This window comes from Faecalibacterium sp. Marseille-Q4896, from assembly GCF_017377615.1.
Lineage (GTDB): Bacteria > Bacillota > Clostridia > Oscillospirales > Ruminococcaceae > Faecalibacterium > Faecalibacterium taiwanense.
In genome coordinates, this window is record NZ_JAFREG010000010.1 from 1 (window position 1) to 57671 (window position 57671).

At 51.7% G+C, this 57671-nt stretch carries 54 protein-coding genes, 1 tRNA gene and 4 pseudogenes (1 of these 59 running past the window's edge); 50 read left to right on the forward strand and 9 right to left on the reverse strand.

Annotated features, from left to right (window positions below; translation table 11 throughout):
* The 5 genes and pseudogenes from J3348_RS12460 to J3348_RS12480 all read right to left on the reverse strand — a co-directional run.
* Window positions 1–322 (reverse strand): annotated as a pseudogene (locus tag J3348_RS12460) (hypothetical protein); the annotation flags it as partial.
* Window positions 323–334: 12 nt separating this feature from the next.
* Window positions 335–1871 (reverse strand): annotated as a pseudogene (locus J3348_RS12465) (relaxase/mobilization nuclease domain-containing protein).
* Window positions 1843–2277, reverse strand: a complete 435-nt coding sequence (gene mobC / locus J3348_RS12470; RefSeq protein WP_097778968.1) for a plasmid mobilization relaxosome protein MobC — start codon at window positions 2275–2277, stop codon at window positions 1843–1845. The pseudogene J3348_RS12465 and the gene mobC overlap by 29 nt, the downstream one beginning before the upstream one ends.
* A 686-nt stretch (window positions 2278–2963) precedes the next feature.
* On the reverse strand, window positions 2964–4232 hold the full coding sequence (locus J3348_RS12475) for a GHKL domain-containing protein (protein ID WP_186851111.1): 1269 nt from the start codon (window positions 4230–4232) through the stop codon (window positions 2964–2966).
* Window positions 4229–4927, reverse strand: coding sequence for a LytTR family DNA-binding domain-containing protein (locus J3348_RS12480; protein ID WP_005924492.1), 699 nt, complete (start codon window positions 4925–4927; stop codon window positions 4229–4231). Before J3348_RS12480 ends, J3348_RS12475 begins: the two co-directional genes overlap by 4 nt.
* A 179-nt stretch (window positions 4928–5106) precedes the next feature.
* Between J3348_RS12480 and J3348_RS12485 the strand changes: the two genes are divergently transcribed.
* The 9 genes from J3348_RS12485 (at window position 5107) to J3348_RS12525 (ending at window position 11515) form a co-directional block, all read left to right on the forward strand.
* Entirely contained in the window at window positions 5107–5694 is a 588-nt protein-coding gene (locus J3348_RS12485) for an accessory gene regulator B family protein (protein ID WP_005924490.1), read from the forward strand.
* A 12-nt stretch (window positions 5695–5706) separates the two neighbouring features.
* Entirely contained in the window at window positions 5707–5877 is a 171-nt protein-coding gene (locus tag J3348_RS12490) for a hypothetical protein (RefSeq protein WP_005924488.1), read from the forward strand.
* Between the two features lie 331 nt (window positions 5878–6208).
* Window positions 6209–6679 carry a DUF5626 family protein gene (locus J3348_RS12495; RefSeq protein ID WP_207699088.1) on the forward strand — a complete coding sequence of 157 codons (471 nt, stop codon included), beginning with the start codon at window positions 6209–6211 and terminating at the stop codon, window positions 6677–6679.
* Window positions 6680–6692: 13 nt separating this feature from the next.
* Window positions 6693–6839: a cyclic lactone autoinducer peptide gene (locus J3348_RS12500; RefSeq protein ID WP_081027705.1), complete on the forward strand. Its 147-nt coding sequence runs from the start codon at window positions 6693–6695 to the stop codon at window positions 6837–6839.
* Between the two features lie 47 nt (window positions 6840–6886).
* A complete protein-coding gene (locus tag J3348_RS12505) occupies window positions 6887–7651 on the forward strand; it encodes a hypothetical protein (protein WP_005934532.1) in 765 nt (254 codons plus the stop codon).
* Window positions 7652–7653: 2 nt separating this feature from the next.
* A complete protein-coding gene (locus J3348_RS12510) occupies window positions 7654–7935 on the forward strand; it encodes a hypothetical protein (protein ID WP_005943373.1) in 282 nt (93 codons plus the stop codon).
* Between the two features lie 202 nt (window positions 7936–8137).
* Window positions 8138–8704, forward strand: a complete 567-nt coding sequence (locus J3348_RS12515) for a hypothetical protein (protein WP_117535234.1) — start codon at window positions 8138–8140, stop codon at window positions 8702–8704.
* A 12-nt stretch (window positions 8705–8716) separates the two neighbouring features.
* A complete protein-coding gene (locus tag J3348_RS14290) occupies window positions 8717–9454 on the forward strand; it encodes a DUF3658 domain-containing protein (RefSeq protein WP_223387800.1) in 738 nt (245 codons plus the stop codon).
* A gap of 198 nt (window positions 9455–9652) precedes the next feature.
* Window positions 9653–11515, forward strand: a complete 1863-nt coding sequence (locus tag J3348_RS12525) for a recombinase family protein (protein ID WP_242702987.1) — start codon at window positions 9653–9655, stop codon at window positions 11513–11515.
* A gap of 30 nt (window positions 11516–11545) precedes the next feature.
* Here the strand turns inward: J3348_RS12525 and J3348_RS12530 are convergent, their stop codons facing one another.
* Complete coding sequence (locus tag J3348_RS12530) at window positions 11546–12211, reverse strand: HAD family phosphatase (protein ID WP_207699089.1); 666 nt, start codon at window positions 12209–12211, stop codon at window positions 11546–11548.
* A 240-nt stretch (window positions 12212–12451) separates the two neighbouring features.
* Here J3348_RS12530 and J3348_RS12535 point away from each other — a divergent pair, with 240 nt between their 5' ends.
* The 13 genes from J3348_RS12535 (at window position 12452) to argF (ending at window position 27079) form a co-directional block, all read left to right on the forward strand.
* Window positions 12452–13528, forward strand: coding sequence for a branched-chain amino acid aminotransferase (locus J3348_RS12535; RefSeq protein WP_005939052.1), 1077 nt, complete (start codon window positions 12452–12454; stop codon window positions 13526–13528).
* A gap of 226 nt (window positions 13529–13754) precedes the next feature.
* Window positions 13755–14525 carry an alpha/beta hydrolase-fold protein gene (locus J3348_RS12540; RefSeq protein ID WP_097774505.1) on the forward strand — a complete coding sequence of 257 codons (771 nt, stop codon included), beginning with the start codon at window positions 13755–13757 and terminating at the stop codon, window positions 14523–14525.
* A gap of 21 nt (window positions 14526–14546) precedes the next feature.
* Window positions 14547–15305, forward strand: coding sequence for an alpha/beta hydrolase-fold protein (locus J3348_RS12545; RefSeq protein ID WP_207699090.1), 759 nt, complete (start codon window positions 14547–14549; stop codon window positions 15303–15305).
* A 208-nt stretch (window positions 15306–15513) separates the two neighbouring features.
* The gene (locus J3348_RS12550) at window positions 15514–16842 is read left to right on the forward strand and encodes an ATP-grasp domain-containing protein (protein ID WP_207699091.1); all 1329 of its coding nucleotides are present in this window, start codon (window positions 15514–15516) and stop codon (window positions 16840–16842) included.
* A 114-nt stretch (window positions 16843–16956) separates the two neighbouring features.
* Window positions 16957–17784, forward strand: coding sequence for an MYG1 family protein (locus tag J3348_RS12555; protein ID WP_005938572.1), 828 nt, complete (start codon window positions 16957–16959; stop codon window positions 17782–17784).
* Window positions 17771–18076 (forward strand): GIY-YIG nuclease family protein, encoded by a 306-nt coding sequence (locus tag J3348_RS12560; protein ID WP_207699092.1) that lies wholly within the window; start codon window positions 17771–17773, stop codon window positions 18074–18076. The genes J3348_RS12555 and J3348_RS12560 overlap by 14 nt, the downstream gene beginning before the upstream one ends.
* A gap of 371 nt (window positions 18077–18447) precedes the next feature.
* On the forward strand, window positions 18448–19680 hold the full coding sequence (locus J3348_RS12565; protein WP_207699093.1) for an argininosuccinate synthase: 1233 nt from the start codon (window positions 18448–18450) through the stop codon (window positions 19678–19680).
* A gap of 315 nt (window positions 19681–19995) precedes the next feature.
* Complete coding sequence (gene argH / locus J3348_RS12570) at window positions 19996–21396, forward strand: argininosuccinate lyase (protein ID WP_207699094.1); 1401 nt, start codon at window positions 19996–19998, stop codon at window positions 21394–21396.
* Window positions 21393–22334: an N-acetyl-gamma-glutamyl-phosphate reductase gene (gene argC, locus J3348_RS12575; protein WP_207699095.1), complete on the forward strand. Its 942-nt coding sequence runs from the start codon at window positions 21393–21395 to the stop codon at window positions 22332–22334. The genes argH and argC overlap by 4 nt, the downstream gene beginning before the upstream one ends.
* Window positions 22335–22543: 209 nt before the next feature.
* A complete protein-coding gene (argJ, locus tag J3348_RS12580) occupies window positions 22544–23773 on the forward strand; it encodes a bifunctional glutamate N-acetyltransferase/amino-acid acetyltransferase ArgJ (protein WP_005938553.1) in 1230 nt (409 codons plus the stop codon).
* 205 nt (window positions 23774–23978) lie between these two features.
* The gene (argB, locus tag J3348_RS12585) at window positions 23979–24833 is read left to right on the forward strand and encodes an acetylglutamate kinase (protein WP_005938551.1); all 855 of its coding nucleotides are present in this window, start codon (window positions 23979–23981) and stop codon (window positions 24831–24833) included.
* A gap of 132 nt (window positions 24834–24965) precedes the next feature.
* A complete protein-coding gene (locus tag J3348_RS12590) occupies window positions 24966–26168 on the forward strand; it encodes an aspartate aminotransferase family protein (RefSeq protein WP_097774513.1) in 1203 nt (400 codons plus the stop codon).
* A complete protein-coding gene (gene argF / locus J3348_RS12595; RefSeq protein WP_118527474.1) occupies window positions 26165–27079 on the forward strand; it encodes an ornithine carbamoyltransferase in 915 nt (304 codons plus the stop codon). The genes J3348_RS12590 and argF overlap by 4 nt, the downstream gene beginning before the upstream one ends.
* A gap of 113 nt (window positions 27080–27192) precedes the next feature.
* On the opposite strand, the gene J3348_RS12600 is transcribed toward argF, so the two are convergent.
* On the reverse strand, window positions 27193–27960 hold the full coding sequence (locus tag J3348_RS12600; RefSeq protein WP_207699096.1) for a MurR/RpiR family transcriptional regulator: 768 nt from the start codon (window positions 27958–27960) through the stop codon (window positions 27193–27195).
* Between the two features lie 211 nt (window positions 27961–28171).
* Here J3348_RS12600 and J3348_RS12605 point away from each other — a divergent pair, with 211 nt between their 5' ends.
* Together J3348_RS12605 and J3348_RS12610 are read left to right on the forward strand one after the other, a co-directional pair.
* A complete protein-coding gene (locus J3348_RS12605; RefSeq protein WP_097774516.1) occupies window positions 28172–29497 on the forward strand; it encodes a 6-phospho-alpha-glucosidase in 1326 nt (441 codons plus the stop codon).
* A 19-nt stretch (window positions 29498–29516) separates the two neighbouring features.
* The gene (locus J3348_RS12610; RefSeq protein ID WP_097774517.1) at window positions 29517–31085 is read left to right on the forward strand and encodes a PTS transporter subunit EIIC; all 1569 of its coding nucleotides are present in this window, start codon (window positions 29517–29519) and stop codon (window positions 31083–31085) included.
* A gap of 82 nt (window positions 31086–31167) precedes the next feature.
* Here the strand turns inward: J3348_RS12610 and J3348_RS12615 are convergent, their stop codons facing one another.
* On the reverse strand, window positions 31168–32535 hold the full coding sequence (locus J3348_RS12615) for an MATE family efflux transporter (protein ID WP_207699097.1): 1368 nt from the start codon (window positions 32533–32535) through the stop codon (window positions 31168–31170).
* 442 nt (window positions 32536–32977) lie between these two features.
* On the opposite strand from J3348_RS12615, the gene J3348_RS12620 reads away from it, so the two are divergent.
* Window positions 32978–33068 (forward strand) — tRNA-Ser (locus J3348_RS12620).
* Between the two features lie 108 nt (window positions 33069–33176).
* Here J3348_RS12620 and J3348_RS12625 read toward each other — a convergent pair.
* Window positions 33177–33359: pseudogene (locus J3348_RS12625) on the reverse strand (tyrosine-type recombinase/integrase); the annotation flags it as partial.
* A 257-nt stretch (window positions 33360–33616) separates the two neighbouring features.
* Between J3348_RS12625 and J3348_RS12630 the strand changes: the two are divergent.
* The 25 genes and pseudogenes from J3348_RS12630 to srtB form a co-directional block, all read left to right on the forward strand.
* A complete protein-coding gene (locus tag J3348_RS12630; RefSeq protein ID WP_005361050.1) occupies window positions 33617–34138 on the forward strand; it encodes a DUF5720 family protein in 522 nt (173 codons plus the stop codon).
* A gap of 29 nt (window positions 34139–34167) precedes the next feature.
* Complete coding sequence (locus J3348_RS12635; protein ID WP_207699099.1) at window positions 34168–35040, forward strand: DUF6017 domain-containing protein; 873 nt, start codon at window positions 34168–34170, stop codon at window positions 35038–35040.
* A 77-nt stretch (window positions 35041–35117) separates the two neighbouring features.
* The gene (locus tag J3348_RS12640) at window positions 35118–36098 is read left to right on the forward strand and encodes a DUF3991 domain-containing protein (protein ID WP_055156483.1); all 981 of its coding nucleotides are present in this window, start codon (window positions 35118–35120) and stop codon (window positions 36096–36098) included.
* 13 nt (window positions 36099–36111) lie between these two features.
* Window positions 36112–36336, forward strand: a complete 225-nt coding sequence (locus J3348_RS12645) for a hypothetical protein (RefSeq protein WP_055156485.1) — start codon at window positions 36112–36114, stop codon at window positions 36334–36336.
* Between the two features lie 32 nt (window positions 36337–36368).
* A complete protein-coding gene (locus J3348_RS12650) occupies window positions 36369–36650 on the forward strand; it encodes a hypothetical protein (RefSeq protein WP_005361060.1) in 282 nt (93 codons plus the stop codon).
* Between the two features lie 82 nt (window positions 36651–36732).
* Complete coding sequence (locus J3348_RS12655; RefSeq protein ID WP_117468897.1) at window positions 36733–37635, forward strand: hypothetical protein; 903 nt, start codon at window positions 36733–36735, stop codon at window positions 37633–37635.
* Window positions 37636–37761: 126 nt separating this feature from the next.
* A complete protein-coding gene (locus J3348_RS12660; protein ID WP_242702992.1) occupies window positions 37762–39690 on the forward strand; it encodes an LPD1 domain-containing protein in 1929 nt (642 codons plus the stop codon).
* An 18-nt stretch (window positions 39691–39708) separates the two neighbouring features.
* A complete protein-coding gene (locus tag J3348_RS12665) occupies window positions 39709–40539 on the forward strand; it encodes a hypothetical protein (protein WP_025580367.1) in 831 nt (276 codons plus the stop codon).
* Window positions 40536–40952, forward strand: coding sequence for a DUF3846 domain-containing protein (locus J3348_RS12670; protein WP_005361068.1), 417 nt, complete (start codon window positions 40536–40538; stop codon window positions 40950–40952). Before J3348_RS12665 ends, J3348_RS12670 begins: the two co-directional genes overlap by 4 nt.
* 23 nt (window positions 40953–40975) lie before the next feature.
* Window positions 40976–41785, forward strand: a complete 810-nt coding sequence (locus J3348_RS12675; protein WP_227135380.1) for a hypothetical protein — start codon at window positions 40976–40978, stop codon at window positions 41783–41785.
* A 45-nt stretch (window positions 41786–41830) separates the two neighbouring features.
* The gene (locus tag J3348_RS12680; RefSeq protein ID WP_227199219.1) at window positions 41831–42307 is read left to right on the forward strand and encodes a PcfB family protein; all 477 of its coding nucleotides are present in this window, start codon (window positions 41831–41833) and stop codon (window positions 42305–42307) included.
* Window positions 42304–44148: a VirD4-like conjugal transfer protein, CD1115 family gene (locus J3348_RS12685; RefSeq protein WP_005361076.1), complete on the forward strand. Its 1845-nt coding sequence runs from the start codon at window positions 42304–42306 to the stop codon at window positions 44146–44148. The genes J3348_RS12680 and J3348_RS12685 overlap by 4 nt, the downstream gene beginning before the upstream one ends.
* A 244-nt stretch (window positions 44149–44392) precedes the next feature.
* Window positions 44393–44608, forward strand: a complete 216-nt coding sequence (locus J3348_RS12690) for a Maff2 family mobile element protein (RefSeq protein ID WP_005361081.1) — start codon at window positions 44393–44395, stop codon at window positions 44606–44608.
* Between the two features lie 10 nt (window positions 44609–44618).
* The gene (locus tag J3348_RS12695; protein ID WP_005361084.1) at window positions 44619–45482 is read left to right on the forward strand and encodes a VirB6/TrbL-like conjugal transfer protein, CD1112 family; all 864 of its coding nucleotides are present in this window, start codon (window positions 44619–44621) and stop codon (window positions 45480–45482) included.
* A gap of 38 nt (window positions 45483–45520) precedes the next feature.
* A complete protein-coding gene (locus tag J3348_RS12700) occupies window positions 45521–45973 on the forward strand; it encodes a SpoVG family protein (RefSeq protein WP_064785871.1) in 453 nt (150 codons plus the stop codon).
* The gene (locus J3348_RS12705) at window positions 45973–46530 is read left to right on the forward strand and encodes an MT-A70 family methyltransferase (protein ID WP_005361089.1); all 558 of its coding nucleotides are present in this window, start codon (window positions 45973–45975) and stop codon (window positions 46528–46530) included. The genes J3348_RS12700 and J3348_RS12705 overlap by 1 nt, the downstream gene beginning before the upstream one ends.
* Window positions 46527–47273: a hypothetical protein gene (locus J3348_RS12710; protein WP_227199217.1), complete on the forward strand. Its 747-nt coding sequence runs from the start codon at window positions 46527–46529 to the stop codon at window positions 47271–47273. Before J3348_RS12705 ends, J3348_RS12710 begins: the two co-directional genes overlap by 4 nt.
* Before the next feature lie 36 nt (window positions 47274–47309).
* On the forward strand, window positions 47310–47744 hold the full coding sequence (locus tag J3348_RS12715; protein ID WP_207699101.1) for a PrgI family protein: 435 nt from the start codon (window positions 47310–47312) through the stop codon (window positions 47742–47744).
* Entirely contained in the window at window positions 47644–49896 is a 2253-nt protein-coding gene (locus J3348_RS12720) for a VirB4-like conjugal transfer ATPase, CD1110 family (RefSeq protein WP_207699102.1), read from the forward strand. The genes J3348_RS12715 and J3348_RS12720 overlap by 101 nt, the downstream gene beginning before the upstream one ends.
* A 731-nt stretch (window positions 49897–50627) precedes the next feature.
* A complete protein-coding gene (ltrA, locus tag J3348_RS12725) occupies window positions 50628–52508 on the forward strand; it encodes a group II intron reverse transcriptase/maturase (protein WP_002585010.1) in 1881 nt (626 codons plus the stop codon).
* 163 nt (window positions 52509–52671) lie between these two features.
* Window positions 52672–52905, forward strand: a pseudogene (locus tag J3348_RS12730) (conjugal transfer protein TraE); the annotation flags it as partial.
* Window positions 52906–52938: 33 nt separating this feature from the next.
* Window positions 52939–55617: a CD1108 family mobile element protein gene (locus tag J3348_RS12735; RefSeq protein ID WP_207699103.1), complete on the forward strand. Its 2679-nt coding sequence runs from the start codon at window positions 52939–52941 to the stop codon at window positions 55615–55617.
* An 18-nt stretch (window positions 55618–55635) separates the two neighbouring features.
* Window positions 55636–55881, forward strand: coding sequence for a DUF4315 family protein (locus tag J3348_RS12740; RefSeq protein WP_025577937.1), 246 nt, complete (start codon window positions 55636–55638; stop codon window positions 55879–55881).
* Window positions 55871–56983 carry a DUF4366 domain-containing protein gene (locus tag J3348_RS12745; protein WP_207699104.1) on the forward strand — a complete coding sequence of 371 codons (1113 nt, stop codon included), beginning with the start codon at window positions 55871–55873 and terminating at the stop codon, window positions 56981–56983. The genes J3348_RS12740 and J3348_RS12745 overlap by 11 nt, the downstream gene beginning before the upstream one ends.
* 39 nt (window positions 56984–57022) lie before the next feature.
* Window positions 57023–57671 carry the start of a class B sortase gene (srtB, locus tag J3348_RS12750; RefSeq protein WP_207699105.1) on the forward strand. It continues 4262 nt past the right edge of the window, so the window shows 649 of its 4911 coding nt (coding positions 1–649); it begins with the start codon at window positions 57023–57025; the stop codon falls past the right edge of the window.

Genomic DNA, 57671 nt, shown 5'->3' on the forward strand with positions numbered 1-57671 from the left:
TCTCGGCTTCGTACTGCTTCCCAAGCAGATAGCGTTTCTGTTCGGGACTCAGGTTTCGCCGTCCCAACTGATTCCGGCAAATCCACGCAATGGCTTCTTCGCGGTTCTCAAATCGGAGCGGCATGGTAGAGAAATAAATCTCCGGGTGCTTCTGAAGAATCGCATAACGGTTGTGACCATCAACAAGGGTATTATTCCACACGATCAAAGGAGAGATCAGCTTGCCCTCTTTCAGGATATTTTCTTCAAGCTGCTTGTACTCATCGTCCGTCAGCGGCGGAATCTGGGACTGGAACTCCGGGTCAATTTTCAGATTGATCATACGCACACTCCTTTATCTCTCCTGCTGCGTCTGTTCTTCCTCCCGGAAAAAGGACGCAACATTCTGCTTTGCGGTTTTCAGTTTGAGCAGTTCTTCCTTAGCTTCCTTGTACTGCTCGTAGAACTTTGCCTTTTCGGATGCCAGCTGCGCATACTCGGCTTCCAGCTTTTTCGGGCTGGGCAGCTTGGTGACGTTGCTTGCCTTGAAATAGGCTGCTGCTGCCCGGTACGCTGTCAGCTCTGCACGGTGCTGCTCCTCAAAGGCTGCGGGTCGTTTGGCAGTCTTTAACTGCTGTGCGATTGTCTTGGTGCTGGTGTAGGCTGCGACATGATAGCGCAGCTCTTTGTTGGCCTTCATGCGACCTTCGAGGTCTTTCACCACCGCCAGTGCGCCGTGATACTTGGTTTCCAGTTCACCGATGCGCCGGTTCAAGGCATCCTCGTCGGTTAAGCCCTTTTCCTGCAGAAGCTTCACGGTCTGTGCCATAACTTTGAGATTGTGTTTCGTGAGCCAACGCTTATAGCCGATGCCCTTGCCCTCGGTCATCCTCGACTGGATGTCGATCAGTTTCCCGATGGTATCCTGCTTGAACTGAGCCTTAGGTTTGCGTTCGACGTTTGCCTGCAACGTGGCAAGCACTGCTGCCTTATTGAACTTGTCACCGAGATGTTTCGCCCGGATGAACTTTGCTCTTCCAGCAGGCAGATAACTTAGGCATCCACGGCTTTCCTTGACCGCGATGCCATACTGCTGCATGAGCTTGTCAGAGAAATCCTCAAAGCTGGTAGCGAGGTACAATACAGACGAAATCTGTCTCCGCAGGGTATCTTTTACGGTTTCAAACTTCTTCTGCTTGGGCGACTGTCCGGCTGCGGTGAGGGCTGCGTTTTCACGGTCGAGTTTCTGCTGCCCACGCCGTCTTGCCCAATACTCGGCCTCACTGACACGCTCCTTCGAGCCGTTGAGTAGGTCGATCTGGTACAGTCCGGCACCCTCGCACAGCTCCATGACCTCAACACGCAAGTGCCGCATGGTCTGGGCTGTGCTGGAGTGTTTCATGCCCTCTAGCCAGTCGCGGGGGCTTCTGCATATAGGGCTTGCGCTCCACCTCTCGTGTTCGGATGCTGCCAATCACGATGTGGACGTGAATGTTTCCCGAATGGTTGTGCCCATCCGGGTGGGTGCAGACGATGGCAGGATGACCGGGGAAGTTTTCTTCGCAGAATTTCAGGCCAAGTGCCTGTGCCTTTTCCATGGTCAAGCCGTTGTCGGCTGCATCGCGTGGGTCAAAGCTGATGATATATTGATGGCTCTTGATATCGCCATGCTGGGTGTTCTTGCCATACTTGCGGTTTGCCAGCAGACAGGCCGTTGCAAACGAGAAATCGCCGCACTCAAGGGTGTCGAGCAGGTAGGATTCCCGCAGCTTCGGCTTGCCCTGTTCATCCAGAAGTTGTTTTCCGGTGAACGCGTCGTGCTGGTAAATGAGGTACGCTTCAATGGCAGAGTAGTCCGAGTTTTTAGAGCTTATATGCTTGAGCGTTGCCATACAGTTCACCCAGAACTTTCTCGGCGTGCAGCCGAAATGCGGTCAGGTCTGCAAGTTCGTCAAGGAGTTTCGCCCGGATCTGCTCGGTGTCCGCACCGCCAGAATTGAAATACCTTGCAAGCTGGTTGAGGTTGCCGCCCATCTTGCTGCACTGGGCAAGCAGGGTGGAAACAGTGGTCAGGGTTTCTTCGCCACCACCGGCAACGATGACTGTTTTCTCGATCTTGACGTTGTGGATGGCGCGGCGGATAAAAGTGGAGAGGGAGAGATTCAGGAGTTTGCAAGTGAGTTCCAGTGACGCTTTTTCCTCCGCTGTCACACGGAACTTGATGACGTGCGTTTTGTTGTTCGGCGTGTCGTGGTGCTGGGAATTGCTAGGGGTCGATTGAACATTCGTTTTGGTCATTGTACCTCCTGTCTGTTCGATAACTCCTCGGTGAAGTTATGTAAGCACGACACGCCGTTTGTTCGCGCCATCAGGCGCGAACTATGAGCAGGGTTTGGGGCAGGCACGCCCCAACAAGATCACTTGGAAAACTCGCAAGAGTTGCAGATGTGAAGTCCCGGTGGAGCACAACATTTTCAAGAATTGAAAATTTGTGGCCACGGGACGGTTCTTGCTCTCCACCGCTGCGCTCAAAACGCATTTCCGAAAGTTGTTTCCGAATTGTTAAGACGCAAAAATAAGTAGAGAGTTCCGCTGCTCGTGTATGTTGATCGCCGTTTGCTCCGAACGAAGTTCCTGCCCCTGTTTTGCAGCGGCGTTGGCCGAAAAGCCGGTATCACGCTCGGACGGCTCATGAAATTCTCAAGGTACGGCTTCCCCAAAAAGAAAATACCGCCCACGCAGTACAGGCGAAGGATTTTGTCGGGTGAAACAGACGGCAAAATGATCGGGTGTGTTGCGGGGCGGTAAATCTTCGCAGGAAATAAAACCGCACAGAATCGTTTCTTTACAGAAATCGCTGTGGATTTGTTGGGAATGATAACATAAGTATTGATGTGTGTCAACACTTCAGGATAATGAATACATCAGATGAATGAAACACACAAAGTACAAGCAAAAGCAAAGCAATGTTTTAGGAGAATGTTTTAATTTTCGCAGTTCAGGCGGACTTGGACGGTAAACACACCGTCTTTCTTTTTCGTATAGAAGTCACCATGGTTCTCCTGAACGATACGATTTATATTTTTTAGTCCGTAACCGTGATACTCTCCGATGCGGATTCCGCGAGAAGTATCACTGTATGGGTTTTCCAGCCGATAGAAGAGGCTTCGATACTGCTTGCGCAGCTGTAGATGAATGATTCTCTGTTCCGCTGGCAGGTCGCAACAGGCTTCGATGGCATTGTCAAATGTGTTTCCGATAATGATGCTCAAAGACAACGATGAGATCGTCAGGACTTCAGGAATCGTCACATCCAGTTTGACGTTGATGTTATTCCTTTCCGCAATTCGTAAGTAATAATTCAAAAGAGCATCAACAACAGGATTTCCGACCGCAGAAATATTTGTGGAACGCTCGAAAACATCCGTGGCAGCCTGCGCAATCTTGTGAAGTTCTTCGGTATCACCGTGTTCTGCAACTGCCTGCATCGCCAGGATGTATTTCTTCACATCATGCCGCAGAGAACGGACTTCTTCCTGGCGTTCTTTGAGCTGCTGGTAGTATTCCATTTGAAGATTGTACTGCTGTTCGTTGAACTTAACTTTGAATTTTTCCAGTTCATTTTCCCGGAGAGCTTCCACATAGAACACGATCAGGATGTTTATAAGGAGAAGCACCGCCATAAGATCGACCATATAATCCGGGAAATACTCATCCGCAGCATGATACTGTGCCACATAACAGACAGCAATACTTGCGATTTGAATCGCAATGATCGGCAGCAGCCATAGGATACGCAGAGCATTTCCTTTTCGGCTGAAAAAATGTGAGATCAGGACTACGAGTGGAATTTGAATCAGGTTTGAAAAAACAACATAGACCAACCGTGCTGCCCCAGCCTGCATTAGAATGTCGGTATCCGGGATACGCAGCCCAATCAGAAGCATTGCAAGCACTTCCACCAAAGCAATCAGTGTGAAGAAAGCTCCGCTTGCAAAAACCGCCTGCCACGGTCGAACCTCATAGAACAGCAATGCAAGGAAAAATCCGCCAACTAAAAGATAGATCGTGCGCTGCGTCACCCAATCCGGGAATAAACTCAAAGCACACTGCCCAGCAATCAAGAGTGCAACATAGGCATAGAACCACCTTGAGACGGGCTCCTTTTTGGGAAACAGCCGACCGATAAAAAGCAGCAACAGGGCAATGTTGGCAAAGCTCCCTGCAAACTCAACGAAATAATAAAGCATCATCTTCCCAAATAAGCGTTGAAGATCTGATTGAACTCCTGACGCTTCCTCCTGCTGATCGGCAGCTGATGTCCGCTGGAAAGAAAAACAGCGGTTCCCGTAGCGTAAACAATGTGTTCCATGTTGACGAGATAACTTTTGTGTGGTGACACAAAGCACCGTTTGGGAAGCTGCTCCAAGGCTTCAGGAATGCTCATTCGCAATGTAAGGTCTTGCTCCTTGCAGTGAATCAGAACTTTATGTCCGTGGCTTTCCAGAAAGTAAATGTCCGATGTTTCCAAGGACATGGTAACACCATCGTATTCGATCGTGAAATGTTTGGAGTTCAGTTCCTGAAGGACGGCATCCATTGCCGCAGCGAACAGCGTCTGATCCAAAGGTTTGACAAGGTAGCGGAATGCAATGCCATATCCCTGCACAGCGTACTCATGCCGCTTCGTGACAAATACCACCAAAGGATGCTTCTCCATCTGAATCAAAGACTGCGCCAGCTGAAAACCGTTGGATGGCATCTCGATATCGAGAAGAAGCAGATCAAAGGATTTCTTCTGCATTTGCAATTCGCTCAGAAGTTCGTTTCCATCCATGTAAGTTTCAATGTCAAAGCAGCCTTGCACATCGTACTGCTGGACGCTTTGAACAATGCCATCAAGGTCTGATTTCTCATCATCGCAGACTGCAACGTGGTACTTCAGCATTTCGACAACCTCCACAAAATAATGTCCTGCTACTATTATAGACTGTGCAAAGGCTCCTTACAAGTAGCCTGACCTACCACTTTTGTCACCAGAACGACCAGTTTTGCCAAACTTCTTGATTTTGCTGAAATTTATGATACAGTGAAGCAAAAATCAGAAGATAAGGTGGCGCAACTGCAATGTGGGAACGCACGCTGTCTCAAAAATCAGTCCGTCTTTTCTGCGAGCAAAAAGTGATAGATGAAGCAAAGGCGGATGCGTATGTCTATGGGTACGAGTTGCTCATATCATCTGTTGTGAGCGTTCTGCTTGTTGTTTTAATCGCTGTTGTGTGTGGTGATGTGCGGTACGCACTTTCATTTTTGATTGGGTTTATCCCACAGCGAATCTACATTGGCGGATACCATGCAACATCGCACACCAGATGCTATTTGGCATTCTCCGGACTGGCACTTATCTGCATTTTGCTAAGTAAGGCAATCGCAGCAAATCACCTTTTCCGTATCCTGACAACAGTAGCTCTTTTGGGCATCTCTATCTTTCTCTCACCTATCGAAGCAAAGAATAAGCCTTTAAGTGAAAAGAAGCGGTCAAGTTACAAGATGGTCGCATCTGTTCTTTCGTCAATAGATTTCCTGCTTGCCATTTTTAATGTGCTTCCGTATACACGTCATGTAGTTTGCTACTATCTCTCCAAATGGGTATTGATTGTATTCTCAACAATTCCTTTGGTTCAACAAAAATTTAATGCCAACTTTTGTAGATAGGGAGGTGATAACATGAAAAAAAACAAATGGGTGCTGCTTCTTATCGCTTTTGTTGCATTTTTGGTATTGGTTTATTTTATTGGTGCTTGCCTTAATGCAACGGCAGAGGCATTGACAATTATTTCGCTCTGCATCGGCATACTGGTCATTTATTTAGTCGTAAAAGCAATCAAATCAAAATAAGGAAAGGAAAATGTGATCATGAGTACAAGAAAATTCATCAAAAAACTTACGGCGAGTCTGCTTTGAGTAGCTTAAGCGAGCGACAACCACCAGCTCCGCTGGTGGAGTAGAAAATGCTTTAGCTATAAGATTCGAGCAAAGCGAGATGACAAAGAAATTGTTATCTTAGAAGATGCACTTTGCAACATAGCTCGTTAGAGCGGTAGGGCAGGTAATGCAGATGAAAGACGCTTGCTCGAGGCCCCTTGAGGGGCTTTGCCAGTAGGATGCCCTTCTAGGGCTTACTCAAGCCACCGGCTTAGCCGGTGGTTTTGACTTTATTGCGGTTGTAATGTCGTTTGGCGTTCAGTCTGCCTTCGCTGAATCGAATTCACCGAAAGCTACCGTTAAGAACAACGTTGTTACTTTTAGCAATCTCGATCAACTGAAGGCAAACGAGAAGCTCACAATTGCGGTAGTTGACAGTAATGGTGATCCAGCAACTATTACTATCGAGTCAGTGGACAATTCAATTTCTCGTGTAGCGAAATCGTCGAATTCTTGGAAGGTTTCGTATAAGGGAGTGGTGATTCATGCATATTTTTATATGACAGTGACGAATAACAAAGTCACAAATGCATGGGACTATTCGATTACAACTTTGGGTTCCACATATAGTGATGCAAGTTTGACGTATAACTCCAGTTCGGCAAAACTCACCTTTACCAGTAACGCTTATAATGGTATTGCTTCTCATACTTGCTGGCTGAAGGGAACTCCTCGCGGAACAAACAATGAAGTCGATGTAACGTATTCTATGTAATGTGGAGGACAATATGAAACAGAATTCACAAAAACTGATTTTTTTCCTGAGTAAAATTACATGTGCTTTTGCAATGGCGATTGCAGTCTTAAGTGTGAATAGCACCTGCTGCTTTACAGCGTATCAGCCGGATGTCCCTGAATCGCTTGATCGCAACTAAACTCATATGATAGACATTATATCAAAAACGATGTGAGGTGATAGAATATGAAAGATGTATCTCGAAGAGAATTCTTGAAAACTTTATGTTTAGGCATAACAGTAGCCGCTTTACAAAATTTGCCAATGACAACGGCTTTTGCAGACAGTGCAATCAGTAAAACAAAAATTATTTCTAAAAGCGACCGTGAAAATTTGGTGGCTACTGTTGCAAGAACTGTGCAAGTGTCCTACAAAATAGATAAAAATACGATCATTGAAGTAACTCGCTTTACTGATATTGATGGACAAAATGTTACCTTGAACCGGAGCGTTAAAGAAGATGGTACAGGTGAACTTGTCTATACGAAAGCCCAAAAAACGAAAAAAAGCAAATTGACCAATCAAAGCTATGATGTCTTTTTGAAATTAGCAACTTCAAAATCTATGCCTCAAACAAGGGGAGCCACTGTTGGAAGTGATGTTACAGGATCACAGTATAAGCATATATTTGTATCAAATCTCAGCTATACAATTGACAATACGGCGATTGCGCAAATTGAGATTGGTGGAGTTGAAACTGCAGCAAGCCTTTTAATTACTGGGTTGCACTTGCCGGGAAGCACTGCTGTTACGGTTGGATCCTTTTTGGTTAGTGTGGTTCTAGCTACTTCTCCATCGAAAGTTGTTATAAATCAATCGCTGTATGAAGTCCATTTCGCATATGATAATAGCTACTATACCCATTGCTATCATGATATTTTGTATTCGTATGATTCCGGTGGACACCTTATGGATACTACAAAATCGTACCATCAAGCTGTGGGAGGCTAAGAATGAAAAAAGGCAAAAGCAACTTTTTTCTTATTGCTCCTTTTGCTCTTTGGGGCTGCATTTCAGTATGGACTAGTAATCTTGTCCGATTGACAGATAAAAGCGCAGTACCTTATGCTTGGGCTTCTTTGTTTTTCTCATATGGAATCGTAGCAGTGCATTATATCCAAGTGGCAGTATCCTCCAAAGGCTGTAACAATGCCGAAAACGAAAAAATTGCATGGGTTCAGCTTGGGCTTTCAACTTTGTTCTTGATAGTAGCTGTTGTTCTAGCTATTCAATGAAGGAAAGCAACGTAATCACCCAAAGCAGTGTAAGGTCACAATATTTTCTATTCCAACAGTATTCTAGTAGTTTCAGCATTTGTATGGTTCACATTTATTTGCCGAGGAGTATACACCTGAAGGGGAAAATTTAATGAAGGTGATTCCAATGGAGCTTTAGTGTATTGAGTGAAGAAAAAAATAAATTAGGAGGCAGTATACTGTGACTAACAAAATCAAACGGCTGATTTCCATTCTATTGGTCACGGTTTTATTTCTCCTGACCATTCAGCCAGCATTTGCAACTGGAAATAAGAGAAAGATCGATGATTATTCGATAGAAGAACTTCTCAATCTTTCTGTGCAAGAACAAGAGAATCTCGGATTTTATGTTTTGGCCGAGGTTCCAATGCGCGTTCCTGTTTCTAATACAGACGGCTCAAGAGTTGTATCGTATATTGATGGAACATGGAGAGTTCTTTATACAAAGGCCAATGGATTGGGCTTTTATATGAGTGGAACTACCGTCGGTATTGGCCCGGATTTAATAAAAAATGTTTCAGGAACGGATTACTACACGAGCTATTCCGATAACATCGAACGAAGCTGCCCATTTTCAACGACAGCACTAGTTCCAGAACAAAGTATATATAATACAACCTATACATATGACTTCTATGATGTTGGAACTTATCTTGATTGCAGCGTTGGGTGTTATTTTGGAGTGGTTGGCTCAAGCAAACCAATCTATTGGAGTGCAACTACACAAGTCACTATCCCGAAATTATGATTCTGACCAGCTATGGATGAAATTGTTTTTGAACCCAGTGATGTCAATATGTTAGCAGCTTTAGGCATCGTCGAAAGTGTAAAGTTGTTTCCGTTTATGTTATCAATGGGAGAACTTCAATATGCTTGCGATTCAGAATATCGTTGCAAACAATTCGTGAATTGCCTTTCAGAATATTATCCTGACAGCCAAATTGAAGCTAGACAACTGTGGTCGAAATATCATGGTACAGCGAATGCGGTTCAATGTGATATGATAAATCATAAGCCACTGCGTGTTTGGGTCAGGAGTTCTGCCGATTGTTGGTGCGGCATTTATTATATTTGTTACTATGCAGCAAAGTATGGTACAAATAGAATTTTGCTTGCATCCAGAGAAGGTCTGAAAGAATTTATGGAAGGGAAAACCGATAAGATCTCACAAAAGTATTTGACGGAAGAAACTATTACTGAGTATGCCAAAAGATGGGGAAAGCTATTAAACGAAAACACCTCCATGCGTATTTGGCATGCGAACGATGTTAAAAGCGTTAACATAGATTATTTCGACCAGAGAATTATTAGTTTAGTATCGAGAATTCCTATTTCGGTTGGTGAACTTACCGCAGACGTATTAAAAGCGATTTCTGCTCCGGTAAGTGACTGGTATGTCATGAAACGCATAGAAGCACTTTTGAAAAAGGGTGTTCTTCAAGTCGTTATTCCAAACAAAATCTTTTATAATACCATCGTCCAGCTAAACGAAGAATAAAGGAATCCGAGCAAGTCGGCCCAACAGTCACCTCATTTCAACGAGAGGGGTGGCTGTTGGGTCAATTGTTCAAAAAGAAAAACTGAAGATAATAAAAAGTCTTGATTTCTCCATCAAAACATGGTATATACATTATACGAAACAGTGCTTTGAAAGAACGCTCCACCGTTCAATGACGTGTAAAGAGAGGTGCTTGCCATGACCGCTGTGATCTACGCCCGCTATTCCAGTGATAACCAGCGCGAAGAATCCATCGAAGGCCAGATTCGTGAATGCACGGCCTATGCCGAAAAGAATGACATCACTATCGTCAAGCACTACATTGACCGCGCCATCTCTGCCAAGACGGATAATCGCCCTCAATTCCAACAGATGATAAAGGACAGCGACAAGAAGCTGTTTGATATTGTTCTGGTCTGGAAACTTGACCGCTTTGCCCGGAATCGCTACGACAGTGCCCGGTATAAGACCCAGCTGAAGAAGAACGGTGTCAAGCTCATGTCGGCTACGGAGATCATCTCCGAGGGGCCAGAGGGTATCATTCTGGAATCGGTTCTGGAGGGCTATGCAGAATACTACTCTGCCGACCTTGCCGAAAAGGTTGTCCGTGGACAGACAGAGAACATCCTGAAAGGCCGCTGCAACGGTGGTCGTGGAACGTTTGGATATACGCTGGATTCCGAGCGGAAATTTCACATCGACCCGCTTGCCTCCCCTTTCGTGCTGGAATCGTTCACGAAGTATCGGGATGGCCTCACGATGAAAGAGATTCGGGACTGGCTGAATGAAAACGGCATCAAGAACCCGGTCGGAGGCGAATTTACTTACAACAGCGTGGAGCACATGCTCAAAAACCGGCGTTATATCGGAGAACTGAAATTCCGGGATGTGGTCGTGCCGGATGCGATTCCGCCCATCGTGCCGCTGGAACTGTTCGATGATGTGCAGGAAAAGATTGCCAAAAACAAGAAAGCCCCTGCCCGAAGAAAGGCAGAGGACGATTACCTGCTGACAACCAAGCTGCACTGTGGTTGCTGCGGTGCGCTGATGTTTGGCGAAAGCGGCACAAGCCGGACGGGAGAAGTCCACCGCTACTATAAATGTGCCACGGCCAAAAAGAAGAAGGGCTGCAAGAAGAAAACTGTCCGCAAACAGTGGCTGGAAGATCTTGTGGTTAACCAGACCATGCAGCTTGTAAAAGACGATGCCGCTATGGAGTCCATCATCGCCAAGGTGATGGAACTGCAAAACAAGGAAAACACCAACATTCCTCTTTATGAAAAGCAGCTCCGGGATGCGGAATCGGGTATCCAGAATATGCTGAATGCGATTCAGGCTGGAATCCTGACCAGTTCCACCAAGGAGCGGTTGGAGCAACTGGAAGAAACCAAGCGTGAGCTTGAAGCCCGCATTGCAGAAGAAAAGCTGGCAAAGCCAAAAATCAAAGAGGAATTTATCCGTTTCTGGCTGATGCGCTTCCGTAAACTGGACATGAGCCTGAAAGACCAGAGGCAAGCGTTGGTGGATACGTTCATCAATTCGATTTATCTGTACGATGATAAGGTTTTAATTGCCTTCAACTATAAAGAAGGGACACAGACCATCACGTTTGAGGAAGCGGCCCAAGCCGCATCAAAGGAAAATGGTTCGGATTTGGATTGCTTTACTGCACCAGAAAATGCCGTGAAATCGAAAGATTTCATGGCTTTTTTGTTTTGTAAGCCATGGCTGCACGGTTTCTGCACGGTTTTTGCACGGTCGGTGTTATCCATGTCCGATGATGTAGGGCGCTGTATTGCATTGCAATCAGTGCCCTTTTTTGCATCAGGTGAGCAGAGCCAGGCGCAGCTTTGCCTTCATTTCCGGGTCGGCATCCTTCAGCAACTCCAAAAGAGCCGTCATGGAGATGGTGGGTTCACCTGCGGCGGGTACAGCCTGCGGGCTGGGGGTGTCGGGCTTGGCATAGAAGCCGATTTCAAACTTCTTGCCCAACTCCACACGGGAGGACTGCTGGATAAGTCGGGCAAAGATTTCCTTGAGGATGTTCTCCGCTTTTTTTAGCGTGAAAATGTAAAAGACCAACTGTATATTTCAGGCTTCGGAAAGAAGCTTCCTCTCCTCCAGCATCTTTTTCACCTCGCGCAGGTCTTTGCACTCGGCGGTGTACAGACGGCGCATCTCGTCGTCGGCGGGGGCAAGGTCCGGCACCATCACGGTGACAAAGCCGCCCTGCGCACCGGCGCGCACGCCGTTGTAGCTGTCCTCCAGCACCAGCGTTTCAGCCGGGGTGGTGCCCAGCGCCTTGGCCGCGGTGAGGAAGATCTCCGGGTCGGGCTTTGACGAGGTGAACTGCTCGCCGGAGATGAGGGCCTTGAAGTGGTTGGTCATGTTCCAGTTGTTGAGGTGCCGCAGGATGGACGCCATCCGGCTGGAGGAAGCCACCACCATGGGAATGTGCTGCGCTTCCAGATAGGCGATGAGTTCATCCAGACCCGGCTTTTTGGGCGGCGGTGCCTGAAAGGCCGTCTCCGCCTGCGCGTGCAGGGCATCCATGATGGCATCGGTGTCGCAGTCCGGGCCGTAGAAGCGGCGCAGCACCGCCCGCATGGAGTCGCCTGCCGTGCCCCGGACGGCGTCGTCCAGCCCTTCCTTATAAGGAAGACCCAGTGTGGCCAGTGCGGGCTTCCACAGGGTGGCCCAGATGCGCTCGGTGTCGAACATCAGCCCGTCCATATCAAAAATAACACCTTTTATCATTGTGCAAAAGCTCCTTTCTGAGCCTGTAAGATCCAGCTTATGCCCTCATTGTATCATATTTTGGGCAGTTTGCACATGGAAAAGCAGGCAATTTAGCGCAACTTAACCTGTCCAAAGATGAAAGATTTTTCGTTTCCTTGTAAATCACATTCATATTATTATAATAGAAAACAACATTCGGTGTTTGCGGGCGCATTTTCACTCGCTGCGCCCGAGATCAGGAAAGAGGGAAAATAAATCATGTTGGATATCAAGATCACCCGTACCACTGCTCCGAAGGCAAAGCCTGACGAGAGCAATCTGGGTTTTGGCAAGAAGTTCACCGACCATATGTTCGTGATGGATTACACCGAGGGCGAAGGCTGGCACGATGCCCGCATTGTCCCCTACGGCCCCTTTGAACTGGACCCGGCTACTGTCGTGTTCCACTACGCTCAGGAGATCTTTGAGGGCATGAAGGCATACCGCACGGCCGATGATACCGTCCAGCTGTTCCGCCCGGACTGCAACGCAAAGCGTTTCCAGGACTCCGCCGACCGTCTGTGCATCCCCAAGATCCCTGTGGAAGACTACATTCAGGCCGTTGAGACGCTGGTGGACGTGGACCGTGACTGGGTGCCCCATTCCGACGGTGCTTCCCTGTATATCCGTCCCTTCGTGTTTGCAAACGACGTGGGTCTGGGCGTGCACGCTTCCAAGCACTACATTTTCTGCATCATCTGCGCTCCCTCGGGCGCTTACTATGCCGAGGGCATCAACCCCGTCCGCATCTACGTGGAAGACGAGTACATCCGCGCCGCTCCCGGCCTGACCGGCTTCACCAAGTGCGGCGGCAACTACGCTGCTTCCATCAAGGCCGGCGAGCTGGCCGAGGAGCAGGGCTACGCACAGGTGCTGTGGCTGGACGGCGTGGAGAAGAAGTACGTCGAGGAAGTTGGCAGCATGAACATCATGTTCAAGATCGACGGCAAGGTGTACACCGCTGCTACCGTCGGCACCGTTCTGCCCGGCGTTACCCGCCGCAGCTGCATCGAGCTGCTGAAGGACTGGGGCTATGAGGTCGTTGAGGGCAAGATCGCCATTGCCGACATCATGGCTGCTGCCCGCGAAGGCAAGCTGGAAGAGGTGTTCGGCACCGGTACCGCTGCTGTCGTCTCCCCCGTCAAGGAGCTGGTCTGGAAGGGCGAGCACGCCTACATCGGCGACGGCAAGATCGGCCCTGTCACCCAGAAGCTGTACGACACCATGACCGGTATGCAGTGGGGCAAGATCCCCGATACCAAGGGCTGGATCGTGCCTGTTGAGAAAAAGAACTGATCCCGATTCTCCGGAGAGAACCTTTTTATTCAGAATAGCAGCAAACGCCGCCAGGCCTCCGCTCGGCGGCGTTTGCCGTATATTAGGATAACGTCCTCGCCCTCTCCGTCAAACCTCCAAAATTTCCCGGCGCAATTGCTTTCTGTGCCCTGCAGTGCTAAACTGAAAACAGAACAGCGGCCTGCATTGCGGCAGGCGTGCGGGAAAGATTGAGAGGAATGGACCCATGGTCAAAAAATGGAGTGTGAGCTACCCTGCCGTCAACGGCACCGAGCAGCGCAGAGTATATGTTTATCTGCCCACGATGTATGAAGCTGACCCCGACCGCCGGTATCCGGTGCTGTATATGTTCGACGGCCAGAACGTCTTTTTTGACGAGGATGCCACCTTTGGCAAGAGCTGGGGCGTGGCCGATTATCTGGACTACACCGACACCCCGCTGATCGTGGCGGCGGTGGAGTGCAACGCCGGAGCCAACAACGAACGGCTGGTGGAGTATTCGCCCTACCGGTTCGACGACCCGCAGTTCGGCCACTTCGACGGCACGGGTCAGGCCACCATGAGCTGGTATATCCACCGGTTCAAACCCTTCATCGACCGCAACTTCCGCACTCTGCCCGACCGGGAGCACACCTTCATCGGCGGCAGCAGCATGGGCGGCCTGATGAGCCTGTACGCCCTTTTGCAGTACAACGACACTTTCAGCCGTGCGGCGGCGCTGTCGCCGTCCATCTGGGTGTCGCCGGAAAAGCTTTCCGGCCTTGTGGGCCGCGCAAAGCTGGAGCCGGGCACCGTGCTGTACATGGACTACGGCTCCCGCGAGATGGGCAACCACGACGGGATGCGCTGCGGCTTTGCAGAGATGTGCGCAAAGGTCATGACCCGGGGCATCCACCTTACCAGCCGCATCGTGCCCGGCGGCACCCACAGCGAAGCCAGTTGGGAAAAACAGCTGCCCTTTATGTTCCACACCCTGATGTATGAGGTGGAGGAGTAAACCCTAAAAGGAGGAAACACCATGGAAATGCAGTATTTTAAGGACTACAGCCCGGCGCTGGGCCGCGACATGGAGTGCAAAATTTACGGCCACGCAGGCCGCCCGATGCTGTACATCCCCTGTCAGGATGGCCGCTTCTTCGATTTTGAGAACTTCCACATGGCCGACACCCTTGCCCCATGGATCGATGCTGGTAAGATCATGGTGATCTCCATTGATACCATGGACAAGGAGACCTGGTCCGACACGCAGGGCGACCCCTATTGGCGCATTCGCCGCTATGAGCAGTGGCTGCGCTATATCGTGGAGGAGGCTGTGCCCAAGATCCAGTATCTGGCCAAGGAGCGCAACGGCTGGGACGACCTGCCCGGTGTCATTGCCTTTGGCTGCAGTCTGGGCGCTACCCATGCGGTCAACCTGTACCTGCGCCGCCCGGATGTGTTCTGCGGCTGTCTGGCCCTCAGCGGCATCTACACGGCCCACTATGGCTTCGGCAATTATATGGACGAGCTGGTGTACATGAACTCGCCCGTGGACTACATGAAGAACTTCCCGGAGGATCACCCCTACATGCAGCTGTTCCGCAGCCAGAAGGCGGTCATCTGCTGCGGTCAGGGCGACTGGGAGCAACCGGACACCACATGGTTCCTCAAGCGCATCTTCGAGGCCAAGAACATCCCCATCTGGGTAGACCTGTGGGGCCACGATGTGAACCACGACTGGAACTGGTGGTATAAGCAGACTGCATATTACATGCCGTATATTCTGGGCGAGCAGTAAAACAAACCCTCTCAGGCGCTGACGCGCCAGCTCTCCCGAAGGGCGAGCTTTGATGCATCTGACGGTTTGTAGCAAATAAGCTCCCCCTTTCGGGGGAGCTGGCATCGCGCAGCGATGACTGAGAGGGACGCCTCCCTCCCGGAGGGAGCTGGCACGGCGAAGCCGTGACGGAGGGAGTTTTTATAGAGGAAAGAGGAATCGTAAAACCATGCAGAATTTCATTTTTATTTCGCCCAACTTCCCCACCAACTACTGGCAGTTCTGCCGTGAGCTGAAAAACAACGGCATGAATGTGCTGGGCATCGGCGACCAGCCCTACGATGAGCTGAAGCCAGAGCTGAAGGACAGCCTGAACGAGTACTACAAGGTGGGCAGTCTGGAAAACTACGACGAGGTCTACCGCGCCGTGGCCTTCTTTGCCTTCAAGTATGGCCGCATCGACTGGCTGGAGTCCAACAATGAATACTGGCTGGAGCGGGACGCAGCCCTGCGCACCGATTTCCACATCACCTCCGGCTTCCAGACCTCCGATATGCCCCGCATCAAGTACAAGAGCAAGATGAAGGAGTATTACCGGAAGGCCGGCATCGCCACCGCACGCTACCACATGGTGGACGATTACGAGGGCTGCCGGAAGTTCATCGATGAGGTGGGCTACCCGGTGGTGGTAAAGCCGGATAACGGCGTGGGCGCATCCGATACCCACAAGCTGTCCAGCGACGAGGACCTGAAAAAGTTCCTCGTGCAGAAGACGGCCCATCACCCGGATGTGGAGTACATCATGGAGGAGTTCGTCCGGGCAGAGGTGAACAGCTACGATGCCATCATCGATGCCAACGGCAACCCCATCTTTGAGGCCGGCAACGTCAGCCCCATGTCCATCATGGATATCGTCAACGACAACGACAACTCCATCTACTACATCATCAAGGACCTGCCCGAGGACACCCGCGCTGCAGGCCGTGCCGCCGTCAAGAGCTTTGGCGTGAAGAGCCGCTTCATCCACTTTGAATTCTTCCGCATGACCGAGAATCAGGCCAGCATGGGCAAAAAGGGCCAGATCGTGGCACTGGAAGTCAACATGCGCCCCTGCGGCGGCTTTACCCCGGACATGATCAACTTTGCCCGCTCCACCAACGTGTATAAGATTTGGGCGGACATGATCGCCTTTGGCGGCACCGATATGCCGGTGGGTGAGCACTTCTACTGCCCGTTTGCAGGCCGCCGCGACGGCAAGCACTTTGTGTACAGCCACGAGCAGATCATGCAGAAGTACCAGCAGAACATGCGCATGGTGGACCGCATGCCGGACGCGCTGAGCGGCGCCATGGGCAACCAGATGTACGTTGCCACCTTCTCCACCCGCGAGGGCATGGAGCAGTTCTACGCCGACGTGCTGGCCACCACCGATGCCACGAATGCCGCAGCTCAGAAGGAACTGAGCAGCATTCTGGCTCTGGGCGAGCCGGAGACCACCCCGGCGGAAAAGCCCGCCGCTCCTGCCGCTAAAAAGGCACGCACCACAAAGAAAAAGTAAGCATACGCTCAAAAAGCCCCGGAATGGCGTGCCCGTTCCGGGGCTTTTCGTTGTCCCTTTCTGCAAAGTGTGCTATACTGTTGCCAGACATTTTATTGGGAACGAGGTACATCTATGAAAATTCCTGCAAACGGCTTCACCCATGCCGGCAAGTTCCACGCCGACGATGTGTTTGCCACTGCCCTGCTGCAAATTTTGCGCCCGGACATTAAGATCACCCGCGGCTTTGTGGTGCCGGATGATTTTGACGGCATCGTGTACGATGTGGGCTTTGGTATGTTCGACCATCATCAGGAGCCGCGGGAGTGCCGCCCCAATGGCGTGCCCTATGCGGCCCTCGGCCTGCTGTGGCGGGTGCTCGGCCCCGGCCTTGTGGGTGAGCGTCAGGCCCGGCTCATTGACGAGAACTTCATCCAGCCGCTGGACCTCAACGATAACACCGGCGAGCAGAACAGCCTGTGCGATGCCATTGGCTTTTTTAACCCGGTGTGGGACTCCAAAGAAGATCAGGACACCTGCTTTTTCAAGGCGGTGGCCGTGGCAAAGCAGATCTTGGAAAATCAGATCGCCAGCGCCAACGCCGTGAACCGCGCCGACGAAAAGGTGCAGCAGGCTTACAAAAACTCCCGGGACGGCATCGTGGTGCTGCCCTGCTATCTGCCGTGGAAGAACGGCCTGTACAAGACGGACGCGTTGTTTGTGGTCTACCCCAGCCAGCGCGGCGGCTGGAGCGCCCAGTGCGTCACCGACCACAAGACCAAGCGTCCCAAGCTGCCCTTCCCCCAGAGCTGGGCCGGCCAGCCGCAGGAGGTCATTGAGCAGAAGAGCGGCATCCCGGGCATCAGCTTCTGCCACGCCAGCCGCTTCCTCATCACCGCCAAGGATAAGGAAACTGCCCTTGCCGCCTGCCGTCAGGTGTTAAAGAACAATGGCCGCATCTGAGCCGTGCGCCCGGCCAAAGCCCGCCTTTGTGTATATGGTGCGGTGTACCGGCGGTACGCTGTACACCGGCTGGACCACCGACCCTGCCGCCCGCCTGCGCGCACACCAGAGCGGACGCGGCGCAAAATACACCCGTGCCAGAGGGGCCGGGGATTTTGCCTATCTGGAACTGTGCGCGGATAAGCGCGCCGCCCTGCGGCGGGAGTATGCCCTCAAGCAGCTGCCCAAGGCCCAGAAGGAACTGCTGTGCCGCGCATGGAGCGCGGCGGGCGGGCCATTTTCCGGCGCATAAAGCGAAAACGAAACCCGGGACTCTTTCAGGGCCAGACGGCTCACAAAAGGGTCCCGGGCTTTTTGTTTTTGCGGTGTGAATTCTTTCCGTGTGCTGTAGTCCGCACATGCCCCGGGCGGGATGCATGTGCCCCGAATATATACTGCGCAAATGCATAAAATATGAATATATTCTGCAAATAATGCATAAAGATGCAACATGAACGAAAAACGGGTGCCGGAAGCAAAAAAGGTTTGTATGGTTTTGTTATTGACGAAAAAACAGCGCGGCGTATAATAAAAGCATCAACCGAAACGCAACGGAAGAGGATGCGAAGGGAAAGTGCGCATCAGAAGACAAAAGTGTATTTTTATGAAAAAGGAGCGTCACCTATGAAAAAGGAAAACATCAAAAAAGTCGTGCTGGCATACTCCGGCGGTCTGGACACCTCCATCATCATTCCCTGGCTGAAGGAAAACTACAACAACTGCGAGGTCGTCGCTGTCTCCGGTGACGTGGGTCAGGGCACCGAGCTGGACGGTCTGGAAGAAAAGGCCAAGGCGACCGGCGCTTCCAAGCTGTACGTGCTGGACCTGAAGAAGGACTTTGTGGAGAACTACATCTTCCCCACCCTGAAGTTCGGCGCAAAGTACGAGGACTACCTGCTGGGCACCAGCTTTGCACGTCCCTGCATCGCCAAGGCTCTGGCTGATATCGCCATCAAGGAAGGCGCAGACGCCATCTGCCACGGCTGCACCGGCAAGGGCAACGATCAGGTGCGTTTTGAGCTGACTCTCAAGGCCCTGTGCCCCGATATGGCCATCATTGCTCCGTGGCGTGAGTGGGATATCAAGAGCCGTGACGAGGAGATCGACTACGCCGAGGCTCACCACATCCCCCTGAAGATCAACCGCGAGACCAACTATTCCAAGGACAAGAACCTGTGGCACCTGAGCCACGAGGGTCTGGATCTGGAAAGCCCCGCCAACGAGCCGCAGTACAACAAGCCCGGCTTCCTGGAGCTGGGCATCAGCCCCGAGCAGGCTCCCGATAAGCCCACCTATGTGACCATCCACTTTGAAAAGGGCATCCCCACCGCCGTGGACGGCAAGGAGATGGGCGCTGTGGAGCTGGTGGAGCACCTGAACAAGCTGGGCGGCGAGAACGGCATCGGCCTGCTGGATATCGTGGAGAACCGTCTGGTGGGCATGAAGAGCCGCGGCGTCTACGAGACCCCGGGCGGTGCCATCCTGTACAAGGCCATCAATGTTCTGGAGACCATCACTCTGGATAAGGAAAGCTCTCACTTCAAGGCTCAGCTGGCCCAGAAGTATGCCGATATCGTCTACAACGGCCAGTGGTTCACCCCGCTGCGTGAGGCTCTGGACGCCTTTGCCGACAGTCTGGAAAAGACCGTCACCGGCGATGTGAAGCTCAAACTCTACAAGGGCAACATGATCAACGCCGGTGTCACCTCTCCCTACACCCTGTACGACGAGCAGACCGCTTCCTTCGGTGAGGACGAGGACTACAATCAGGCTGATGCCACCGGCTTCATCAACCTGTTCGGTCTGTCCATCAAGGAGCGCGCAAAGCTGTCCAAGAACTGGCCGGAGGTCAAGTAAGCAGCTATAACATCTTCCCTTTCGTGTGTTTTCACACTTTCACACGGAAGTTCCATCCAACCGGCATCGTTGCCGGCGGCACCGCCGCAGGAGCGTTTTCCCCTGCGGCGGCTTTGCCGTTTTTAGAAGGAATAAAATGAGCGGCAAAAACTCCTTCAGTCAAACCCTGACGGGTTTGCCAGCTCCCTCAGTGAGGGAGCCTCTGGCGAAGAGGTGAAGCTTTCCGCACTGCCAAGGCCTCCCTCCTTGAGGGAGGTGTCACCGAAGGTGACGGAAGGAGTCTCGGCGAGCCGCCTATCAGTAAAGGATAAAACTATGGCAGAACAACTCTGGAAGGGCCGTTTTTCCAAGGCCGTGGATTCCCGCGTGAACGACTTCAACTCCTCCATCCGCTTCGACCAGCGCATGATCGCGCAGGATATGCGCGGCAGCGGCGTGCACGCCGCCATGCTGGCAAAGCAGGGCATCATCTCGGAAAAGGACTGTGAGGACATCCTCAACGGTCTGGCTTCCATCGCCGATGATCTGGCAGCCGGCAGGCTGGAGATCGACCCCAATGCCGAGGATGTGCACACCTTTGTGGAGCAGACCCTCACCGCCCGCATCGGCGATGCCGGCAAGCGGCTGCACACCGGCCGCAGCCGCAACGATCAGGTGGCGCTGGATATCCGCCTGACCCTGCGGGACTACAGCCACACCCTGCAGGCCTACATTGTGGAGCTCATCAAGGTCATCTGCAAAAAGGCCGGTGAGAACACCACCGCCGTCATGCCCGGCTACACCCATCTGCAGCGTGCCCAGCCCATCACCTTTGGCCACGCCCTGATGGCATATGCCTCCATGCTGCTGCGCGACCTGCAGCGCTTTGAGGATGCCACCGCCCGCATGGACGCACAGTGCCCGCTGGGCAGCGGCGCGCTGGCTGGCACCACCTACCCGCTGGACCGCCAGTTCACCGCCGAAAAGCTGGGCTTTGCGGCTCCCTGTGCCAACAGTCTGGACGGCGTGTCCGACCGCGATTTCTGCATCGAGCTGGCAAACGCCATCTCCATCTGCATGATGCACCTGTCCCGGCTTTCCGAGGAGATCATCCTCTGGTGCAGCTGGGAGTTCAAGTTCATTGAGCTGGACGATGCCTTTACCACCGGCTCTTCCATCATGCCGCAGAAGAAGAACCCGGATGTTACCGAGCTGATCCGCGGCAAGACCGGCCGCGTCTACGGCGACCTGAACACCCTGCTGGTGATGATGAAGGGCATTCCCCTCGCCTACAACAAGGACATGCAGGAAGATAAGGAAGCTATCTTCGACGCAGTGGATACGCTGGAGCTGTGCCTGAAGACGGTCACTCCCATGCTGGACACCATGAAGACCATTCCGGCCAACATGCGCCGCGCCGCCGCCAAGGGCTTTATCAACGCCACCGACTGCGCCGACTACCTCACCAAGAAGGGGATGCCCTTCCGGGATGCCTACAAGCTGACCGGCTGCATGGTGTCGGACTGCATCGCAAAGGACAAGACCCTTGAAGAGCTGACCCTCGATGAGTTCAAGGGCTACAGCGCTCTGTTCGAGAACGATATCTACGATGCCATTGATCTGGTCAAGTGCTGCGAGGGCCGCACCAGCTACGGCGGCCCCAGCGAAGCCAGCGTGAACAACCAGATCGAGCTGGCCGCTGCACAGCTGGATGCGTGGGAGGAAAAGAACGCATGAGCGTGAAAGTTTTTATTGATGGCTCTTCCGGCACCACCGGCCTGCGCATTGCCGACCGTCTGGCACAACGCCCGGAGATCGAGCTGCTTTCCATTTCCGCAGAGGGCCGCAAGGATGTGAACGAGCGCGCGAAGGTCATCAACTCTGCCGACCTCGCCTTCCTTTGCCTGCCGGATGCCGCTTCCAAAGAGGTCATGCCCCTGCTGCGCCCGGACGTGAAGGTGCTGGACACCTCCACCGCCTTCCGCACCGATGCCGCATGGGACTACGGCTTCCCGGAGCTGGCGGGCCAGAAGGAAAAAATCAAAAATTCCTGCCGCGTGGCAGTGCCCGGCTGCTATGCCAGCGGCTTTATCAGCATTGCCCGCCCGCTGGTGGAGCTGGGCCTTGCACCGGCAGAGTATCCCTTCAGCTGCACCGGCATCTCCGGCTACTCCGGCGGCGGCAAAAAGATGATCGCCGAGTACGAGAGCGCTGATCGCCCGGCGCACAGCAAGCTGGATGCACCCAAAAGCTACGGTCTGGGCCTTGCCCATAAGCACCTGCCGGAAATGCAGAAGATCAGCGGCCTTGATCACACCCCCATGTTCGTGCCGGTGGTGTGTGACTATTACTGCGGCATGCAGGTGCTGGTGCCGCTGGATCTGACGCTGGCGGGCAGCACCGCCGAACAGGTGGCTGCAGGCATTGCGGCATATTACAAGGATGCTGCCACCGTCAAGGTGCACGCCCTGAACGAAGCCCTGCCGGAGAACGGCCTGTACTCCAATGCCATGGCCGGTACCGACCGCATGGAGCTGTACATGACCGTGAACGCTGCAGGCGACCAGATGATGCTGGTCTCCCTGTTCGATAATCTGGGCAAGGGCTCCTCCGGTGCCGCCGTCCAGTGCATGAACCTGATGCTGGGGCTGGAAGAGACCGAAGGGTTGGAATAAAGATGGCTCGTACACGGGCAGCGTCCTCGCCCTCTCCGTCTTTGCTTCGCAAATCCACCTCTCCCAAAGGGAGAGGCCTTGGCAAAAAGATGAAGTTTGCGTGGACTGCCAAGGGCTCCCACTTTGGGGGAGCTGGCGAACGTATGTGAGCCTGAGAGGGCTAGCCCGTTCGAGTGAGAAGTATTTCTTTGTGGGAAAGGAAGATCATTATGCAGTATCAAGAAGTTGCGGGCGGCATCTGCGCGCCCAAGGGCTTTGCAGCGGCTGGCGTGCACTGCGGCATCCGCGCAAACCATGCAGAAAAATACGATCTGGCACTCATCAAGGCGGACGTGCGCTGCGCCGCCGCCGGTGTGTACACCACCAACAAGGTCTGCGGCGCACCCATCAAGGTGGACCGCGCCCACCTGAAGGACGGCTACGCACAGGCGATCATCGTGAACAGCGGCAACGCCAACACCTGCGCCGCCAACGGCGTGGCTCTGGCCGAAGAATGCTGTGAGTTGGTGGGCAAGGAGCTGGGCATCGACCCGCAGGACGTTCTGCCCGCCTCCACCGGTGTCATCGGTCAGCCCATGGTCATCGACCCCTTTGCCCGGGGCATCCCTGCCGCCGCCGCAAAGCTGGCTGCGGACGAGCAGGGCAGCACCGATGCCGCCACCGCCATCATGACCACCGACACCCACAAAAAGGAATACGCCATCCAGTTCGAGCTGGGCGGCAAGACCTGCACGGTGGGTGCCATTGGCAAGGGCAGCGGCATGATCGCCCCCAATATGGCAACCATGCTGGCCTTCTACACCACCGATGCCGCCGTCTCGCCCATCCTGCTGGAAAAGGCCCTCAAGACCGTGGTGCCCGGCACCTACAACCAGATGAGCGTGGATCTGGACACTTCCACAAACGATACCTTGATCATCATGGCTTCCGGCCTTGCAGGCAACCCGGAGATCTGCGAGGAGAACGCGGACTACGAAGCCTTTGTTGCCGCGCTCACCGCCATTGCAGAGCACATGTGTGCCGAGCACGCCGGTGACGGCGAGGGTGCCACCCACCTCATCACCTGCGAAGTGACCCACGCCCCCGACCTGAAGACCGCCCGTGCCGTCAGCCGCAGCGTGGTGTGCTCCAACCTGTTCAAGGCCGCAGTGTTCGGCCGCGATGCCAACTGGGGCCGCATCCTGTGCGCCATCGGCTACACCCCCGGCGATTTCTCCATTGATAAGGTCTGCGTCTGGCTTTCCAGCAAGGCCGGTGAGGTGTATGTGTGCGAAAACGCCGCCTACCACCCCTACAGCGAGGACGAAGCCGCCAAGGTGCTGGCTGAGCACGATGTGCTGGTCAAGGTGGACATGGGCACCGGCGATGCATCCGCAAAGGCATGGGGCTGCGATCTGACCTACGATTACGTCAAGATCAACGGCGACTATAGAACTTAATGGAACTCCCCCAGTCGCCTGCGGCGACAGCCCCCTCAAGGAGGGAGCCTGAAAGCCTCCCTCCTTGAGAAAGACTCCCCCGGCCGGGGGAGGTGGCACGAAAGCGCCAGAAGGGGAATGGGTGGCATCGCGTAGCGATGACGGAAGGAGTTCGTCTGGTGGAAAACGAATGCCGGAGCAAGCGTGCTGGCGGCAAGGAGAGCATATGAAAAACGAAGAAATGGCGCGCCTTTTCTCTGAGGCGACACCCTACATCCAGAAGTATCACGGAAAGACCATGGTGGTAAAGTACGGCGGCAATGCCATGATCAACGAAGAACTGAAAAATGCCGTCATGAACGATCTGGTCACCCTTACCCTGCTGGGTGTGCGCGTCGTGCTGGTGCACGGCGGCGGCCCGGCCATCAACGAGATGCTGAAGAAAGTGGGCGTGGAGAGCCATTTCGCAAACGGTCTGCGCGTGACCGACGATGCCACCATGGAGATCGTGCAGCAGGTGCTGGCCGGTAAGGTGAATAAGGATCTGGTTGCAAAGCTGCGCGGCCGCGGCGTGGGCCTGTGCGGCATGGACGGTCAGATGCTGCGCTGCACCGAGCTGGACCCCCAGCTGGGCCATGTGGGCGAGATCGTGCATGTGGATGCTACCCTGATCGCAAGCCTGCTGGACGGCGGCTTCATCCCCGTGATCGCCACGGTGGGCATGGACGATCTGGGTCAGGCCTACAACGTGAACGCCGACACCGCCGCTGCGCAAATCGCGATTGCGCTGAAAGCGGAGAAGCTGGTATCCATGACCGATATCGCGGGCCTGCTGCGGGATAAGGACGACGAGAGCACCCTCATCCCCGAGGTGGAGGTGTCCGAGATCGAGGGCTATAAGTCCGCCGGCATCATTGCGGGCGGCATGATCCCCAAGATCGGCGGCATGGCCGATGCCATCTATCAGGGCGTGCACGAGGCGGTCATCATCGATGGCCGCGTGCCCCACTCCATCCTGCTGGAGCTGTTCTCCAACCGCGGCTCCGGCACCCGCTTTTACCGCCGCAGCCACCGCGAATAAGCATTGCGCAGGTGCCGTGCAGGCGGTATAATAAGAAAAATGACCCTCTCAAGCCTTTGCCAGCATTTTCTGGCGCGAAAGCGCCTGAGAGGGTTTTCTGTTCACAGTTTCTGTTCACAGGAGGGTACACCTATGGATTCTGAAAAAGTCATCAAGCGGGACGGCGAATACGTCCTGCACACCTATAACCGCAACCCTATTGTGCTGGAAAAAGGCCACGGCCTGCGCGCCGCAGGCCCCGAGGGCCAGCAGTATCTGGATTTTACCAGCGGCATTGGCGTGAACAGCCTTGGCTACTGTGATCTGGACTGGGCCGAGGCCGTTTCCGAGCAGGCCCACAAGCTGCAGCATACCTCTAACCTTTACTACACCGCGCCCTGCGGCAAGCTGGCCAAAAAGCTGTGTAAGCGCACCGGCATGAGCAAGGTGTTCTTTGGCAACTCCGGTGCCGAGGCCAACGAGGGTGCCATTAAGGCCGCGCGCAAGTACAGCGTGGACCACTACCGCAAGGACCGCACCACGGTCATCACGCTGGTGAACAGCTTCCACGGCCGCACCATCGCCACCCTGACCGCCACCGGTCAGGAGGTGTTCCACAACTACTTCGGCCCCTTCAACGAGGGCTTCCTGTATGCTCCGGCAGGCGATATCGAAGCGCTGGAGGAGCTGGTGGACCGCACCACCTGCGCCGTGATGCTGGAACTCATTCAGGGCGAGGGCGGTGTGATGGCGCTGGACCCGGACTACGTGCAGGCCGTGCGCAAGCTCTGCGACGAAAAAGACCTTGTGCTCATCGTGGACGAGGTGCAGACCGGCGTGGGCCGCACCGGCACCTTCCTGTGCTGCGAGCACTACAACCTCAAGCCGGACGTGGTCACGCTGGCCAAGGGTCTGGGCGGCGGCCTGCCCATCGGCGCAGTGCTGATGAACGAAAAGGTAGCCGAGGGCATGGGCCCCGGCACCCATGGCTCCACCTTCGGCGGCAACCCGGTGGTCTGCGCCGGTGCCAACGTGGTGGTGGACCGCATGGACCAGAGCTTCCTTGCCAATGTCAACGAGCGCGCCGTCCAGCTGCGCGCAGGCATCGCAAAGCTGCCCCATGTCAAGAGCATTTCCGGCATCGGCCTGATGGTGGGCATCGAGTTCTACGACCTCAAGGCCGCAGATGTGCTGGCCGCCTGCCGCGAAGCGGGCCTGCTGGTGCTGACAGCCAAGACCCGCCTGCGCCTGCTGCCGCCGCTGACCCTCAGCGAGCACGATGTGGACATGGCGCTGGAGATCCTGAGCGATGTGCTGGGCAAGATGGAGCCGACGGCTCCGAAGGAGCAGGCATGAAAAATCTGCTGAAAATGAGCGACCTCTCCCCTGCCGAGCTGACCCACATTCTGGATGTGGCCGATCAACTCAAGGCACAGCAGAAGCTGGGTGGCACGGCCCCGCTGCTGGCAGGAAAGACGGTTGCCCTGATGTTCTCCAAGGCGTCCACCCGCACCCGCACCAGCTTTGAGGTGGGTGTGTACCAGCTGGGCGGTCTGGGCAACTACATGAACACCGCCGAGCTGCAGGCCGGGCGCGGCGAGCCCCTCAAGGACACCGCCCGAGTGCTGGGCCGCTACTACGACTGCGTGGTGTGGCGCACCTACCGCCAGAGCGATCTGGAAGAGTTTGCCGAGCTGGCCGGTGTGCCGGTGATCAACGGCCTGACGGATTACGCCCATCCCTGCCAGGTTCTGGCCGACCTGATGACCATTCGGGAGCGCCGGGGCAGCCTTGCGGGCCGGAAGCTCTGCTTTGTCGGCGACGGCAGCAGCATGGCAAACAGCCTCATCGTGGGCGGACTGCTGGCCGGGATGCAGGTCACCTGCGTCTGCCCGCAGAGCTACCGCCCGGCGGCGGATGTGCTGATGTTCGCCCACAAGTACGGCAGCGCTTTCCACCTGACCGCAGACCCTGCCGAGGGTATTCAGGACGCCGACGTGGTGGCAACGGCTGTGTGGAACACCGCCAAGCCCGGCACGCCGGAAAGCGAGCAGCGCCTGCGGGATTTCGTGGGCTACCAGCTCACCGGAAAGCTGCTAGAAAGCGCAAAGCCCGATGTCATGGTGCTGCACTGCCTGCCCGCCCACCGGGGCGAGGAGATCTCCTCGGCGGTGTTCGAGCAGCACGCACCGGAGATCTTCGATGAAGCCGAGAACCGCCTGCACGTGCAGAAAGCCGTGCTGGCCATTCTGCTGGCGGGGAAATAAAAACAGAACGCCAACAGGGCCGCCGCACATCGTTTGTGCGGCGGCCCTGTTTTTTATCGTGGGAGATTTGTTGGTGGAATAGAGCGTTGGCTGTGCGCTGCGGTGAAATGGCGTCAACCGATACTTTGCTGGCGCTCGTCCCCATAGGTCTCTATGTAGCGGAAGAACAGGTATTCGCACAGCATCAGCAGCTGTACGCGGGACTGCACCGGAAGGCCGGAGCACACAAAGTTTGTGGCGTTGACATACAGGTTTTCATCTGCCATGCCGCTGAGGGTATTGTTGCCGAGATTTGTAAAGGAAACCAATGCGGCACCACGGCTTTTGGCAACCGTTGCAGCGGCAATGATCAGACTTGTTTCGCCGGAAATGGAAAGGGCCAGAACCAGATCATCGGAAGTCAGCTGCCGGGCGCTGATATTCATCAGGGTGCTGTCATCGTAACAGAAGGCGGCCTTGCCGATGGTCTGCAGCCGCTTTGCAAGTTCGGAGCCGGGCATTCTGCTGCTGCCTACGGCATACAGCTCAATGCGGCGGCTGCAGTGGATCAGCTCTACGATACGCTCTACGGTCTCCTCCGAAACCATCTCGATGGTTTTGTGGATATCCCGGAAAAAGTCGGTCGGGTGAGACTTTCGCGGCGTTTCCTCCGGCTCAAACAGATCCATGCGCAAAGATGCCTTAAAATCGGAATAACCACTAAAACCGAGCTTCTTGCAAAAACGGACGACAGAAGCCGGTGAGATGAACAACCGGTCCGCAAGTTCCGTCACCTTGAGATTGGCGATCTCGGTGTGGTTGCGAATGCAGTAAGAAAGAAGCTCATTATCGTTTTTGTTCAGCTGGGGCGTGTGTTCTGCAATGCGGGTGAAAAAGTCCATGATGTCCTCCGGCGGGAAGGCTTTGAAGAAAGTTAGCAGGTGTGAAAATATTTTCAGACTCTGGAATTGTTTCAACTTGGGCAAACTGGTTCAAAACTTTCAAAACGCCTTTAAAAAAATGTTCATATCGGTTATATTATAGTCACTCTCCAAAGCGCGCGCAAGGGTAAAATCAGAAACATGATCGCAAAACGAATGTGAGGTTTCAAAAATGGAAGGATTTAAAGTTGTTATTGTCGGCGGCGGCTCCAGCCATACCCCCGGCATTATCCAGAGCCTGATTGCAAATCTTGACCGCTTCCCGCTGAAAAAGCTGGTGCTGTACGATATTGACCCGGATCGTCTGGAGCTGGTCGATACCCTGTGCGGCTCGCTGATTGCAAAGCTGGATCCGGAATGCGTCTACTTCACCACCACGGACCCGGAAAAGGCCTACACCGATATTGACTTTGCCTTTGCTCAGATCCGTCAGGGCGGCATGGAAATGCGTGAGAAGGACGAGAAGATCTCGCTGGAGTTTGGCGTTGTGGGTCAGGAGACCTGCGGCCCCGGCGGCATGGCATACGGCCTGCGTTCCATCCCCGGCGTGTTCCAGGTGATCGACGATGTGCGCAAGTACGCACCCGAGGCATGGATCATCAATTACTCCAACCCTGCTGCGATCGTGGCTGAGGCCACCCGCCGCAAGTACAACAACTATAAGATCCTGAACATCTGCGATATGCCGGTAGCCATCATGCTGTCCTTCGCAAAGATGCTGGGTCTGGAAAAATACAACGATGTGGACCCGGTCTACTTTGGTTTGAACCACTTTGGCTGGTGGACCCACCTGTACGACAAGAGCGGTGTGGACCGTATGCCGGAACTGAAGGAAAAGATCATGAAGTTCGGTCTGGCTGCTTCTCATGATAAGCACCACTCCGATCCTTCCTGGCGCCACACATGGGAAAACTTTAAGGAAATTCTCACCGACTTCCCGGAGTATCTGCCCAATACCTACCTGCAGTACTATCTGTATGCCAAGGAAAGCGCCGAGGATATGGATCCCAACTACACGCGTGCCAACATGGTCATGGATGGCCGTGAGAAGGACATGATCGAGCAGGCAAAGCTGATCCGCGAGAGCGGCGGCAAGAAGGAAGCAAACCTGAATCTGTTCAATGCTTTTGGCGATTTTATTGTGGATGTGGCATGTTCCATTGCCTATAACAATGCGGACCGCTATCTGGTCATTGTGGAAAACAAGGGCTGCATCCCGCAGATGCCGTATGATGCCATGGTGGAAGTTCCCTGCTACCTGCGCAAGTGGGGCCCGGAGCCTGTTACCATCGGCAATATCCCCCAGTTCCAGCTGGGCATGATGATGCAGCAGGTCTCTTCGGAAAAGCTGATCGTGGATGCTTATTTTGAACACTCCTACCAGAAGGCACTGGAAGCATTCACGATGAACAAGACAGTTCCCTCTGCCAAGGTGGCACGCAAGATCCTGGATAAGATGATCGAAGCCAATAAGGGCTACTGGCCCGAACTGCACTGAGATCCTCAGGAGGTAAATCATGGAGAAGAGAGAGAAGAAAGTTACCTTTTCACAGTTCCAGAAACTGGGAAAAGTTCTAATGACGCCTGTCATGATCCTGCCCATCGCAGGTATTCTGGTGGGCATTGGCTCTGCGTTCACGACAAAGAACATTGTGGCACTGTGGCCGGTTCTGGGCAATACCTATGTCAAGCTGTTCTTTAATCTGCTCAAGGCCATGGGCAATACCATTAACTCCTATCTTCCAATCATTTTTGCTGTTTCCGTTGCCATCGGCTATGCGGAAAAGGAAAAGGGCATCGCAGCATTGTCCAGCGTGATCGGTTTCCTCGCCATGAACAATGTGATGAATATCCTGCTGACCAGTCTGGGCATTCTGGACCCTGCGGCGATGAAGACCGGCCAGTCCATGGTCATGGGCATCGCTTCGCTTGACACCGGTGTATTCGGCGGTATTCTGGTGGGTCTGCTGGTTGCAAAGCTGCATAACAAATACTATAATATTCAGCTGCCGCCGGTTCTGGGCATCTTCTCAGGCACAAAATTCGTGCCGATGATCTCGCTGCTGGCCTGCTCTGCGCTGGGTCTGGTAATGTCTGTGGTGTGGCCCTTCGTTCAGACCGGTCTGGGCTTCATGGGCGAGATCATTTATGACACTGGCATGGCAGGCAGTGTGATCTATGGTCTGGCAGAGCGTGCGCTGCTGCCTTTTGGCCTGCATCACTTTATTTACACTCCGTTCTTCTTCACAAACCTTGGCGGTTCCATGGTCATTGATGGCACGCTGTATGAAGGCGCGGTGAACATTTACAACGCCATGCTGGCTTCTCCGGATGCCATGTTTGACGTGAACATTACCCGCTTTATCATGAACGGCAAGGTTATTTTTGCTATGTTTGGTCTGCCCGGTGCGGCTCTGGCCATGTACCATTGCGCAAAGCCGGAGCGTAAGCCTCAGGTCAAGGCGCTGCTGATCGCAGCCATCATCCCCTCCATCTTCACTGGCATCACCGAGCCCATTGAGTACAGTTTCCTGTTTGCGGCTCCGCTGCTGTTCGTGGTGCACGCTGGCTATGCAGGTCTGGCCTACCTGCTGACTTACATCTGCAAGGTGAATATCCCGGGGCCCAGTTCCTTCGGCGGCCCTTTCCTGAGCACGATCTTCAATGGCATCATGCAGGCGGATAAAGGCTCTAACTGGATCTGGGTGTTCATCATTGGCATTCCCTGCTTCTTCCTGTACTATTTCACCTTCCGCTTCATGATCACCAAGTTCAACTACAAGACTCCCGGCCGCGAAGATGATGGCCAGGAGGTCAAGAAGCTGGACAAGAAAATGAGCGACGAGATGATGGCGACCATCATTGAAGGTCTGGGTGGTGCAGACAATATCCAGCATGTGGATGCCTGCTTTACTCGACTGCGCGTCAAAGTCAAAGACAAGGCTCTCGTTATGCCGGATACTGACTGGAAGCAGAAGACGGGTGCAAACGGCGTCGTTCAGGTCGCAGATGGTGTGCAGATCATCTACGGTGCCAAGGCCGATATCTACAAAAACAACCTCAAGAGCGCTCTGAACATGGACTGATTTTTCAGTGCCGGTCAGGGTTTCCCGAATAAACAGCGAGGGCATCTGCCAACGGCAGATGCCCTTTCTGCATACAAAAAAATCAAACCTTTGCCGCGCCGCGGTCGAGGATCTTATCGAACCGGGCAAAGAAGGTGATGGTGGTGATGGTGGCGGCCAGAATGTCGCTGACCGGCTCGGCCAGAAACACGCCGAACACCGGGTTCGGCAGCAGGTGCGGCAGGATGAAGATGAGCGGGATCAACAGAATGATCTTGCGCAGGCAGGCCAGCAGCAGGCTGACCTTGGCCTGCCCCAGCGCCATAAAGCTTTGCTGGCAGGCGATCTGGAAGCCCATGGCAAAAATGCCCGCCATGTAAATGCGCATGGCCCACGTGGTGTACTGGATCAGTGCGGTGTCCGAGGTGAAAATGCCCGCCACCGCGCCGGGAAACAGCATCATCAACAGCCAGAACAAGCAGGTGTAGGCCCCGCACAGCGTCAGCTGAAAACGGAAGGCTTCCTTGACGCGGGCCTTCTTGCCTGCGCCGAAGTTGAAGCTCATCACCGGCTGTCCGCCCTGACAGATGCCCTGAATGGGCAGCGTGCACAGCTGGGATGCGCTGGTGATGACGGTCATGGCACCCACAGCCACATCGCCGCCGTACCGCGCCAGACTGGAGCTGAAGCTGATGGAAAGCAGGCTTTCGGTGGAGAGCATCACAAACGAGGAGATGCCCAGCGCCAGCACCGGCAGAATGATCTGCTTTTCCGGGCGCAGGTAGTCTCTGCGCAGGCGCAGGATGGTCTTTTTGCCGGTGAGAAAGCGGATGATCCATGCAGCGCCCACGGCCTGACTGAGCACCGTGGCAATGGCCGCGCCCCGCACGCCCAGCCCGAACCCGAAGATCAGGATGGGGTCGAGGATAATGTTGATCACCGCGCCGATCACGGTGGTAAGCATACTGGTCTTGGCAAAGCCCTGCGTGGTGATAAAAGGGTTCATGCCCAGCACCACCAGCACGAACACCGAGCCTGCAATGTAGATGCGGCTGTAGCTCAGGGCGTACGGCAGGGTGGCATCGCTGGCACCGAACAGCCGCAGCAGCACCGGTGCCCCGGCATAGAAGCCAATGGTCAGCACCACGGCAAAGAACATCAGTACGGTAAAGCTGTTGGAGATGATCTTTTCGGCCTGCTGCCTGTCCCCCTGCCCCAGAGCAATGGCGGTGCGCGGCGCGCCGCCCGCGCCCACCAGCATGGCAAAAGCGTTCAGCAGCATCAGAATGGGTGTGAACAGCCCCACGCCGGTCAGCGCTGCCGCGCCAATGCCCGCAATGTGGCCGATGTAAATGCGGTCCACGATGTTATACAACAGATTCACGACCTGCGCTACCACGGCGGGGATCATGAGCTGCAGCATCAGCTTTTTGATGCTGCCGGTGCCCATATCTTGTTTTGCCTGTGCCATTGGAATGCTCTCCTCTATACTTCAAATTTGAAAAATATCGTTCCTATTATACTCGGCTCCCGCCCAAAAGAACAGCCTTTTTTGCAAAGAAACCGCGCTTTCTGCCCCAAAAACGCAAAACGGCACGGCTGCGTATGGCTTGCAGCCGTGCCGTGCCGTAACGGGAGAAAAGTGTTGACGGAAAACCGCTTTTTTGCTATACTGTAAAGGCTAATATATGGAGATGTATCGAAGCGGTCGTAACGAGAACGACTCGAAATCCAAGTGGATGCTTCGCTGGATGTCTCCATATCACACGAGGAAACGTCAATTTTGATGTCCTGACAGGCTTCAAAGCCTGTCTGAACGATGCGTTTTCTAACAATATTCTAACAGCAACTGTTCCAAGTTTCAAGGCCAATTTACGATATACGAATCGTAAATTCGCCATGAAAATATACTTGGAGATGTATCGAAGCGGTCGTAACGAGAACGACTCGAAATCGTTTTGTCCTTAATCGGGCACGTGGGTTCGAATCCCACCATCTCCGCCAGAAGTCGCAGATTCAAACGGATCTGCGACTTTTTCTTTTGCATCAAGCAGAGAAAGATCGCTTTTTTCTTGTTGCAGTACTCTTTATATATGAACGATAAATCCATAATTACTTGGGGAATTTGGATTCTCCCAAAAGGTTCGCAATGACCCCAGCAGACCCCTGTTTGCTCTTGTAATCGAGATGTGCGTAGATGTCAGCGGTGGTAGAAAAGGTGCTGTGCCCCAGCCATTCCTGAACCTGCTTCATGGATACGCCGTTCATCACCATCAGGCTGGCGCAGCTATGCCGTTACGGTATAATAACGACAAACAGAAAAAGCCTTTATTTTCAAGGGGTTTGAGCGTTTGTCGTCTTTTATTCAATTCCTTTTCCAAGTTGAAAATTGACGAAAACTATAAAGAAAAAAGGAGGCTGTTTTATTAACGACAAAATTTAATAGTGCCAGCGGTCCGGCTTTATGTCTGACCGCTGGTTGCCGTGGGCGTTTCACTTTTATAGGTGGACGCCCTTTTTTCATACTCATTTTCGAGAGAAAGGAGATCCACATGGAATTAAACGAAATGGAAAAAAAGCTGCTCTTTCAAGTGGAGGGCGATTATCAGACAAAGATCCTGAATGAACTTTATATGACCGTGCGGTATTCAAATAATTCCGAACAGCGGGAGGCGGCAGAAGGTCTTATGGCAAAACTTCGTGTTCTGTCAAATGCAGAGTGCATGGACTTGGTAAAAGATATTCAGAAGAATTACCGTCTGCCCTATCCAGCCCGGACGATTGGAGAAAAGATCGCCGAGGCCAGACAACAATCAGGGGCAGAAAAATTGAAGGGGCATGACATCATGGCACTTGAACGCTTTGATCCAGAAGTAAAGCACATGATCGTCTTTGATGTATTGTCTTACGATTCCCCTGTTGGCGACAAAGGCGATAAGATGCGCTTGTTCCTTACAGATGCCGGCTATCAGAAATTTTTAGAGAGCCAGGAACGGGGCGAAGTGAAACTGAAAAACCATGCGAAGGTCTCTGACGGTCATCTCCATTATGACCGCAGGGATCATGCCTTGTAACGGAATAGTCGAAGAAAGGAGGCGGTACAATGGCAGTATTCCGTGTAGAGAAAACAAAGGACTTTACGATAATGAGCAATCACCATCTGCGCAATACGGAGTTGTCCTTAAAGGCAAAGGGGCTTTTATCACTTATGTTGTCGCTGCCGGAAGATTGGGATTATACCACAAAGGGACTCGCCCATATCTGCAAGGATGGTGTGGATTCTATCACTACTGCCCTGAAGGAACTGGAGCGGCATGGTTATCTCACCAGACAGCGCCTCCGCTATGATAACGGGCAGTTGGGAGACATTGAATATACGATCCATGAGCAGCCTGTAAGTACCGAAAACACAGGGCTTTCACCTAAACGGGAAAATCCAAGACAGGTAAAACCAGAACAGGCAAAACCTAAACAGGCGGAACCTGAACAGGAAAATCCGGCACAATTAAATACTAATCCATTAAAAACAAAAAAATCAAAAAAAGATAAATCAATAACTTATCCATCAATCTATCCGGCAGAGCCGGAAGCGGCAAACCGCACGGATGGGATGGATCGGATAGAGCTGATAGAAGCCTATCGTGAAATCATCAAAGAAAATATTGAATATGACTTACTGGTCTTACGGTATGGCAGGGAACGTTTGGATGAAGCCCTTGAACTTATGCTTGAAGTGATTTTGTCGAAACGCCCTTACATTCGCATTGCCGGAGATGATTTTCCGAGGGAGATCGTCAAGAGCCGGTTCCTGAAGATCAATTCCGGCCACTTAGAGTATGTCTTTGACTGTATCGACAAGAACACAACGAAGGTCGGAAACATCAAAGCGTATCTGCTGGCGGCGCTGTATAATGCCCCGGCTACAATGGACAGCTATTACCGTGTCGAGGTCAATCACGACCTGTACGGCTGTTAGGCACCTTTGGGTGTCTTTTTTCATTTCATCACAGGAAGGAGGCAAAGCACAATGAAAAGAAACACTGTGCCGGTACTATGCCCGGCGTAACCAAAGAACAGATTCAGGCAGCGCGGGAAGCTGACTTGTTTACTTACCTGCAATTCCATGAACCCGGCGTGCTGAAACAGGATGGACCTAATTTCCGGCATAAGGAGCATGACAGTCTGGTATATGTGACCGGGAAAAGGTACTGGTACTGGAACAGCCGCGGACGGAGTATCAATGCGCTGGACTACCTGATCCAGATTCGGGGATATGGTCTTGTGGATGCGGTTCATGCTCTGGTAGGTGGCGAAATCCCACAGGAACCGGCTTACCGAAGTACGGCAGAAATACAGGTATCAAAAGAGCCGGAAAAGAAAACATTCGCTCTCCCCTGGGCCAGACGTTGCGCGACCGCTGCGGTCTCCTATTTGCAGAAACGGGGGATCAGCTCAGAAGTCATTCGCCAGTGTTTACAAGCCGGGATTTTTTACGAAGCCCGGTATCATGGAGAACCGGTTTGTGTGTTTGTTGGGAAAGATGATTCCGGGAAAGCGAAGTTTGCCTGTATGCGCAGTATCAGCGGCAATCTCAAAAAGGATGTCTATGGCAGCGACAAAGGATATAACTTTTGTTATCCCCCGCAAAGTCCGGGCAGCCGGCATGTGGCAGTCTTTGAAGCTCCTATTGATGCGCTTTCCCATGCGACACTTCAAGAGCTGGAGGGATGGAAATGGAATGGTTATCGCTTGTCTTTGGGCGGTACTTCCCATGTGGCGCTGACTTCTTTCCTGGAACGCCACCCGGAGATACGGCGTGTTACCCTTTATATGGACCACGACCTTGCCGGATTTGTCAATGCCCGGAAAATCAAGACCATGCTTCACGAGGATAAACGTTTCCGTCATATCCGGGTAAGTGTCAACCCTCCCCGGATGGGAAAAGATTACAATGAGAAATTGCTGCTGGTTCGGGAACAACTGCAAACCAGCCAGCACCAACGCCGCCCAAAAGAGGCGGCTGTTTCAATTTAGGGAGGATTTCAACATGAATGGATCTCAACATATCTGCTTTACAGACAGCGCCGGAAAAGCGCTGTTTTCCATTCCCGACAATGGTTTACTCTGCCTGTTCTATGGAAACGGGGACAGGCACTTTGCTGTTTGTCATCGTCTGGATGACACCCATGCAGAAATTGACGGGGTAAATTATTCGCTGCCGGATTTTGCCAAAAGGATGAAACACAACCAGATCAGCTTTGCCCCGGCATAAGGCTGGAAAACAAATAACAGGAGGATTTGAAAATGAAAAAAATTGAAAATACCGCTTTGCAGATGATTGCCGAGGCTTCCCGGTGTCCAGACTACGGCCCCGATATGGTTAAATCGCTGATGAAAAAGCTGGACATGAACGAAAAGGGCTTTGCTCTTTTGATGAATGTTGCCCCATCCACAGTGCGTCTTTGGACCAGCGGAGCTGCACAGCCCTGCGGCACAGCAAAACGCCTCATGCAGATTTATGAAACCGGTCCGGAGATTGTCGGCAAGATTGCCGGCGGGCAGCTACCGGCAGATGGGAGGGATTGATTAAATGGCGGAGACAGATAGCCAGCCGTTTGCGGAAAATGAGCAGGTCAAAGAGCTGCTTCACATGAAAGGAGGAATTTGATTGAATCAGGAACCACTACCGCAGATTCATTTGATCCGTGATACAGACTTATCCGTCTTTGCGTATGAGCTCCATATTTTTGCCGGAGATTTTCTTAGGGAATGCGAATTTAATATGCGTTCTCTGGCGACAAATACCGGGGCTGATTCCATTGCCATCATGGGAAAAAATCACATATGGCTTTCCGACGCTTTGTTTGCTTATTGTTCTACGGCGGATCTTTATCAAATGATCTCAACAACGGAGTTTATCGGAGCGAGGGCTTTCCTGTTTCATACGGATCGCAGAGAGGGCGGTCACTTGTACGGAGATGTCCTGATGATGGATTTAGACACGCTGCGGCAGGATATAAAAAGAAATATCCTCTATCCTTGCGGCGTCAATATCGAACGCAAAGATGGTTCAGCGGCTACGGTCAGCCTGAAAGAATGGACTGAAATGGAGCTTTACGAAAAAGATGCTCTGAAAAGTTGGGGGTTTTCTTATGCCCCGAATCAAGTTACGGAATGGCAGTACCACTATTCCACGATGTTCAGACAGTGGATGGATCAGGCATTTCGTTATATGCCCCAGGATTTAGAAGAACGCCTGAATATGCAATATATGGAGGCAGCCCAGAACCCGGATATGGATAAGTACCGCATACCACAGGGAACGGCAAAGCAGATGCTTCTTTATGACGAAGCCCCTGTGTATCGCCTTCTTCCATCCGGTTCGGAGAAAATTGCGCCCATCGCGGCAATCTCTACGGGCCTGTGGTATGAAAATTACCGGGAGTTTGCCATTGCACCGGAGGATTTAGGCGCTCTGGACAAACTGATCCGCAGGGAAACTGACCGGCTCACAGGAAACCTCCCACAACTTCACAAAAACGAAGAACGTCGCCCTGCCCCGGAGCGATAAGAATTTTACACTGACTGGAGGTGATGAAGATTGGCAGGAGTGCATGAAGATTTCGGTGAAAAGATCGGCGGTGCGAAAAAAGACCTGTGGAAAGACCGCGGGCTGTATGCGGATGATCTGGAAGCCATGAATGAGCGCGAAGCCGAAAAATTTGTGAAAAAGGATAATGTCTGGAAAAAGCCGGACTATGCAGCCATGCTGGAGGAAGGGATTCCTCTTGGCGTGGTCTATTTTATCAAAAAAGCGAGGGACGGCTTAAACGCCTCTCCTCAGTATTACCGCACGGATGACACCCCGGAAAAACGGACTGCGAGGCAAAAGGAGTATATAAAAACAGTCCGGGAATTGCAGACAGTGCTTTCAGATGTCCGTACTGTGGAGGATGCCATGAGAGCCTATGACCGCTTTTTCGTTGACAATGGATATTTAGAAAAGGTACAGGGCTGGGTAAGCGGAATCCATTACCGGGCAACGAAAAAGGGTCAGGACAATCCCGTGATTACAAACAAATTATCCAATACTATGCTGATCCGCTCGGCTGAATATTTTGAGCGCAACTTTACTCAGAAAGCAAAAAAGGAACAGTTTTGTGTTTCCAAAGAGCAGAAAATACCGAAAGGTTATGCGATCCACTTCAACGACGGGAAACATACCTATTCTAAAAATGAGGACTGGAAACCCGGTACCTACTATGTGACAAAAGGCTATTCGATCCTGCGGACCAATTTTGAGACCAAAGAAGCTGCCCTGAAATGGGTGCAGGAACTTGCCAAAGGCAGGAACAAAAATGGGAAGATCCGGTTTGTCCCTCCCCAGCTCGCCCATGTCAAACGTACCGGCCCGGATTATCGGAATGGCGTGGAGATCACCGGACGGCATTATCTTGATACATTTGGATTCCGCGGCGGCGAGTTTGGAAACTGGATGAACCAGAACGACCGTCAGACCTCCCTTAACATGGGATTTGAAGCACTAAAGGATCTGGCGTCAGCCCTTAAGATCAGCGATAAAGATATTGCTTATCAGGGAACGCTTGCTATCGCTTTTGGTGCAAGAGGCAGCGGCAATGCTGCGGCTCATTATGAACCTTTGCGTACAGTCATCAATCTTACGAAAATGCACGGGGCAGGTTCGCTGGCACATGAATGGTGGCATGGACTTGACGATTATCTTGGTACAAAGATGGGCGCAAAAGGGATGCTGTCAGAACAGCCCCGCCTCTATGCGCCGTTCCAAAAACTCATTGACACCATGAAGTATAAACCGGAAACACCGGAACAGGCAGCAAAGCGCACGGAAGCACAAACAGAACGCACCCGGAAAAATGCGGCAAACTGGCTGGATTCCTCGGTTCTTGCCTCTCTGAAACGGTATGGCAATGAGGAACAGATGGAAACCTACGCAGTCTTGCGGGAAGCATTTTTGTCCGGCGAACCCGGCTCTGTGGGACAGATCAGCGCATTTAAGAAGAATGTTACCGGCCGGGTAATTCCCAAAAGTGAACGGGAACGGCTGGAAAATTTTGAGCGTATGCTTTCCAGGATGCAGGCGCAGGAAGCTCCGCAGATTGGACGGACGGAAACTGATTTTTACCGTAATTCGGTACGCATGGGAAAAGAATGTGAAAAAGACGGCGGTTATTGGGACAGCAATGTGGAAATGACAGCCAGAGCCTTTGCCTGTTATATCAAGGACAAACTGCCCTACACATCGGATTATCTGGCAGGCCATGCCGACTGTGCCCTTACCCTGGTTTCCGGTAAAGACGGAGAAATGGAGATATTGAAAGCCTTTCCTGTGGGGGAAGAACGCCGTGCGATCAACGCTGTTTTTGACGAGATCATTCAGGATTTGAAACGGGAACAGCTATTGACCCATGCCGATGTAACGCTTCCTCTCTCTGTTTCTGAACTTCGTGAGGCAGCGGACGGTCAGCTATCCATGTTCGGCGTCGGCCGTCCTTCCGTGATGGATCAGCTTGCGGCAAACAGACCGGCAGATAAAAAATCACCGGCACAGACGATTTTCAGAAAAAACCATGAGCCGGAAATATAGCAGGAGGTGAACAGCATTTTGGAAGAAAACAGGGATTACCATGCCTACCGGTATGGCGACCACTTGACGCCGGGATCAGAGCTTAAAATTGAACACAGCGTAGTTTGTGAAAATGTGGATATTTCTACTCTGATCACAATGGGAACCGATAGCCTGGAAGCCATGCGCCAGGGAAGTATTGACGGGGAGCAGAAAGCCTATGAAATCGTGGTGGCTGCTGCAAAACAGTGGGAACAGCAGGCAGCGGCAACACAGACGATCAACCGGGCTTTGGAATATCTTCGTACACCGGAGATCGAACATACCGGCAACCAGTGGAAAGACACCGATAACTGGAGGGCGGATCAGAAAATCAGCAACCGGGTCTATCAGATGACCTGCAGTATTTGGGAAGATACGAAATATGACAGAGAAACCAAACAGAGTGTTCCGATTGCCTGGTATGTGACATGGGAAGTCCGTATTCATTCCCCGAAGCAGGGATATGGAGCAAAGATTGCCGGACAAAACCAGAAACGATATACAGATAAGAACGCAGCCATAAAATACCTGGACGGGCGAAAGAAAGCCTATTCCCATTTATTCACGGAAATTTCCCCGCCGATCCCGAAAGAATATGAGCACCATTTTATGGTTCACGGTACTCTTTTACCTGGCTATACGGTTGAAGGACTGGAACAGGCCAAAACGGAACATGCCGCCGCCGAGGTTTCGGAGGGCGGTATTTTTACACCCGAAAACCAGGAGAAGCCTTCCGTCCTGGGGAAGCTCTCTGTGGCAAAAACTCAGGAAAAAACGCCAACCACTCCCGGTACGGCAATGAAAAAGAAGGAGGATATACAATTATGAAAGTGTTAATGGTAGAGCCGGGCAAGTCCCCTTATGCTGCGGAGATCGAAAGTGGTCTGAAATCCTTGCAGGCGGCAGTGGGCGGAGATATTCAGGCGGTCTATCCGTATGAGGACCCGGTGGCTCTGATCTGCAATGAAGAAGGCAAGCTGATGGGGCTGCCTTTGAACCGAGCTCTCTTTGACGATGACGGCCACATCTATGATATTGTGTCCGGGAATTTTCTGATCGTTGGTCTTGGCGAGGAAAATTTTACAGACCTTTCCCCGGATCTGATGGAGAAATATGGGGAGCAATTCAAGTACCCTGAAAAATTTGCAAGGCTTGCCGGCGAGATCATTGCAGTCAAGCAGCCTGCAACCAATGAGCACCGGGAAAAACCGATGATGCACCATTCCGGCCCGGATTTGTAGAAAGAAAGGAGCCAATTATGTTAATGGCAGTAAATGAACCTTATGCCCTTATGGTGCAGCCGGACGATATTCTGATCTCTCCCCGTGAGGTAGATGAACATTTTGGGACGATGGTATGCTTTCATCCCCGCTATGCGCTGGGCGACCATCACAACCATATGGACAAAGATGACTTCCTGCGGGAAATGTATTTAGATACCGTAGGACATGATGAAGCCGGCATGAAACGCTATGAACGGATGGTAAACATTGTAAGCAGCCGTTTCCGGCATGGACCAAAGACAGAGGAACGGGCGATCGATGAAGCAATGCAGAAAGTAATTTCGGAAAAGTATCTGATGCTCCCCCTCTATCTCTACGACCACTCAGGTCTTGCCATGAGTACAGAAAGTTTCTCAGGCAGGGCTCCTCATGCAGAATGGGACAGCGGACAGGTCGGCTGGATCTATGTTTCCAAAGAAGATGCCCTAAAGGAATTTGACGCTGACAAGATGACCGGCGCCATCCGGCAGAAAGCGGACGCACTGATGCGCAGCGAAGTCGCCGCTTATGATTCCTATCTGCGTGGCGAATGTTATGGGTTTGAGCTTTATAAAAACGGGGAGCTGTCGGATAGCTGCTGGGGCTTTATGGGTAACTTTTCCGATGTGTTGAAAGATATGGCGGCATACCTCCCGGATGAGTGCAAAGGGATGGTCGATCATCTGGAGGAACAGGAACGCCCGGCTACGATCATCAAGACGCTTTTGAAACATGCTAAAATTCAGGTCGATCAGGCAGCAAAAGCCTTTGAACACGCTTCCCGACAGCAGGTTCTTGGGGAAAGCCGGTAAAAAGTTATTTCCATATTATAAATACCGATTTTATCAGAAAGGAGGATGCTCTTGCAGGAAGAACTCGAACAACGAACGGTTTCTGTTTCTATACAGGCAGCAAAACTGTCAGGGCGGGTACTGCGTGCGGCTATTGCTGCGGTACTCCAAAAGATGGAACAGGAACGCACAATGCCAAAAGTCGGGCGCAACAGCATGAAGCGGCTGACTTATAAAGACCCCGGAGCCAATACCATTGAAGTTTCAGGGCGAATCCGCTCTTTTGAACGGTATGCCAGAAAACATCAGGTACGCTACCATATAGAAAAGGAACTTGGGACCGATCCCCCAAAATGGACGGTATATTTCAAGGCAAACCAGGCGGATGCACTGACGGCAGCTTTTAAGGAATATACAAAGAAAGACCTTACACGCAGCACCAGACCGTCGCTGCTTACACAGCTTCATAAGTTCAAAGAACTGGCACAGTCGCTTGGCCGTGACCGTGTAAAGAACAAAGAACACGGAGGACCGGAACGATGAAGATTGATGCAGAAACATTGAAAAAACAGGTCATTCTCCATCTGCCTTATGTTCTGTTCCTTCTGGTATTTGCCAAGCTGGGCGAAGCGGTGCGGCTGGCTCCCGGAGCAGACGCTTCCCAAAAGCTGTTAGGACTGTCCGAAGGCTTTGCCCTTGCGTTTCAGAGTATGTGGCCGGGGGCGGCAATGGACTGGCTGATCGGTTTCTGCGGTGCAGCCATTATGCGGCTGGCAGTCTATCTTAGAGGGAAAGACGCTAAGAAATACCGCAAAAATGTGGAATATGGTTCTGCAAGATGGGGAAATAAAGCCGATATTGCCCCGTTTATGGACCCAAATCCGGAAAACAATATCATTCTTACCCAAAGTGAAGGACTGATGTTAAACGGAAGGCCCAAAAATCCGGCCAATGCAAGAAATAAAAATGTACTGGTAGTCGGAGGATCAGGTTCGGGAAAAACGCGCTTTTTCATCAAGCCCAATCTGATGCAAATGCACAGTTCCTACGTCGTCACCGATCCGAAAGGTACAGTCCTTGTGGAATGCGGAAAGATGTTGCAGCGAGGCACACCAAAGCTGGACAAGGACGGAAAGCCTGTGCGTAATGAAAAAGGAAAGATCATCTATGAGTCCTATAAAATACGGGTATTCAATACGATCAATTTCCAGAAAAGTATGCACTTTAACCCGTTCGCCTACATTCATTCCGAGAAAGATATTCTGAAGATCGTCACTACCCTAATCGCCAATACCAAAGGCGAAGGAAAAGCCGGAGACGATTTCTGGGTCAAGGCAGAAACCCTGCTCTATACGGCACTGATCGGATATATCTATTATGAGGCTCCGGCAAACGAACAGAATTTTGCCACACTGGTAGAAATGCTGAACGCAATGGAAGTCCGTGAGGATGATGAGTCGTTCAAAAATGCCGTTGACCTTCTCTTTGACGCGCTGGAACAGAAAGACCCGGATCATTTTGCCCTGCGTCAATATAAGAAATATAAGCTCGCTGCCGGAAAAACAGCCAAGTCGATCCTTATTTCCTGTGCTTCCAGACTGGCTCCTTTTGACATTAAAGAAGTCAGGGAAATTACCATGTATGACGAACTGGATCTGGATATGCTGGGAGATGAACGGACTGCTCTTTTCCTTATTATGAGTGACACGGACGGGACCTTTGCATTTTTGATCAGTCTGATCTATTCCATTTTGTTTAACCGCTTGTGTGAGCGGGCGGATGATGTATATGGTGGAAGGCTTCCCATCCATGTGCGCTGCCTGATCGACGAGGCGGCAAATATCGGGCAGATCCCGAACCTGGAGCGTCTTATGGCGACCATCCGAAGCCGTGAGATCTCTGCCTGCCTGGTGCTGCAGGCGCAAAGCCAACTCAAAGCCCTGTATAAAGACAACATGGACACCATCATCGGTAACTGTGACGCCTCCCTTTTCTTAGGAGGCAAAGAAGAAACCACCTTAAAAAGCTGGAACTCCCTATTGGGGAAAGAGACCATCGACCTGTATAACACCAGTGTCACAAAGGGCAATCAGGAATCCCACGGACAAAATTTTCAAAAGCTGGGAAAGGATCTGATGTCGGTGGATGAACTGGCAGTCATGGACGGGGGTAAATGTCTGTTGCAGATCAGGGGTGTGCGGCCGTTCCTCTCCCGGAAATACGATATAACCAAACACCCAAATTACAAACTGCTTTCCGATTTTAATGAGAAGAACGCTTTTAATATCGAAAAGTTTCTTTCTACCCGGATGCCGATGCGTCCCGGTGAACGATACCGCAATTATGAAGTCACAGCCGAAGATCTGGCTTCCCAGACTTTATAAAGTTGTTCCTGCCTGTCAAAGCATGACGCCCTGGCAGGCTTTGTTTTTGTCACGATGAAAGGAGGATTTTTTGAGGATTCGTGATTCTCCCTGAAAAGTAAATAACCGCAGGATTTTTCCTGCCCCATGCCGCCGTGCTGTTTGAAACAGATTTTTTCTAAAAACAGTGCGGCGGCTTTTTTTGTTTCCGGCCTGATACGGCCATATCACAAATTAAAATTTCTGAAATTAAAGGAGGAACATTATGGCATTTTTTGCAAGCGCGATTGATACTTTGAAGATCCTTGTGATCGCCCTGGGCGCAGGTCTGGGCGCATGGGGTGTTGTAAACCTTCTCGAAGGTTACGGAAATGATAACCCAGGTGCAAAATCCCAGGGGATCAAGCAGCTTATGGCAGGCGGAGGTATCGCTCTGGTTGGTGCAACGCTGATCCCGCTGCTTTCCGGCCTGTTCGGTTAAGGGCTGACTTATGGGCAGTCTGTTTGAATGGATAACAGACTGGATTAAAGAGGGCCTGATCGATGCGATCACCGGACAGTACACCAGTATTTTCAACTCCGTCAACAACCAGGTTGCGGATGTGGCAAATCAGGTAGGACAGACCCCGCAGGGCTGGAATGGCGGCGTGTTTTCCATGATCCAGAATCTTTCGGAAACCGTCGTCATTCCCATTGCGGGCATGATCCTTACCTTTGTTCTTGTGTATGAACTGATCCAGATGATTCTCGAAAAGAACAACATGCACGAATTCGATACATTCAACATCTTCAAGTGGATTTTCAAGACTTTTGTTGCCACTTACCTGCTCACCAACTGTTTTACGATTGTGATGGCGGTCTTTGATGTGGCCCAAAATGTGGTGTCGCAAAGTGCCGGTGTCATAAACGGGAACCTGGATGTGCAGGCGGCGTTGTCTGATCTGGAAACCCAGCTTGAAGCAATGGGAATGTGGGAACTGATTGGACTGTGGCTGGAAACCAACATCATCAATCTGTGTATGTGGGTACTGTCCATCGTGATCTTTGTCATTGTATATGGCCGTATGATCGAGATTTATTTAACCGTGAGCCTTGCACCGATCCCGTTTTCCACAATGGCAAACCGGGAATGGGGACAAATGGGAACTGGGTATCTGCGTTCCCTTTTTGCCCTGGGTTTTCAGGGTTTTTTGATCCTGATCTGTGTTGCCATTTATGCAGTGCTGGTCCAGTCTATCCCATCGTCCGGCGATGTGCACGGCGCGATCTGGGGAACGGCGGGTTATACGGTGCTGCTGGCCTTTGCCCTGTTTAAGACAGGTTCGTTATCCAAATCCATATTTAATGCAAGATAGCATGAACAAAACCAATTCTAAAAAGGAGGATTTTATATATGAGTAAAACCAATACAGAAAAAATGGCGCCGGAGACACAGACGCCGGAAATGGCAAACGGCATGAAGCTGGATGTCCGCGTGCGTCCGATCGCCCCAATGGGAAACCTGCTGGCGTTTGCCAATGTTACGATTGGCGGATGCTTTAAGATTGACGGTTTCCGTATCTGTTCCAGTGAAAAGGGGCTGTATGTCAATATGCCCGCAACCCAGGATAAGGGAGGCAACTGGAAAGATGTCTGCTGGCCGGTTACGGCAGAGTTCCGCAAGCAGCTCAACGATGCCCTGATCGATGGGTACGGGCAGGCTATTGAAAATTTGCAGGCAACTCTTGAAGCAACAAAGGGAGCTGCGGAAAAGCCTTCCCTGACCGGTGCATTGAAGGAAAATGCCGGTAAGGTCAAAGAACAGCCGACTAAACCTGCCCCATCTAAGAATGAGCAGGCTCGCTAATGCCGGAAACGAAACAGTACGGCATTATCTATGCCGATCCGCCCTGGCATTATGACAGGAAACATGGAAGCGGCGTTGCGGAAAACCATTACCCCACAATGAGCATTGAAGAAATCTGTGCCCTGCCGGTATCGGAACTTGCCGCAAAAGACAGCGCCCTCTTTCTGTGGGCGACCTTCCCACAGCTCAATGAAGCCTTCCGGGTGATCGACGCCTGGGGGTTCAAATATAAAACGCTGGCTTTTCTATGGCTCAAACAGAACCGGAAAGCGGATAGCTGGTTTTATGGCATGGGCTTTTGGACCCGCTCAAACGCGGAGGTCTGCCTGCTGGCAACCAGAGGCCGTCCGAAACGCCAGTGTGCGGGAATCCATCAGTTTGTGATCTCCCATATTGAGCAGCACAGCAAGAAACCGGACGAGGTGCGGGATAAGATCGTAAAACTCATGGGCGATCAGCCCAGAGTGGAACTGTTTGCAAGACAAAAGACTCCCGGCTGGGATGTATGGGGCAATGAAGTGAACTGTACGCTGACTATGCCGGAGCGAAAGGGGTGATTTTGATAGAACAAGATGCAAAGCGGCTGCTTATGGAACGGCTGGACGAGTGTTTGAAGGTTCATGCGGATATGCTGGATGCACAGAACATCGGCAGCATTTACGAGTTGCAGGGACTTTCGGAACTCCACTATTATCTGAAGGTTGAGCATGTATTTACTCCGGCGGAAGTAGAGGCACTTCTTTCTTTTCAGGACCCGTTGGATGTAGCCCGATGGTGCTGGGAAGAAAATAACCATGAACACAGTTTCCCGATCTGCGATCTTCTCAAAGAAATTGATGCAGAGCAAAAATTTGAACATTTCACAAGCGAGCCTTCCGCACAGGACAAATATACGCTCCTGATGAAACGACTGGGACAGAATTACTTTGCCTACCGGGAAAGCCTTATGTCAAAGGATAAGGAATCCTTAATTGAAAAAGCTGCTGAAATTACAGCCATGCAGGAGGCGTATTCCTATCTGACAACAAAGTTTGAGTTCGGGGATGAAATGCTGGATGATGTGCTGGCGCTTGAGAATCCTTTGAAATACTTTGCAGACCGTTGGCTTTTGCCAGTTTCGGATGTGTTCGACGTGGATATGGATATTCGGGAAAATATTGCCGGAATCCGAGACAGCCAGGAATACCTGTGTCAGAGAGGACCGGCTGTTTCTGTCCTGGCACGGCTGCAAAATGCGGCTCAGGAAGTGCGGGAATGTCCGGCTGCGGAGAAAGCGGTACGCGATTTTGGTGCACGCTAATGGACCGGAAACTATATTACGATGGGAGGTGTATAGATGCCTTATGTACCTGTACCAAAGGATTTAACCAAAGTTAAGACCAAGCTGGCCTTCAATCTGACGAAGCGCCAGCTTATTTGTTTCAGCCTTGCCGGGCTTGTCGGCCTTCCGGTGTATTTCTTTACCCGCAGGGCGATCGGGAACTCGGCGGCTGTACTTTTGATGATCGGGCTGATGATGCCCTTTTTCTTCTTCGCCATGTATGAGCGTGACGGGCAGCCGGCAGAAAAGATCTTGAAGAACCGGCTCCGTTATAAGCTCTGGCCGAAGGACCGTCCATACAGGACGGATAACCTGTATAAATCTATGTCAAAGAAGGAGGTTACAAAGATTGCCAAAAAACAAGCAGCAGGAAGCTCAGGAAAAGCGTCTGCAAAAAAACATCAGGCAGGCCAAAAAGACCAGAGCCGATGCAAAGCAGGGCAAAACTAAGTCTGCCCGTTCCAAGCCGTCTAAAAAAGGCGGCTTTTTTGCCGGGCTGAAAGCAGATGCCCCGCAGACGGTCCAGCAGAGCATTCCCTACCGTGAAATGTACCGGGATGGGATCTGCCGGCTGACTGATACCCTTTACACCAAAACGGTGCAGTTTTTTGATATTAACTATCAGCTTGCACAGGCAGATGATAAAGCACAGATCTTCGAGGGTTACTGCGATTTCTTAAATTACTTCGACGCCTCGATCCATGTGCAGCTTACCTTTATCAACCAGCGGGCCAATATGCAGGATTTTACCAGAAGCATTGACATCCCTCCCCGCGGCGACGAGTATGACGGAATCCGCAGGGAATACGGGGATATGTTAAAGAACCAGTTGCAGAAAGGAAATAACGGTCTCACCAAACGTAAATACATTACCTTTGGGATCGAGGCAGATGACCTGCGTACTGCGAAAATGCGTCTGGAACGCATTGAAACGGATGTGCTGGCAAATTTCAAGACCCTTGGAGTCCAGGCAAGATCCTTAAACGGACTGGAACGTCTGGAGCTTCTTCACAGCCAGCTTCACCCGGACGGTCAGGAAAAGTTTCATTTCCAGTGGTCGGATCTGCCTAAGACCGGTCTTTCTACCAAAGACTTCATTTCCCCATCCGGGCTGTCTTTTTCAAAGGATGGAAAGACATTCCGGGTAGGCGATCATTCCGGTGCTGTCTCCTTTTTGCAGATTTTGGCGCCGGAGCTTACCGACCGGCTTTTAGCGGATCTTCTTGACTTAAACGACGCCGTGACCGTCAACCTGCATATCCAGTCTATCGACCAGGCGCAGGCGATCCGAAACATCAAGCGTAAAATGTCGGACCTGCAGAAAATGACCATTGAGGAACAAAAGAAAGCGGTCCGATCTGGGTATGACATGGACATCATTCCCACCGACCTTGCCACCTATGGAGAAGAAGCCAAAAATCTTTTGCAGGATTTACAGAGCCGCAATGAGCGCATGTTCCTTGTGACGGTACTGGTGGAAAATATCGCTGCCAAACGCCAAAAGCTGTTCAATGATATTTTTGCCGCTTCGGGTGTGGCACAGAAATACAACTGTGCCTTAAAACGGCTGGATTACCAGCAGGAACAGGGGCTTATGTCCTCGCTTGCTCTTGGTACGAACCAGATTGAAATTGAGCGCGGGCTTACGACCAGCAGCACAGCGATCTTTGTACCGTTTACCACCTGTGAATTGTTCCAGGAGGGCGAGGCGTTGTATTACGGCCTGAACGCCCTTTCCAATAACTTGATCATGGCGAACAGAAAAACGCTGAAAAACCCCAATGGGCTGTTTCTCGGTACCCCAGGAAGCGGCAAATCTTTCTCTGCCAAGCGTGAGATCGTCAATGTGTTCCTTCTGACGGAGGACGACATCATTATCGCCGACCCGGAAAATGAGTATGGGCCGCTGGTACAGCAGTTCGGTTCCCAGGGGCAGGTCATTGATATTTCCCCTACTTCCACGAACTACATCAACCCGATGGACATCAATCTGGACTATTCCGATGATGAAAACCCGATCACTTTGAAAAGTGATTTTATCCTGTCGCTGTGTGACCTTATCATCGGCGGCAAAGAAGGACTTTCCCCCATTGAAAGGACGATCATCGACCGTTGTACCAGACTGGTGTACCGGGAATACCTGCAGGACCCGTGCCCGGAAAATATGCCGATCTTAGGTGATCTTTACGAGCTGCTTTTGAAACAGTCTGAACCGGAGGCACAGAATATCGCAACGGCGCTGGAAATCTATGTCAATGGTTCCCTTAACGTGTTCAACCACCGTTCCAATATCCAGATGGATAAACACCGGGTACTGTGTTTCCAGCTTAAGTCACTGGGAAAAGCCTTAAAGGAAATCGGGCTTTTGATCATGCAGGATGCGGTGTGGAACCGTGTCACGGCCAATCGCTCCAAACATAAAACAACCTGGTTCTATATCGACGAATTCCATCTTCTTTTGAAAGGGCAGACAGGAAGTTTCAGCGTGGAGATCTGGAAACGCTTCCGTAAATGGGGCGGAATCCCATCAGGTTTAACGCAGAATGTCAAGGACCTTCTGGCTTCCCGTGAGATCGAAAATATTTTTGGTGCGACACGTTGACGCACAAACATCACGCTATGAGGGTAATACTTCATAGACTTATGGCCATGTGATGCTAAAAGCGTCGGGCTTATCTCGGCAGGGATGAGCAACAACTGATAACCCGATAGGTAGAATGAAGGAGTAACGCCCTGAAATGCCTACTCTGATACTTCGACCGGCTTCGGCTGTAATGGCTGGAGTCTGGAGCTCGATAAAGTCGGCGGAAGTTTGTCGTAACAGCGTGGCAACACGGCTGACGAAAGTGCAGTAGAGGTACTGTATGCAGATGACACGCCGGGAGTCTATAAAATATCTATGGTGAGAATGTCTACGACGGACTGACGAAAACCGCGAATGTACGGGTCTAGATGTTTACCGTATAGAAATGTACGGACACTTAAATGTGGGTCAGTGCGGTAAAGTAAAAATCGAAAATATGAAATTCCGTATTGTGTTGCAGGCACAATCAAGCTGACAGGACTATAGCGGACACCTAAGGATATATGTACAGATAGGGTTATCGGAACGTGGAAAGGTACAGAGTTGCTCATAAGCAATCTGCGGACGAATCATATAAGCCGCTTAATCTGTGCTGAAAAGCGAAGCTCGAACCTATGACAGCCCAACGAAAAAGGCGGGCTTGAGGAATGGGCTTTAGTCGGTTAGAAACTATTGTTGTCATTCAATCGTATAAGGATTACGAGTAAGACAAAAAGGGACACTTTCCCGCGAAAGGAGAGTGATGCCTTATGACCAGAAAAAAGAAACAACTGCTATGTGAGGAAAATCTGCGACATAACGAGTATTACGGAATGCAAGATACCTTCGATAATCTATATGCTGCCAGTAAGAATGGTGAGGTGTTTACAGACCTCATGTCTATCGTCCTTCAAAGGGAAAACATTCTGCTGGCATACAGAAATATCAAGAAAAACACAGGAAGTAAAACGTGTGGAACAGATAAACTCACAATCAGGGACATTGGAAAGTGCTCCCCTGATGAAGTAGTTGAAAAAGTGAGATTTATTGTAAACGGAAGTGAGCATGGTTATCGTCCTAAGCCAGTCAGGCGAAAGGAGATACCGAAGCCATACGACCCGAGCAAGACAAGACCCTTAGGCATTCCATGCATCTGGGACAGGTTAATCCAACAATGTATTAAGCAGGTAATGGAGCCGGTATGTGAAGCTAAGTTCAGTGAGAACAGCTATGGCTTTAGACCGAACCATTCCGTAGAAAACGCTATTGCCAGAAGTTATAAACTGTTACAGCAAGCAAACCTGCACTATGTCATTGAATTCGATATTAAAGGATTTTTTGACAATGTGAACCATGCAAAGCTGATTCGGCAGATTTGGGCAATGGGGATTCACGATAAGGCGCTTATATTTGTGCTTCGGAGAATACTGACAGCACAGATAAAACTTGAGGACGGAACATTTATTACGCCTGATAAGGGAACACCACAGGGTGGAATCATTTCTCCACTCCTTGCAAACATCGTTCTTAACGAACTCGACCACTGGGTTGAAAGCCAATGGCAATGGAGTCCGATATGCAAAAGAAATGTCAGACCTGAAAACGGGTACAGACAGGCGAAAAAGTCCAACCTCAAAGAGATGTTCATTGTTCGATATGCGGACGACTTTCGGATTTACTGTAGAACGAAAGATACTGCTGAACGGACAATGCACGCAGTTATACAGTGGTTAAGAGAAAGGCTGAAACTGGAAATCTCAGAAAAGAAAACAAGGATTATCAATGTCAGAAATCATTACTCAGACTTCCTTGGGTTCAAGATGAAAGTTCACAGGAAAGGCAACAAGCTGGTGGTAATTTCATACATCGCTGATAAGAATTTTGACCACAAGCGCCAGAAGCTGAAAACACAGGCAAAACGGATTGTCCATCCCCGAAAAATCTATGGAGAACAGGGTGAAATCAGGCTCTATAACAGTATGGTCACAGGAATGCAGAATTATTACTGCATTGCCACCCATATCAACCATGATTGCGCAATACTAAATCGTGCAGTTATGACACTGCTCACAAATAGGCTTAGTACCCGTAACGGGAATCGATTGGTTAAAACCGGACGGGAATTGACTGAGTTTGAAAGAAGCCGATTTGGAAAATCCAAAATGATGCGATATGTTGCAGGCACAAATGAGCCAGTATATCCTATTGGCTACACGCAACACAAGAATCCTTTATTCCGTAAAAAAACATGGAATTACTACACTCCAGAGGGGCGGGAAGGCATTCACAATAACCTACGAATCAATATGGCCATTCTGCTCTCGCTTATGCGGAAGCCACCCTATGGCTATAGCGCGGAATATGCAGATAACAGAATATCACTATTCTCTGCTCAATGGGGAAAATGTGCTGTTACCGGTGAAGAATTCTCAAGTACACATGAGATTCACTGTCATCACAAACTGCCCCGGTATCTTGGAGGCGATGATTCCTATGGGAATCTTATTTTAGTGAAGGATTCTGTACACAAGTTGATTCATGCCATCAATGCAGATACAATCGCAAAATATTTGGAACTCCTACAGCTTGACAAGAGCCAGCTCAAAAAGGTAAATACGCTCCGTGAGTTGGCGTCTCTGCCGTTAATCTAATCTCTCACTAATCAACACAACACAGTATTTCTATGACAGGTTTGATTGTTTAGACAACGAAATCTACTAACCGATGGAACGCCGTGTGCGGTGAAAGTCGCATGCACGGTGTGAAGTGGGGGAAAAGCCTGAGATGATATCAGGGGCTTACCTATCACTATAGAACTCGGACTTTATCTATATGCTCAACCAGGCCCAGGGAGACCGTCAGATTTTGGCAAAGCAGCTGGGAATCTCCCCGCACCAGCTTTCCTATGTGACCCATTCCGGTCCCGGCGAGGGGCTTTTGTTCTTTGGAAATGTGATCATCCCCTTTGTGGACCACTTCCCGAAGGACACACTGTTGTACAGTGTGCTTACCACAAGACCGGATGAAATAGCGGGGACCAAAGCGTGAGACAAAAATTAAAATGGATCGGAGGTGAGAACAATGGCACACGACAGGGAGTTTCAAAGAAAGCGCAAAGATACCCGGATGCCGGTGCGTGATTCCCACGGGGAAGATCAACCGGCAGCCAGGCAGACCGAACAGGATTTTGACCTGCGCAGGGCACGGGACACCCCTTCTTCTGTCAACGGCAAGACACACAGGCAGGACATCCCTGTACAGACGGAATTTTCCCAGCTATCACCGGAAACACCGGTGTCCTTGCTGGAACAGGGCGATGCTTATGCGGCCGCTTTGGATGTTTTTTCGGATCGCTTTGAGATACCGGATGCTACCGGAACAGAGTCCCCGACACAGGACAACGGACGAAGCAATTTCCGGCAGGAGGTTTCCAGGCGTTCTTTTGTAACAGAGGATGTGACAGACCATGATACCGGACAATATGCACCTTCTTCCGAAGGATCAGCCCCACCGAGCGGCACAGACAGATCCGGTCAGGGACATCGTTATCGGACACATCAGCATGGGAACAAATATCAGCAGCGTTTTCAGGAAGCGGCACAGGCGGAGGAACAGGCAGCACAAAAGGAAAAGGGTGTGGATAGCGAACCGCCGAAAACATCCAAGCTGGAATTTACTGCGGATGAACTACCGCCGGAGACAAAGGATAAAAAGCTCACCCATGCAAGACGGAAGGCGGAACGGACTGCACAAAAAGCAGAGCAGGCGCAAAATCGTCTACCTGCCCGGAAGAAACTGCGCATGGAGACGGTTTCCGACCCGGAGACCGGAAAAGCCAAAAAACACTTAAAATTTGAAAAGGAGGTCAAATCCCAAAAGGTCCATGTAAAAGGACCTGTACCCCTGCGTCCGGTCAAGGCGGGCGCCAATACTGCCATTGGTTACGCTCATAAAAAGATTTATGAGGCAGAGGATGAAAATGTGGGCATCAAGGCAGCCCACCGCTCTGAACTTGTGGGCGAGGCAGGGCTTCGCACGGCATATCACCGGCATAAAACTGCCCCCTACCGAAAGGCAGCGAAATTACAGCAAAAATCAGCAAAAGCAAACGCAAGACTTGCTTACCGGCAGGCTCTTAGCGACCACCCGGAGCTGAAGAAACATGCGATTGCCCGGATATGGCAGAAACAAAAACTGAAAAGGCAGTATGCCAAGGCTGCCCGTGAAGCCGGGAAACAGGCAAAAAATGCCGCAGTCGCAACAGAGAGGGTCAGCGTCGGTATTGTCCATGCGGTCAAACGGCACCCTGTAATCTGCCTTGTCCTCCTGCTTCTCCTTTTGGTAATTTTCCTGATCACATCCCTGTTTTCCACGTTCTCCAATATCGGGACCGGCGGTTTGGGAAGTCTGGCTGCTTCTACCTATCTTGCAGATGATCAGGACATCAACCAGGCGGAGCTTACCTATACCGAATGGGAAACGGATCTGCAAATGGAAATAGACCGGGTGGAATCAGACCGCCCCGGCTATGACGAATACCGGTATAACCTGGGCGCAATCGAGCATGACCCGTATGTGCTGATGGGGTATCTGACTTCTGCTTATCAGGGATTTACTTACGATGAAGTGGAAAGCGTGCTGCGGCAGCTTTTCCAGGAACAATATACCCTGTCCTTTTCAGAAGAAACCGAGATCCGTTACCGCACCGAAACTTCCGTTGATCCGGAAACCGGGGAAGAAACCCAGGAGGAAGTGCCTTATGAATGGCGCATCTTAAATGTCAAGCTCACAGTCACACCTCTAGAAAACCTGGTCGTTTCCCGGATGAACGCAGACCAGAAAGAGATCTGCGAGATCCTGCTGCAGACAAAAGGAAACCGCCAGTATGTCAAAAATGTCTTTGGCACCAACTGGCTCCCTTATGTGACCAGTTATTACGGCTACCGGGTACATCCCATCAGTGGGGAAAAGAACTATCACACCGGTGTGGACATCGGGATGCCGGAGGGCACAGAGATCCTTGCCGGGCATGACGGAACGGTCACCCTTGCGGGAAATGCCGGCGGTTATGGCTTGTGTGTCGCTATTGAAGGCGAGGCATACGAAGGACATACCCTGACGACCAAATACGGGCACTGTTCCCAGATCCTTGTTTCTGCCGGGCAGGAGGTCAAAGCCGGGGATGTGATCGCAAAGGTCGGGAATACCGGAAATTCTACCGGGGCCCACCTGCACTTAGAAGTCCTGGTTGACGGCCAGTATTTGAATCCCCTGTATTTTGCCGATACCGGCGATACCAGCGAACGGCACCTGCCGGAAGTTGGTTCAGGCGGCACAGGAAACTACTTCGATTATGACATTCCACCGGAAGCCCTTGCGGATGAACAGTTTGCCGCAATGATGGCCGAGGCGGAAAAATATCTTGGCTATCCGTATGTATGGGGAGGCGCAAGCCCTTCCACTTCCTTTGACTGTTCCGGCTATGTGTCCTGGGTGATCAACAACTGCGGCGTTGGCTGGAATTTCGGAAGGCTGACCGCGGATGGTCTTTTAGGTGTATGTACGCCGGTATCAAGTGCGGATGCAAAACCGGGCGACCTGATCTTCTTCCAGGGGACCTACAACACCAGCGGCGCAAGCCATGTAGGGATCTATGTGGGAAATGGAATGATGATCCACTGTGGAGACCCGATTTCTTATGCAAACATCAATACAAGCTACTGGCAGCAGCATTTTTATACATTTGGGCGTCTGCCTTAACAGATTGGAGGTAATAAATTGAATCCTAAAATTGAAAAACTGGAAAAGGAAATTGAAAAGACCAAAACAAAGATTGCGGAAATGCAGGCAAAGCTCCATAAGCTGGAGGAACAGAAAACAGAGCTGGAAAATACCGATTATGTAGCGGTGGCGCGCAGTTTCAAACTGACGCCCCAGCAGCTTGCGGATTTTTTGAAATCACAGCAGGCAGCCCCTTCGGAAACTGTTTTACCGCAGGAGAAGGAGGATGTGCATGAGGCTTAAAAAACTTTCCCTGCTGCTGGCGCTTACGCTTCTTGTAAGTGTCAGCGCATTACCTGTAACGGCTCATGCCGGCGGTTCCAAAGACACCACACCGCCAACGCTGACTGCTTCCATGGAGGGCGATGCCCTGAAAATAGAAAGCAGTGACGATCTATCCGGCGTGGAGGCGGTCTTTGTTGATGAAAACCGTATCAACTCCCTCACCGACGGGAAAGCGTCGGTCGCACTGAAAGATTATGCCGGAACAGAAAAACAGGTAAGCATATACGCAAAAGATTATGCCGGCAACCGTTCTGATGTGGTAAAGCTGGATAATCCGTATTACAAAGAACCGGCTCCTGAAAAGAAACCTGCTACGGCAGCACCCCAGAGTCCGTCCGGTACACAGACAAAACCGCCTAAGGAAGAAAAACCTTCCGGCTCAAACGCTGCAACCCCTTCCGGCGGCGGAAATTCTTCCGGTTCAGATAACAGTACCGGACAGCAGGAAAATACTTCTGCGATCCCGGAAGGTGCATTTACCCCGGAAGGCACCGGAACGGTACAGGACAACATCAGCGGTACGGATGGGGAAAAGCAGTTTTACACCATCACTACGGACGCGGGCAATGTCTTTTATCTGGTGATCGACGGGAAACGGGAAGATAACAATGTCTACTTCTTAAACGGCGTCACAGAGTCCGACCTGATGGCGCTTGCAGAAAAGAACAATGGCAGCATGAGCATGATTCCCCAGGAAGAAAGCTGCAACTGCACAGAAAAATGTGAGGCAGGAAAGGTTAATACCGGCTGTCCGGTCTGCAAAAATGACTTAAATGGCTGCAAAGGAAAAGAAAAGCCGGCGGAAACTGAAAAACCGGCAGAACCGGAAAAGCCGAGGAAAGAAACCGGCAGCGTCGGCACGATCCTGTTTATCCTTGCTGCCTTACTTGCGGTCGGCGGGATCGGTTACTATGTAAAAATCGTGCGTCCGAAACAGCAGGCCGAGGACGATGCGGAATTTGAGGATGACGGTTATGGCGAAGGCTTTGACCCGGATGAGGCATACGGGGAACCGGAATATCTTTCCGAGGATGATTTTGACGACAAGGACAGCAAATAAGGCTGTCCTTTTAGATTTTATGAAAGTGAGGATTTTTTCATGGAACATATCATAACCAGACGCCGCGGCTTTCGCAAGCTGTTGGCGTTTTTGCTTTGTATGGCAAGCATTTTGGGGTTTCTTCCGGCTCAGGCTTTTGCCATGTCTGTCGGACAGACGGCAAGCTCCTGGCTGGGCGACCAGTATGTGGGCTCTGATGGGAACCACTACCGTGCCCCGGCGCCTTACACCTATCTTGCCTACCATGCAGACGGAACCATCGATGTACACACCAGTTCCGGGGGCAATGCTTACCGGCACTATATGCTGACGGATTCTGACGGGATCAGCCACCAGGTTTACTGTGTGGAGAGCGGGATTCCTTACCATACTTCGGAAAATACCTATGTTTCGGAAAGCGGGACCAACAGCCAATACCTGAACCTGCTTCCTGCCGAGGCAAGGAGGGGGATCACCCTGACTGCGATCTATGGCTGGAAACCCGGTGCGGCGCTCCCTGTTTCCGGAATCAACGAGGATGACTATAAGATGGCAACCCAGATCATCCTTTGGGAATACCAGCAGCAACTTAGAAGCGATCCGTACAGCCGCCACGGAAACGGCCACGCAGACGCCGACCAGTATTTCAGCGTGATCGCCGGACGACCGGCAGAAAAAGCCTATGACTGGATTCTTGCACAGGTCGCTT

What these genes read in the sequence shown, in the direction of transcription:
- J3348_RS12480 (WP_005924492.1), bottom strand. Translation starts at nt 4,927, where the DNA reads ATGCTGAAGTACCACGTTGCAGTCTGCGATGATGAGAAATCAGACCTT.
- J3348_RS12680 (WP_227199219.1), top strand. Translation starts at nt 41,831, where the DNA reads ATGCTCTTGCAGGAAGAACTCGAACAACGAACGGTTTCTGTTTCTATA.
- argB (WP_005938551.1), top strand. Translation starts at nt 23,979, where the DNA reads ATGAAAAACGAAGAAATGGCGCGCCTTTTCTCTGAGGCGACACCCTAC.
- mobC (WP_097778968.1), bottom strand. Translation starts at nt 2,277, where the DNA reads ATGACCAAAACGAATGTTCAATCGACCCCTAGCAATTCCCAGCACCAC.
- J3348_RS12660 (WP_242702992.1), top strand. Translation starts at nt 37,762, where the DNA reads ATGAATGAGCGCGAAGCCGAAAAATTTGTGAAAAAGGATAATGTCTGG.
- J3348_RS12640 (WP_055156483.1), top strand. Translation starts at nt 35,118, where the DNA reads ATGCCCGGCGTAACCAAAGAACAGATTCAGGCAGCGCGGGAAGCTGAC.
- J3348_RS12590 (WP_097774513.1), top strand. Translation starts at nt 24,966, where the DNA reads ATGGATTCTGAAAAAGTCATCAAGCGGGACGGCGAATACGTCCTGCAC.
- J3348_RS12550 (WP_207699091.1), top strand. Translation starts at nt 15,514, where the DNA reads ATGCAGAATTTCATTTTTATTTCGCCCAACTTCCCCACCAACTACTGG.
- J3348_RS12605 (WP_097774516.1), top strand. Translation starts at nt 28,172, where the DNA reads ATGGAAGGATTTAAAGTTGTTATTGTCGGCGGCGGCTCCAGCCATACC.
- J3348_RS12705 (WP_005361089.1), top strand. Translation starts at nt 45,973, where the DNA reads ATGCCGGAAACGAAACAGTACGGCATTATCTATGCCGATCCGCCCTGG.
- J3348_RS12530 (WP_207699089.1), bottom strand. Translation starts at nt 12,211, where the DNA reads ATGATAAAAGGTGTTATTTTTGATATGGACGGGCTGATGTTCGACACC.
- J3348_RS12495 (WP_207699088.1), top strand. Translation starts at nt 6,209, where the DNA reads ATGTCGTTTGGCGTTCAGTCTGCCTTCGCTGAATCGAATTCACCGAAA.
- J3348_RS12695 (WP_005361084.1), top strand. Translation starts at nt 44,619, where the DNA reads ATGGGCAGTCTGTTTGAATGGATAACAGACTGGATTAAAGAGGGCCTG.
- J3348_RS12490 (WP_005924488.1), top strand. Translation starts at nt 5,707, where the DNA reads ATGAAAAAAAACAAATGGGTGCTGCTTCTTATCGCTTTTGTTGCATTT.
- J3348_RS12700 (WP_064785871.1), top strand. Translation starts at nt 45,521, where the DNA reads ATGAGTAAAACCAATACAGAAAAAATGGCGCCGGAGACACAGACGCCG.
- J3348_RS14290 (WP_223387800.1), top strand. Translation starts at nt 8,717, where the DNA reads ATGGATGAAATTGTTTTTGAACCCAGTGATGTCAATATGTTAGCAGCT.
- J3348_RS12635 (WP_207699099.1), top strand. Translation starts at nt 34,168, where the DNA reads ATGGCAGTATTCCGTGTAGAGAAAACAAAGGACTTTACGATAATGAGC.
- J3348_RS12675 (WP_227135380.1), top strand. Translation starts at nt 40,976, where the DNA reads ATGGCAGTAAATGAACCTTATGCCCTTATGGTGCAGCCGGACGATATT.
- J3348_RS12485 (WP_005924490.1), top strand. Translation starts at nt 5,107, where the DNA reads ATGTGGGAACGCACGCTGTCTCAAAAATCAGTCCGTCTTTTCTGCGAG.
- J3348_RS12510 (WP_005943373.1), top strand. Translation starts at nt 7,654, where the DNA reads ATGAAAAAAGGCAAAAGCAACTTTTTTCTTATTGCTCCTTTTGCTCTT.
- J3348_RS12565 (WP_207699093.1), top strand. Translation starts at nt 18,448, where the DNA reads ATGAAAAAGGAAAACATCAAAAAAGTCGTGCTGGCATACTCCGGCGGT.
- J3348_RS12540 (WP_097774505.1), top strand. Translation starts at nt 13,755, where the DNA reads ATGGTCAAAAAATGGAGTGTGAGCTACCCTGCCGTCAACGGCACCGAG.
- J3348_RS12690 (WP_005361081.1), top strand. Translation starts at nt 44,393, where the DNA reads ATGGCATTTTTTGCAAGCGCGATTGATACTTTGAAGATCCTTGTGATC.
- argC (WP_207699095.1), top strand. Translation starts at nt 21,393, where the DNA reads ATGAGCGTGAAAGTTTTTATTGATGGCTCTTCCGGCACCACCGGCCTG.
- J3348_RS12475 (WP_186851111.1), bottom strand. Translation starts at nt 4,232, where the DNA reads ATGATGCTTTATTATTTCGTTGAGTTTGCAGGGAGCTTTGCCAACATT.
- J3348_RS12610 (WP_097774517.1), top strand. Translation starts at nt 29,517, where the DNA reads ATGGAGAAGAGAGAGAAGAAAGTTACCTTTTCACAGTTCCAGAAACTG.
- J3348_RS12735 (WP_207699103.1), top strand. Translation starts at nt 52,939, where the DNA reads ATGGCACACGACAGGGAGTTTCAAAGAAAGCGCAAAGATACCCGGATG.
- J3348_RS12685 (WP_005361076.1), top strand. Translation starts at nt 42,304, where the DNA reads ATGAAGATTGATGCAGAAACATTGAAAAAACAGGTCATTCTCCATCTG.
- J3348_RS12630 (WP_005361050.1), top strand. Translation starts at nt 33,617, where the DNA reads ATGGAATTAAACGAAATGGAAAAAAAGCTGCTCTTTCAAGTGGAGGGC.
- J3348_RS12615 (WP_207699097.1), bottom strand. Translation starts at nt 32,535, where the DNA reads ATGGCACAGGCAAAACAAGATATGGGCACCGGCAGCATCAAAAAGCTG.
- argF (WP_118527474.1), top strand. Translation starts at nt 26,165, where the DNA reads ATGAAAAATCTGCTGAAAATGAGCGACCTCTCCCCTGCCGAGCTGACC.
- J3348_RS12535 (WP_005939052.1), top strand. Translation starts at nt 12,452, where the DNA reads ATGTTGGATATCAAGATCACCCGTACCACTGCTCCGAAGGCAAAGCCT.
- J3348_RS12525 (WP_242702987.1), top strand. Translation starts at nt 9,653, where the DNA reads ATGACCGCTGTGATCTACGCCCGCTATTCCAGTGATAACCAGCGCGAA.
- ltrA (WP_002585010.1), top strand. Translation starts at nt 50,628, where the DNA reads ATGACCAGAAAAAAGAAACAACTGCTATGTGAGGAAAATCTGCGACAT.
- J3348_RS12545 (WP_207699090.1), top strand. Translation starts at nt 14,547, where the DNA reads ATGGAAATGCAGTATTTTAAGGACTACAGCCCGGCGCTGGGCCGCGAC.
- J3348_RS12560 (WP_207699092.1), top strand. Translation starts at nt 17,771, where the DNA reads ATGGCCGCATCTGAGCCGTGCGCCCGGCCAAAGCCCGCCTTTGTGTAT.
- J3348_RS12505 (WP_005934532.1), top strand. Translation starts at nt 6,887, where the DNA reads ATGAAAGATGTATCTCGAAGAGAATTCTTGAAAACTTTATGTTTAGGC.
- J3348_RS12650 (WP_005361060.1), top strand. Translation starts at nt 36,369, where the DNA reads ATGAAAAAAATTGAAAATACCGCTTTGCAGATGATTGCCGAGGCTTCC.
- J3348_RS12500 (WP_081027705.1), top strand. Translation starts at nt 6,693, where the DNA reads ATGAAACAGAATTCACAAAAACTGATTTTTTTCCTGAGTAAAATTACA.
- J3348_RS12645 (WP_055156485.1), top strand. Translation starts at nt 36,112, where the DNA reads ATGAATGGATCTCAACATATCTGCTTTACAGACAGCGCCGGAAAAGCG.
- J3348_RS12715 (WP_207699101.1), top strand. Translation starts at nt 47,310, where the DNA reads ATGCCTTATGTACCTGTACCAAAGGATTTAACCAAAGTTAAGACCAAG.
- J3348_RS12745 (WP_207699104.1), top strand. Translation starts at nt 55,871, where the DNA reads ATGAGGCTTAAAAAACTTTCCCTGCTGCTGGCGCTTACGCTTCTTGTA.
- J3348_RS12555 (WP_005938572.1), top strand. Translation starts at nt 16,957, where the DNA reads ATGAAAATTCCTGCAAACGGCTTCACCCATGCCGGCAAGTTCCACGCC.
- argH (WP_207699094.1), top strand. Translation starts at nt 19,996, where the DNA reads ATGGCAGAACAACTCTGGAAGGGCCGTTTTTCCAAGGCCGTGGATTCC.
- J3348_RS12600 (WP_207699096.1), bottom strand. Translation starts at nt 27,960, where the DNA reads ATGGACTTTTTCACCCGCATTGCAGAACACACGCCCCAGCTGAACAAA.
- J3348_RS12670 (WP_005361068.1), top strand. Translation starts at nt 40,536, where the DNA reads ATGAAAGTGTTAATGGTAGAGCCGGGCAAGTCCCCTTATGCTGCGGAG.
- argJ (WP_005938553.1), top strand. Translation starts at nt 22,544, where the DNA reads ATGCAGTATCAAGAAGTTGCGGGCGGCATCTGCGCGCCCAAGGGCTTT.